This window comes from Stenotrophomonas sp. SMYL41 (genome assembly GCF_036319965.1).
Classification (GTDB): Bacteria; Pseudomonadota; Gammaproteobacteria; order Xanthomonadales; family Xanthomonadaceae; genus Stenotrophomonas; species Stenotrophomonas maltophilia_R.
On sequence record NZ_JAWIRX010000013.1, the window covers coordinates 1 to 54,526 of the forward strand.

Genomic DNA, 54,526 nt, shown 5'->3' on the forward strand with positions numbered 1-54,526 from the left:
GTCCGGTTGCGGGGGTGTCCGCGGCATGGATGCCGCGGCCAAGCCCCCAGGGACGGGTTTACGGCGTCCCCCGCAACCGGACCCACCCCGCCATCCCACAGAATGCACGCTTTTGACGTTGACGTTGATCCGGCAGGTGCAGGGCCGCAGGCCCTGCCGACCAACCTACTACTTGGCAGCCGCGATCTGCTTTTCGATGTCGGCGGCAGTCACCGGGCCGAGGAAGGTGTGGGCCAGCTTGCCCTGCGGATCCAGCAGGTGCGTCAACGGCAGGCCTCGCGGCGTGGCGAAGTCCGCCGGTGGATCGAACGGGTCCACGATCACGATCGGATAGGTCACCGGATGCTTGGTCAGGAACGACTGCATTTCCGGCACTTCGATGTCCTCGTAGGCCAGGCCGACCACCTCGATGTTGCTGCGCATCGCATGCAGCGCCGACAGCTCGGGCATCTCCTTGCGGCACGGGGCGCACCAGGTCGCCCAGAAGTTAACCACCACCCACTTGCCACGATGCGCGGCCAGGTCGTAGTCGCTGCCATCCACCGCCTTCATCTTCAACGTCGGGAATTCGGCGGTGGTGCGCTCGGCCGGGGTTTCATCGACCGGTGCCGGAGTGGTCGGCGTCGGCGCCTGTGCCGGCGGCTGGCTGCTGGCCGGGGCCGGCTCCTGGGCCGGCTTGCAGGCCGCCAGGGCCAGCAGCAGGGTCAACGGGAGCAGCAGCGGCAACGGCGTCTTGCGGGTCATGGCATGTCTCCAGAGTCGGTATAGATGTCACTGACCTTGCGCTTCAGGCGTTCACGCAGGGGCAGTCGCAGATCGTCCAGCGCCGCCAATGCGGCACGGCCCAGGCTGTCGTCGCGGTACGGCAGGTGCTGCTCGGCCACCGGGATGCGCAGCTGGGTGCATTCGTACAGATCGGCCAGGCTGACCTGGTCCAGGTCGCGCGCGAGCAGCCACTCGCCGCGCTCGTCACGACGCAGCAGGCCGATCTCCTGCAGGTTGCAGGCCAGGTCCTGCAGCAGCGAGTCGGTCAGCAATGGTTCCAGGCGCAGAATTTCATCGTCGGCCAGGCCCTTGCCCTTGGCACGGGCATGGTGGAAGCGACCGAGCAGGCGCAGCAGGCCGTAGAACTCGTACCCCTGCGGCAGGCGCAGTTCAACCGGCTGGTAGCGGAAGGCGGCCATCGATGAGGCCAGCGACGCGCCCAGCAGCACCGCCACCCAGCACAGGTAGATCCACAGCAGCAGGATCGGCACGAAGGCCACCGTGCCATACAGCTTCTGGTAGGACTGGAAGCTGCCCAGGTAGGCACCGATGCCCCACTTCACCAGTTCCAGGATGACCGCCGCCAGGATCGCGCCAGGCACGGCGTGCCGCCATTTCACCGTGTGATGCGGTACCACCCGGTACATCAGCGTGATGCAGACGAACTCGATCAGGATCGGTGCCAGCCGCAGCGCCAGCTCGGCCAACCAACGGCCCTCCTGGGTACCGAACAACGGCATCGCGAACACCCGCGCCGATACCGCAAGCGATGCGGCGGCGAGCATCGCGCCCAGGGTCAATACGGTCCAGTAGACCAGGAAGCGGGTCAGCTTGGGCCGGGTCGAGCCGACCCGCCAGATCTGGTTGAAGGTCTCTTCCACGCTGTTGAGCGTGATCAGCAGTGAGGCCACCAGCGCGATGAAGCCAGCGGCCGTCAGCTGGCCGGCACTGGCCGAGAACTGCCGCAGGTAGCCCTCGGCCGCGCGCGCCGCGGAGGGCACGAAGTTGGAGAACACGTAGTCGCTGAGCTGATCGCTCCAGCGGTCGAAGACGGGGAAGGCCGACAGCACACCGAATACCACGATCGCCAGCGGCACCAGCGCGAACACCGTGGTGTACGCCAGCGCTGCCGCCGCCTGGAACAGGCGGTCGTCGAGGAAGCGATGCCACAGGAAGCGGCCGAAACTGATGGCCCGTGCGCGATCCCGCGCGCGCTCCATCCACAGGTTGAGCGTATCCAAAGGTTCCATCGGCGAAAGGGTACCCGATGCGGAATGCTGGCAGGATAGCCATACTGGTGGCCACACGACGAGGAGAAGCGGGCACGATGGGCGAGATTCTGGTGCTGTACTACAGCCGGGGGGGGTCGGTGGCACGGCTGGCGCGCCAGATCGCGCGGGGCATCGGCGAAGTGCCGGGCATGACCGCGCGCCTGCGCACGGTGCCACCCGTGGCCGCCGTGACCCAGACCGCGCAGCCGCCGGTACCCGACGATGGCGCCCCGTATGTGAGCGTGCAGGACCTGGTCGAATGCCAGGGCCTGCTGCTCGGCAGCCCCACCCGCTTCGGCAACATGGCCGCGCCGGTCAAGCACTTCCTGGACGGGCTGGGCGCCGAATGGGTCAATGGCACCCTGTCCGGCAAGCCGGCCGGCGTGTTCACTTCCACTGCCTCGATGCACGGCGGCCAGGAATCGACCCTGCTGTCGATGCAGGTGCCGCTGCTGCACCACGGCTGCGTGATCGTCGGCATCCCGTTCACCGAACCGGCGCTGAGCCACACCACCAGTGGCGGCACGCCGTATGGCGCCAGCCACGTGGCCGGCGCTGCCGACGACCCGCAGCCGACCGACGACGAAGCCGCGCTGGCGCGCGCGCTGGGCCGGCGGGTGGCCGACATCGCGCAGCGGTTGGCCCGATGAACCGCCCGCCGCGCACGGTCCTGCTGCTGGCCCTGATGGGGCTGGCCGCACTGTTCGCAGGCTGGTTCATCAATGACAGGCATTGGCTGGCGACCCAGCTGGTGTTCACCGCACCACCGCTGGCCCTGGCCATCGCCGTGCGCGTGGGCTGGCGCAAGGCCGGCTTCTGGGCCTCGGTGCTGGCACTGGGCTGGTTCAGCCACGGCGTGATGAGCGCCTGGAGCCACCCGGAAACGCGCTGGCTGGCGCTGATCGAGATCGCGCTGGCGCTGCTGGTGATCTTCAGCGCCAGCCTGCCCGGCCTGCGTGCCCGCTTCGGCAGGCGACGCTGACGCTGCGGCCGCCGGGCCGTATCATCTGCATTCCTGGCCCCGCGCCGCTGTACCTGTCCTGGTTTCGCGCATGCACATGATGGAAGAGCTCCTGGTCGTCACCACCGGTGGCACGATCGACAAGATCTATTTCGACGACAAGTCGGACTACCAGATCGGCGATCCGCAGATCGGCATGATCCTGCGCGAGCTGGGCGTGACGTTCCGCTTCAACGTGATTCCGATCCTGCGCAAGGATTCGCTGCACATCAACGATGAGGACCGCGAACTGATCCGCGCCACCATCGCCGCGCAGCCGACCCGGCACGTGCTGGTGACCCACGGCACCGATTCGATGGTGCAGACCGGCAAGGTGCTGGCGACGATCCCGGACAAGACCATCGTGATGACCGGCGCGCTGAGCCCGGCACGTTTCCGCGGCTCGGATGCCGAGTTCAACATCGGCTGTGCGATCGGTGCGGTGCAGTCGCTGCCGAGTGGCGTGTACATCGCGATGAACGGGCGGATTTTCGACCCGCAGCATGTGCGCAAGAACGTGGCGGCGAACCGCTTCGAGTCGGTCTGAGGAACAGCGTGCCGACCAGGGTCGGCACCCACCCAGAAAAAAACGCCCCGGCCGAAGCCAGGGCGTGCCCTTGGAGAGGGACTTGGGCTCAGTACTGGGCGTTGAGGGTCAGGCCCGAGAAGGTGCTGTAGGCCTTCACCCGCACATACCAGGTGCCGGCGGCGGGGCTGTTGATGGTGCACGTCTCACTGTTGCCGCTCAGGTACGGACGGCAGGTGTAGCTGGTATCGGTCGGGGCACTGCCCTGGCGCACGTACAGGTCGGCATCGCCGCTGCCGCCACTGATCGCCACGCGCAGCTGGGTGCTGCCGGCCGGAACGTTCACGGTGTAACTCAGCGAAGCGCCGCTGGCAGCGCCCAGGCCGGTCACCGGCACGTTGTTCTGCAGCACGTTGCCGCCCGGGTTCGTACCACCGCCATTGATCGCTGCAGCCACGGCCGCATTGGCGTCGACGATGCCGGCGCCGCAGCCACCCGAGCAGGCGCCCGGCAGCGGCCGTGCGGTGCTCTTGATGATGCTTTCGACCTGCGCCGGACTCAGCGGGCTCGGCGCCACCGATTGCATCAGTGCAACCACGCCGGCCACATGCGGTGCCGCCATCGAGGTGCCATTGTAGGACGCATAGGTGGCGCTACCCGGCGTGGTGGTGCCGGTGTTGAGGGTGGACAGGATGCTCTGGCCCGGACCGGAAATGTCGATGCCGGAACCATAGTTGGAGAAGCTGGCACGCGCACCGGCCGAGGTCGTGGCTGCCACCGCGATCACGTTCGGGCAGTTGGCCGGCACCGACGAGGACACGTTGGTGTTGCTGTTGCCGGCGGCGACCACCACGGTGGTACCACGGCCGACCGCGCCGTTGATCGCGTTCTGGTAGGTGGTCGAGCAGGAGCCGCCGCCGCCCAGCGACATGTTGATGACTTCGGCCGGGTTGGCATTGGCCGGCACGCCACTGACGGTGCCGCCGGAGGCCCACACGATCGCGTCGGCGATGTCGGAGGTGTAACCGCCACACTTGCCCAGCACACGCACCGGGACGACCTTGGCGTTGAACGCCGTGCCTGCCACGCCGGTGCTGTTGTTGGTCACTGCCGCCACCGTGCCGGCGACGTGGGTACCGTGCCAGCTGGAGTTGGAGGCCGGAATGCCCGAGCCGCACTCGTTGGCGCCGTACCAGTCGCCCTCGTCATTCGGGTTGTTGTCGCGACCGCCGCCATCGCGCGCCATCGCGGCGTCGCTGATGAAGTCATAGCCGGGCAGGATGTTGGCGTTGAGATCGGGATGGTTGGTGATGCCGGTATCGATCACGGCCACCACCACGCCGGTGCCGGTTGCCTTGTCCCAGGCCGGCCGTACGTTGATCGACGCGTTGGAGGTACCGAAGCCCCACTGCTCACTGAAGCGGGTGTCGTTCGGGGTCAGCGTCGCGCGCATGATCTGGTCGACTTCAACGTATTCCACGTTCGGGTCGGCAGCGAGCTTGCGCATCAGCAGCTCGGATTCGGCCTGGTCCAGCGGGCGGTCGGTCCTGACCACGGTCGGGCCGATGGCCAGCTTGCGGACCTCCTGCAGGCCCAGCGCGCGGCCCTGGCTGCTGGCCAGGCCGGCGGCGGCACTCTTCAGCGAAGAGGCCAATGCGGTGGTGTTGGCCACCGGCGCACTGCCGTCACGGTACTTCACGATGAAGCGCTGGTGCGTCGGCGCGGACTGCAGGCCGCTGAGCTGGACGTCACCGGCCAGCGCAGGCGTGGCCAGCAGCAGCGATGACAGAACGGACGCACCAAGGACCACCCACACTCGACGCACACGCGGTTGCGTTACCTGGGACATCGTATTTCCCTTTCTAGTGGTGTGAATGCCGGAATCGGCAGAAGCACCGGCCCGAACCATGGGCTGGCTTGCGTTGGCGAGGTTCGAAGTCCGGCGAGTCAGCGGATCCCCCTATCGATCCGCCGTGCAGATGACGCTAATGACCAAAACCGGACACCACAAGATTTTCAGCGTCTTTTCAGCAAGATGAAATGTTCGTTCTGAGACTTCTCGGGTCGAGGGTTTGTGAAGGTGAAGGAACTTTCTCGCGGCCTGCACGCACCTGACTGGGCCATCACGTGTCCTGTGATGACTTTGCCGACATCGGCGTCCGCTGACCCCGGCCACCTGACCAAAACGCAGAAAGCCCGTCACGGGGACGGGCTTTCCAGAAGAGCAGTCGAGCATGGCTCGACGCTACAGTTCGGCGCGGGCGATCAGCCCAGCTTGACCAGCCAGTTGTGGCGGTCCGGCAGGCGGCCGTACTGGATGTCGGTCAGTTCCTTGCGCAGCGACATGGTTACTTCGCCGGCCGGTGCGTTGATGTCGCCCACCGAGAAGCCCTCGCCCTTCAGCTGGCCGATCGGGGTGACCACTGCCGCGGTGCCACAGGCAAACACTTCGGTGATGGCACCGGAGGCGACGCCGTCCTTCCACTCGTCGATGCTCACCTTGCGCTCTTCGACCTTCATGCCGCGGTCGCGCGCCAGCTGCAGGATGCTCTCGCGGGTGATGCCCTCGAGGATGCTGCCGGACAGTTCCGGGGTCACCAGCGTGCCGTCCTTGTAGACCAGGAACACGTTCATGCCACCCAGTTCTTCCAGGTACTTGCCTTCGACCGGGTCGAGGAACAGCACCTGCGAGCAGCCCTGTGCCTGTGCCTTCTGCTGCGGCAGCAGCGAGGCCGCGTAGTTGCCACCACACTTGGCGGCACCCGTGCCGCCCTTGGCTGCACGTGCGTATTCGGTGGACAGCCAGATCGACACCGGCGCAACGCCCTTGGCGAAGTACGGGCCGGCCGGGCTGGCGATGACGTAGTAGCCGGCCTTGTGCGCGCCGCGCACGCCGAGGAAGGCTTCGTCGCCGATCATGAACGGACGGAAGTACAGGCTCGACTCATCGGCCGACGGCACCCAGTCGCTGTCGACGGCGATCAGCTGCTTCAGCGATTCAACGAAGATCTCCACCGGCAGTTCCGGCAGCGCCAGGCGCTGCGCCGAACGCTGCAGGCGACGGCCGTTGGCATCCGGGCGGAAGGTCCAGATCGAACCGTCGGCATGGCGGTAGGCCTTGATGCCTTCGAAGATTTCCTGGCCGTAGTGCAGCACGGCTGCGGCCGGGTCCAGCTGCAGCGGGCCGTAAGCGCGCACATTGGCGTTGTGCCAGCCAGTGTCCTTGTCCCAGCGCACTTCCACCATGTGGTCGGTGAAGTGCAGGCCGAAGCCCGGCTTCTCCAGGATCTTGGCGCGCTCTTCAGCGCTGCGCGGGTGGTCCGAACGGGTGACGGCGAAGCTGGGAATGGACTGGGACACCGGAGGATTCCTGTTCTGGTTGCGGGTAGTGCCGGGCCCGCGTCACTGCGGGCCCTGGGTCAAAGCATGCCGGTCTCGAGCCGTGCCGCCTCGGACATCATGTGCTGGTTCCACGGCGGGTCGAACACCAGGTCGACGTCGGCCTCGGCCACCGTCGGGATCATTTCGAGCTTGCTGCGCACGTCGTCGACCAGGATCTCGCCCATGCCGCAGCCCGGAGCGGTCAGGGTCATCTTCACGTCGATCTCGCGCTTGCCTTCGTCGAGGTGCTTGATCTCCACTTCATAGACCAGGCCCAGTTCAACGATGTTCACCGGGATTTCCGGGTCGAAACAGGTGCGCAGTTGCTGCCACACCAGCTGTTCCACCTGTTCATCAGTGGCATCGGCCGGCAGTTCCAGCGGTGCCGGCGCCTCCTTGCCGATGGCGTCGCCGTCCTTGCCGGCGATGCGGAACAGGTTGCCCTCGACGAACACCGAATAACTGCCGCCCAGCGCCTGGGTGATGTACCCATAGCTGCCGGCAGGCAGGGTCACGGTGTCGCCCTGCGGGACCATCACGGCCTCGCAATCGCGTTCGAAGTGGACAGGTTCGCTGCTACGGGAATACATGGGGACCGATATGGGGCCGTGGCCGGGGCCACGCAAGACGGCATTCTAGCCCAGCCGCCCCGGCACCGCCGGTGCACTGCGGCAAACCACAGTATCCTGTGGGTGATCTTCAGGGAGCTTCAATGTCCTCCAATGCCGCGCGTGCCAGGACCGTCACCTGGCTCTGGCCCCTCATGCTGTTGCTGGGCCTGCTTGTTGCTCCCCTCGCCTGGATGGTCCTGGCGCTGATGACCGGCCGACAGGTCGGCTGGATGGCGGTACTGTCCGCCCTGGAACTGGTGTTCATGCTGCGCCTGGGCACCCTGGGCCCGGGCCGCTTGCGTGTCGCCCTGGTCGTGCTGGGCACCCTGCTGGTGGCCGCCGTGGCCAACTGGGCCATCGCCAGCGCCTGGATGGGCGGCTCGATCGGCCTGGACCTGTGGGACGCTACGATGCGGATGGGTCCGCACCTGGCCTGGACCCTGGTCACCCTGGCCAATGGCGCGATGGAATGGCTGTGGCTGGCGGTGGGCGTGGGCGTGGGCGCCTGGCTGGCGCGCTGAGCGCGTAGATCCACGCCACGCGTGGATCGGAACGGTTCCGGGGTCAGAGCCCTTTCCCATGGAAAGGGATCCGACCCCGTCCCTCAATGCCCGCCGTCGAGCGCCTTCAGCTCGCTCACCAGCGATGCGGCCGCTTCGGCGCCGTCGCCGTACAGCATGCGGGTATTGTCAGCGTAGAACAGCGCATTCTCGATACCGGCGAAGCCGGTGCCCTTGCCGCGCTTGATCACCACCACGTTGCGCGCGTTGACCACATCCAGCACCGGCATGCCGTAGATCGGGCTGGCCGGGTCGGTGCGTGCCACCGGATTGACCACGTCGTTGGCACCGATCACCAGCACCACGTCGGTGGTGGCGAATTCCGGGTTGATGTCATCCATGTCGGCGATGAGGTCGTAGGGCACACCGGCCTCGGCCAGCAGTACGTTCATGTGCCCGGGCATGCGTCCGGCCACCGGGTGGATGGCGAACTTCACCTTCACCCCGCGCTGGCCGAGCCGCTGCGCCAGCTCCCAGATCTTGTGCTGGGCCTGCGCCACGGCCATGCCGTAGCCGGGCACGACCACCACGCGTTCGGCGTAGGCCATCATCGCGGCCACGTCCGACGCTTCAATCGGCTTCTGCGAACCGGTGATCGCCTGCGCCTCGCCGCCGGCACCACCGCCGAAATTGGAGAACAGCACGTTGCGGATCGGGCGGTTCATCGCCTTGGCCATCAGCCGGGTCAGCAGGATGCCGGCCGCGCCGACCATCATGCCGGCGATGATCAGCGCCTCGTTGCCCAGCACGTAGCCCTCGAACGACACCGCCAGGCCGGTGAACGCGTTGTACAGCGAGATCACCACCGGCATGTCGGCGCCACCGATCGGCAACGTCATCAGCACGCCCAGTGCCAGCGCCAGCACGAAGAAGGCCACGATCGCCCAGGTATGGAGCGTGCTGGCCGCGATGATCGCCAGCACCACCACCGCCAGTGCCACCAGCAGGTTCATCACCTGCTGGCCGGGCCAGGTCACACGCTTGTCCAGGCGGCCATCCAGCTTGGCCCAGGCGATCACCGAGCCGGACAGCGACACCGCACCGATCGCCGCACCGACCACCGCCAGCAGCAACACGGTGCCCGACGGCTGGCGCGCGGCCAGGTCGGCCAGCGCCTGTGCACTCCAGTGGCTGGTATCACGGTTGGCCAGGAAGGCATAGCGCAGCAGTTCCACCGCACCGATCGCCGCTGCCGAGCCACCGCCCATGCCGTTGTACAGCGCCACCATCTGCGGCATGTCCGTGATGGCGACCTTGCCGGCCGACCACCAGGCCAGGCCCGCGCCCAGCAGCAGTGCCACCAGGATCAGCGGCACGTTGTGCAGTTCGGGCAGGAAGAAGGTCGCCGCGGTGGCCAGCAGCATGCCCAGCCCGGCCCAGCGGATGCCGCTGCGCGCGGTCAGTGGCGAGGCCATGCGCTGCAGGCCGAGCAGGAACAGCGTGGCGGCAACGAGGTAGCTGGCCTTGACCAGCCAATCGAGCAGTTCGACGGTGCTGATGTTCAAGCCTGCGGCTCCTTCGGTTCGTCCTTGCCGCCCTTGGGCGCGCTCGGCTTGAACATTTCCAGCATGCGCGCGGTGACCACGTAGCCACCGGCGGCGTTGCCGGCGCCGAGCACCACGGCAAGGAAGCCCAGCGCCTTTTCCAGCGGCGTCTGCGCGTGCCCCAGCACCACCATCGCGCCGATCAGCACGATGCCGTGGATGAAGTTGGAGCCCGACATCAGCGGGGTGTGCAGGATCACCGGCACCCGCGAAATGATCACATGGCCGGCGATGGCCGCCAGCATGAAGATGTACAGCGCCACGAACCCGTCACTCACTGGCAACGCTCCCGCTCCGTCTTCGTCGCCCCATCATAACCACGGGCTGAACCCGTGCGCACCCGGCGTCAACCGCGACGGTGCTCACGCGTTGTCGATGGTGACCCCGAGCGAGGAACCGTACCCTGTGCTGGTGAGCAGCCCCGTCCCCCCGAGCGCCGAAACCGATGTCCTGCCGGCATCGCTGGAGGCGTTCCTGGCCAGCGTCGGCCCGCGTGCGTTCCGCTTCGCCGAGGCCGGCCTGCGCCAGCGCGAAGACGCCATGGATGCAGTGCAGGACGCGCTGCTGCGCATGCTGGACTACGCCGACAAGCCGGCGGCCGAATGGGCGCCGCTGTTCTGGAGCATCCTGCGCCGCCGGGTGATCGACGTGCAGCGCCGGCGCCGCTTCCGCCTGCCGTTCTGGCGCGACAACCAGGACGCCGAGGGCAGCGCGATCGACTGGGCCGACCCCGGCCCTGACCCGGCGCAGGCGCATGAGCAACGCCAGCAGTACCAGCAGCTGGTGGACGCATTGCGCACCCTGCCCGCCCGCCAGCGCGAGGCCTTCACCCTGCGCGTGCTGCAGGACCTGGACGGGGCCACCACTGCCCGCGCCATGGGCTGCAGCGAAGGCGCGGTAAAAACCCATCTGGCACGCGCCCGGCAGGCGCTGCAGGACTATCTGGAGATCCACCCGTGAACCGCTCCCTGCCTTCCGATGACACCCTGCGCAGCCTGCACGCGCAGTCGCTGCAGGCGCTGTCGCCGGCCACGCTGGCACGGCTGCGCCAGGCACGCCACGGCGCCACGGCCGCCCATCGCGGACGCTGGCGCTGGTGGCTGGCCAGCGCCTGTTCACTGGTCGTGGCACTGGGCGTCGGCCTGCAGTTCACCGGCCATGGCACGCTTGCCGGTCCGGCGCCGGCCCCCGTGCTTGCTTCAGTGGAAGACAACGGCGCGCTCTACGACGAGAATCCCGATCTGTACCTGTGGCTGGGCGATACCGACCTGGCGATGGAGTAAATCATGTCCCGACTGCCTACCCTGCCACTGCTGTTGACCCTGGCGCTGCTGCCGGCCGTCCCGGCGCTGGCGCAGAACGCCACGCCCGCCCCTGCCGCACGCCCCGCACCGGTCGCGCCGTTGCCTGCGTGGGAGCAACTGAGCCAATCCCAGCGCGAATCCCTGCTGGCGCCGCTGCGCGACCGCTGGAACAGCGCCGATGCCGGCCAGCGCCAGCGGATGCTGTCACACGGCCAACGCTGGCAATCGATGAGCCCGGAGGAGCGCGACAAGGCCCGCCGCGGCCTGCGCCGCTTCGAGCACATGAGCCCCGAACAGCGCGCGCAGGCGCGTGCACTGTTCGGTCAGATGCGGGATCTGTCCCCCGCGCAGCGCGATGCATTGCGCGAGCGCTGGTCGCAGATGACGCCCGAACAGCGCCGGGACTGGGTGCGCGACAACCCGCCGCCGGCAAAGCCGAGGTAAGCCTTCGGGGTAGGGGGTCAGATCCCTTTGCCAGAGGCAAAGGGATCTGACCCCATGTCATTCACGCCTGCCAGCGCGTCTTCGCCAGCAGTTCGTCTTCCCAGTCGAAACCGAGCTGCCCCTCGCGCACGAACAGCGCAACGAAGTTGAGCAGGTTGCGCGCATACATCTCACTGGCCTGGGTCGCACCGCGACTGGCCAGGCCCAGCGGGCCATCGATGGTCACGCCCTGGTGTTCGATGCACTGCCCGGGCTGGGTCAGTGCGCAGTTGCCGCCACTTTCGGCCGCCAGGTCGACGATCACGCTGCCGGTGGCCATGCCCTCCACCATTGCGGCGGTCACGATGGTCGGCGCCGGGCGGCCCGGCACTGCGGCCGTGCAGATCACTACGTCCATGCTGCGCAGGTGGTCGGCCAGCCGACGCTGCTGCTCGGCGCGCTCCTCATCGGTCAGCGCCCGCGCATAACCGCCCTCGCCCGCCGCGCTGACCCCGAGGTCGAGGAAGCGCGCGCCCAGCGACTGGATCTGCTCGCGGGTTTCCGGGCGCACGTCAAAGCCTTCCACCTGGGCACCGAGGCGACGTGCGGTGGCGATGGCCTGCAGGCCCGCCACGCCGGCACCGATCACCAGCACCTTGGCCGGCCGCACGGTGCCGGCGGCGGTGGTCAGCATCGGGAAGAAGCGCGGCGCACGTTCGGCGGCGATCAGCGCGGCCTTGTAGCCGGCCATGCCGGCCTGCGAACTGAGTACATCCATCGCCTGCGCTCGGGTGGTGCGCGGCAGCTGCTGCAGCGGGAACAGCTGCAGGCGATCATCGACCGCCAGCGCGGCCAGCGCCGGATCGTTGGCCGGGGCCAGCAGGCCGACCACGCTGGCACCGGGCCTGAGCTGCTCCAGCACCGCTGCAGGGGGCGCCTGCACGCACAGCAGGATATCGATCTCGGCCCAGCGGCCCGCGTCGAAGACGCGCGCGCCGGCATCGTCATAGGCGGCATCGGTGAAGCCGGCGGCCAGGCCGGCGCCGGCCTCGTACCAGACCGTAATGCCGAGGGCACCGAGCTTGCGCGCGGTTTCCGGCGTCAACGCCATGCGCCGTTCACCCGGCGCGGTCTCCTTGATCCCCAGCAACGCCACGGCCATGCAGGTCCCCGCTGATCGGTGAGTTTTCCCGATCCTAGCAGGCGGCCAGCGCTCAGTGCAGGGTGGCGCTGCCCGGGTCGAGGCGGTCGATCACGCCCTGCATGGCGCTGTCGAAGGCGCCATCGTCAACGTGGGCACGCAGGCGGCCCAGCCGCACCATCACCGCCAGCTCTTCCGGCGAGGCCACGCAGAAGCGCACGCCGCGACGGTTGACGAACAGCAGGCGCGAGGAAATCGGGCTGACCCAGGACAGCTTGCCCGCCTGGACCTTGCCGTCCTTGTCGACGAAGTCCAGCCAGTTGCCGATTTCCATGCGGCGGAAGCGGTCGGCATCGGCGTTGTCGAAGTCATCAGCGTCAATCTGGCCACCCAGTTCCACCGCCGGCGACTCGGCCACCGGCGGTGCCGGCAGCGCGACCTGCGGCAGCTCGGGCAGCGCGCGCTGCAGTTCCGGCCGCGACTCGGCGATGCCCTGCAGCGTGTCATGCAAGGCGTCGATCGCACCGGTGGCCGCATCGCCATGCACGCCGACGCTGGCAAATACCTTGGCCAGCACCGGCTGCCAGGCCTGCAGCCACGGCTTGCCGACGATCTGGCGGCGGGCCTCGGCCACCTCTTCCAGCAGGCCGTCGCCAAGGCTCAATGCCTCGGCCACCGACGCGCCTTCTTCGCCCTCGCGCAGCAACGCCAGGGTCAGGTGGTGCTGCCACGGCTGGCGCAGGAACTCGGCTATGGCCGGCGGCAGGGTGGCGTCGCCGATGCGGCGGTCCAGTTCCGCACTGGCCCGGCTGCGGGCCATTTCCAGCTTTTCCTGCCCGCGCTGCGTTTCCGCGGCCCGGCGCTCGGCGATTTCCACGCGGCGGCGGTGCTGCACCAGGAACTCGCGGAATTCTTCTTCCAGGGTCAGGAAGATCGCCAGGTTCTCGTTGAACTCTGCCACCAGGCGCTCGATGATCTCCTCGACCTTGGCCATCAGCATGCGCTCGGCCTGGCTCTCGCCGGTGTTGCCCTCGCAGGCCTCGGCCAGCGAGTTGAGCAGCTTGCGCGCCGGATGGGTCTTCTGCACGAACATGCGGCGGTCGAGCATGGCCACCTTGACGAAAGGCACCACCAGGCGGCCGATGAGTTCGCGTGAGCGGCCTTCCAGTTCACGCTCATCCAGCATCACGTCGAACAGCATGCCGACCAGGTCGATCGCATCCTCGTCCTGCGGGTCCAGGCGGGTCTGGCCAGGGTCCACGCCCAGCTGGGTGGCGCTGGACAGCACTTCGCTTTTCAGCCGTTGTGCCAGCGATTCACCGTCCTCGCCGATGGCTGCACGCAGCGTCGCACTGGGCGTGGCCTGCAGCAGCGACAGCACCGACATCATTTCGCGCTGGCTGAGCGGACGCTGCTGGCCGATCGCCACCTGTGCGGCCGACGTCGCGTCTTCACGCACGTGACGGGTCTGCTGCAGCAGTTCATGCAGCGCTTCCAGCAGCATGCCCTGCTGGCCTGCGTAGGCCTCGCCAGCACCACCTTCTTCGCCGCCCAGGTGTTGCTGCATGTGGCCGCGGCGCTCGGACCAGCGCGCGGCAAAACGCTGCGCCCAGGCCGGTGCGGCCTGTTCGTCATCGCTGAATCCGGCATCGAAGCCGGTGCCCTGGCGTTGCTCGACCAGATCGTCAAGCACCCCGGCCATGCGCGGATCGGGCGCCGCCGACAGTGGGCGCTGCGGCGCGCCCATCTGCGACATCACCCCGGCCGCGGCCAGCTGCTCGTCCAGTTTCTCGTAGATGCGGCCGACCGGTGCGCGCAGGTCGCGCTCGCACAGCTTGATCAGTACCAGATGCACTTCCGGCGCCAGTTCGCAGCCGGCAAAGGCCTCGTGAATGGCCACGCCCAGGTGTTCGGGGCTGATCGGATTGTGGTCGGCGTCCAGCTCCGCGCCGCCGATCAACCGCCCCAGGCGGCGGTCCAGCCGCGCCAGCACCGGCTTGAAGTCGCGCAGCAGCACGGTGGCGAAATTGCGCACTGCCAACCGCGATTCCAGTACGTGCTCGGCCAGCAGGCTCAGGCCATCCTCGGCCGGCCCGGACAGGGTCGCCTCGGCCGACAGCGGCTCACCGGCCGCCAATGCGACCCAGGCCTGCTGCAGGTGGCCGGCGAAGGCGGAAGCGATATCCTCACGGCGGCGGCGCAGCTCGCGCATCGCGTCCAGAAACAGCAACTGCGACGAGCCGGCATTGCCGGCGCGGTCGAACAGGGCATCGTCGAAACGCGCCAGCGCGGCCCCGAACGCCTGGCACAGCGCGGGCAGGACCATGTCCCGGGCAAGCTGGAGCTGGGCCGGGTCACGGCCCGGCGATCCCATCGGTGTGGGCACGCTCATCATTCGGGAAGGCTCCCCACCTTCTCTGGCACGACAGACAGCATGGACATCGCGACGACCGGCACACCCCATGTACCGGAACGTCGATGGTAGGCCGGCCAGCCCGTCACGGACAGTGAAACAGTCCTCACTTCAAACCTCATGACCGGCGGCCCGGCAAGACGGATATCGTAAGCCGTGCAAGGCCCACGAGGCGAGGGGAAGCGGCTGCCCGTTTCCCGCCAGTGGCATGATGTTCATCACAGTTTGGTATTCAGGGGCCGGACGCGACACAAACGGCGTCATTGACCACCCCGACTATAATCAACCACCCGTGATGACCGGTTCAGACTCCATGCCCGACCCCGCTGCCCTGCTCGCCCTGGATGCCCGCCGCTCGGTGCCCTCGCGGCAACTGGGCGAGCCCGGACCGGACCTGGCCACCCTGCAGCGGATGCTGGCCTCGGCGGTGCGCGTGCCCGACCACGGCAAGCGCGTGCCGTTCCGCTTCCTGAAAATCGCCGGCGATGCACGTCACACTCTGGGCGACTTCGTGGCCGAACGCAGCCGCCAGCGCGACCCGCATGCCGGCGAGGCCGTATTCGAGAAGGACCGCCAGCGTTTCAGCCACGCCCCGCTGGTGATCGTGGTGGTCGCCAGCCCGCGCCCGGACCCGAAGGTGCCCGAACAGGAACAGCTGATGACCGCCGGCTGCGTCTGCTTCGCCCTGCTGCAGGCCGCGCAGGCGCTGGGCTTCGGCGCGCAGTGGCTGACTGCCTGGATGGCCTTCGATCCGGTCGTGCAGGCCCATCTGGGCCTGGTCGACGGCGAACGCATTGCCGGCTTCATCCACATCGGTACGCCCAAGGCCGACGTGCCCGAGCGCGAGCGCCCCGACCCCGCAGCCCTGCTGCGGGACTGGACGCCGCCGGCATGACCCTGCCGGCTCCGCCGCCGTCGCTGTACCTGGTCGACGCCAGCATCTACGTGTTCCGCGCCTGGCACTCGCTGCCGGACCAGTTCCAGGACGCCCAGGGCTGGCCGACCAATGCAGTGCACGGCTTCGCCCGCTTCCTGCTGGACCTGCTGGAGCGTGAGCGACCGCGGCATATCGCCATCGCCTTCGACGAAGCGCTGGACAGCGGCTTCCGCCACCGGCTGTATCCGGCCTACAAGGCCAACCGCGATCCGGCGCCGGAGGCGCTCAAGCGCCAGTTCGTGCACTGCAAGGCCCTGTGCGCGGCGTTGGGCCTTGCCGTGCTGGCCCACCACGAATACGAGGCCGACGACCTGATCGGCAGCGCCCTGCACGTGCACCGCGGCAGCCATCGCGGGGTGATCATCTCCGCCGACAAGGACCTGTCGCAGTTGCTGCTCGACCACGACGAGCAGTGGGACTACGCCCGCAACCAGCGCTGGGACGTGGCCGGCGTCAAGGCACGGCACGGCGTGCACGCGCACCAGATTGCCGACTACCTGGCGCTGTGCGGCGATGCGGTGGACAACATTCCTGGTGTCAGTGGTGTCGGCAGCAAGTCCGCCGCCGTGCTGCTGGCCCACTTCGGCAGCATGGATGCACTGTACGAACGCCTGGACGAAGTGCCGTTCCTGCGCCTGCGCGGCGCCGCACAGATGGCGGTGCGCCTGCGCGAACAGCGCGAGCACGCGCAGCTCTGGCGCCAGCTGACCACCATCGCGCTGGATGCGCCGCTGGAAGGCAGCCAGCCTGGGCTGCTGCGCCAGTCGGCCGATCCGGAGCTGCTCGGTGGCCTGTGCCAGACCCTGCGCTTCGGCCCGATGACCCGCCGCCGGCTGTTCGATGCCGCCGGCGTGGCCGACCCCGTTCCCACTCCATCTTTTTCCCATTCTGGCGAACCCGCATGAACCAGCGCAACACCGAAGCCCCGCGCGTCGTCTATGAAGGCAAGTACCAGCGCATGCTGGTGCGCGGCACCTGGGAATACAGCGAACGTACCCATGCCGGTGGCCTGGCCGCGATCATCATCGCCGTCACCCCGGAGGACAAGGTGCTGTTCGTCGAGCAGTTCCGCGTACCGCTGCAGGCCCCCACCATCGAGATGCCGGCCGGCCTGGTCGGTGACATCGATGCAGGCGAATCGATCGAAGTCTCGGCCGTGCGCGAGCTGGAAGAAGAAACCGGCTGGACCGCCGATCACGCCGAGGTGCTGATGATCGGCCCGACGTCTTCCGGCGCCAGCAGCGAGAAGATCGCCTTCGTGCGTGCCACCGGACTGCGCCGGGTCGGCGAAGGCGGCGGCGATGACAGCGAAGACATCACCGTGCACGAGATTCCGCGCGACGAGGCTGCGGCCTGGCTGGTGCAGAAGATGGGTGAAGGCTACGAGCTGGATGCCAAGCTGTGGGCCGGCCTGTGGATGATCGAGCACCACCTTGACGGGCGCCCGCGTGGCTGACGCCGACCTCCACGCCTTGCCGGCGTTGCTGGGCGCCGACGACCCGCCGATCTACACGATCCACCACGCACAGGGCGCCTCGCCGTACCTGCTGCTGGCCGATCACGCCGGGCAGCAGGTGCCGCATGCGCTGGACAGGCTGGGCCTTGCGCAGCCTGAGCTGGATCGCCACATCGGATGGGACATCGGCATTGCCGGCACCACCCGCGCATTGGCCGAACGGCTGGATGCCTGGGCGATCGAACAGACCTACTCGCGGCTGCTGATCGACTGCAACCGCCCGCTGGCCTCACCTACGCTGATTCCGGAAGTGAGCGACCACACCATGGTGCCGGGCAATGCCAGGCTGTCGGTGGCGCAGCGGCAGCAGCGCATCGATGCGATCCACGCGCCCTACCACGCACGCATCGACGCCGAACTTGATGCACGCCGCGATGCCGGCCGCCCCACGTTGCTGGTGATGATGCACAGCTTCACCCCTGCCATGAACGGCATGCAGCGGCCGTGGCACGCCGGCGTGCTGTACCACCAGGACACGCGCTTTGCGCACGCACTGCTGCAGGCACTGCGCGACGAAGGCGACCTGGTGGTGGGTGACAACGAACCGTATTCGGTCAGCAGTACCAGCGACTATGCGGTGCCGGTGCATGGCGAAGGGCGCGGCCTGGTGCATGTGGAACTGGAAATCCGCCAGGACCTGATCACCGATGCCACCGGGCAACAGGCATGGGCGGAACGGCTGGCGCGGATCTTCAACGCATTGCAGCCGGGGTTGCTGGCCTTGGCATGATCCCATCCACGCATGGCGTGGATGGTGTTGTTCAACGCAGTGCAGGCGCGTCCATCCACGGGAACGGCTTGAAGCCGCGCACCTGCAGCGTTGCGCCAACAGCGGCGAAGTCATCCTTGATCGCCTGCGCACGCTTGCGGTCCAGTGCCTGGCCCAGCAGCAGCGGCAACGCACGACAGCGCGGCAGCGCCTCGCCCACCCGAATCTCCAGCAGGTGCGCCACGCGCCGGGCCACTGCCTTGACCTGTGCCTCCGGGCACGCGACCAGCACCAGATCGAACGACGCGAAGATGCCCGCACCAATGCCGGCCTCGCGCGCCGCTGCCTGTTCCCCGGCGTCCGCTTCGCCCAGCGCCTCGTCGATGCCTTCAACCTGCCGGAACGCGTCGAACTCGGCGTAGTACGCCAGCGCCCGTGCATGGTCGGCCAGCGTGGACAGCGGCCGCTGCCGCTTCTGCACGTCGAGCACGTCGGCGAAGGTCGCCGGTTCAAGAAAGGTGGACAGGCCCAGCGCGCGCGCCTCGGCGGGAACATCACCGTCGTCGTCGAACGCCTCGCCTTCATCGGCCGGCAGCCAGAAGCGCGCCTGCAGCAGATCGCCCCCGGTGGCATGCACCCAACCGAAGGAGGCGTACACCGCATCGTCATCGTTGCGGGCCGCAAAGGCGCACAGGGTCTGTTGCAGGTCCAGCAGTTCGATCATGCGTCGTTGCCCAGGCAAGCGGTCACTGCCGAGTCTACCGGTGCCGGGCGCAGGCCCAGCGCGATCACCACGCCGAACAGCGCGAACAACGCCGCGCCATACTCGGCGCGCACCAGCCCGGCCAGTGCACTCGACGAACCGGCGGCACCCTCATCGGCATTGGCCACCATCACCAGCACCGCCAGGCCCAACGCGCCGCCGATCTGCTGTGCAGTGGCCGCCATGCCCGAGGCCACGCCCTGCTGGGCAGCGGGAACCCCCTGCCCGGCCACGATCCACATCGAGGTCCAGGTCATGCCCTGGCCGATGCTCAGTACCACCACGCCGGGCAGCAGCGGCCAGAAGTTCGCGCCGTGCGGCAGCGTCGCGGCCACCCAGGCGATACCGATGGCACCGGCCAGCTGCCCGACCACCAGCACCTTTCGCGCGCTCCAGCGCTGCAGCGTCCATTCGGCCAGTTGGATGCCCACCGTGCAGACCGCGGTGGCGGGCAGGAAGGCCAGGCCGGCCTGCAGCGGGCTCCAGCCATAGCCATCCTGGAAGTACAACGCCATGAAGTAGTACTGCACGCCGTAGCTGCTCATGAAGGCGAAGGTCAGGCCCAGCGCGGCACGCAGGCCCGGCAGGCGCAGCAGCGCGAACTGCATCAGCGGATCGCGGCTGCGCTGCTCGATCTGCACGAACGCCACCAGCAACAGCACCGACAGCAGCAGGCAGCCGAGCGTGGCCGGCGCGGTCCAACCCCATTCCGGGCCCTGCACCAGCGTGGTCACCAGCAGGCTGCCGCCGAGGGTGACGGTGATGCAGCCGGCCAGGTCGAACGAACGGCCATGCGCACGCGGGCCGTCGGCCGGTAGCCATGCACCGGCTGCGACCGCACACGCCGTGGCCAGCGGCACGATCACCGCCAGCACCGCCGGCCAGCCGAACGCCTGGGTCAGCACACCACCGAGCAGGGTGCCCAGCGCCAGGCCAACCGCGCTGGCCATGCTCCAGATCGCCAGGGCGCGGTTGCGCACCGGGCCTTCCGCGTACAGCGTGTTGATCAGTGCCAGCGTGGCCGGGAACAGCAGCGCCGCGCCGATGCCCTGTGCCGCGCGCGCGATGATCAGCAAGGTGGCATCCGGCGCCAGCGCGCCGAGCAGCGAGGCCAGCGCGAACAGCAGCATGCCCAGCCGGTAGAAGCGGCGGCGGCCGATCAGGTCGGCGGCGCGCCCGCCCAGCAGCAGGCTGCCGCCGAAGGCCACGGTGTAGGCACTGACCACCCATTGCAGCTGCTGCGCGTTGATCTGCAGCGCGCGCCCCATGTCATGCAGGGCGACGAAGATGATGGTGGCGTCCAGGGCGATGATCAGCTGGGCGGTGGCCAGCAGGGTCAGCGCCCAGCGCGGGTATTTGAGGGGAGGCATTGGCGGTCCGGCGCAGTGGGGGAACGCAGTCTCATTGATGCAGACCAATCAATAAACCCCATGCCCACGATATCTGTCATGATTTTCCGCATGAATGGAGCCTCGATGGACCTCAATGCGGTGCGCATGCTGGTGCAGGTGGCCGAAGCCCGCAGTTTCACCGTGGCTGCCGGCCAGCTGGGCCTGAGCCAGTCCGGCCTGTCGCGCGCGATCGGGCGGCTGGAAGTGTCGCTGGGGGTCAAGCTGCTGCAGCGAAACACCCGCAACGTGGCGCTCACGCCGGATGGCCGTCAGTTCGTGGAACAGGTGGCACCGCTGCTGGCCGGCCTCGACGATGCCGAGCGGCAATTGGCGGACCGCCCGTGCACGCCCTCGGGCACATTGAAGATCAGCGCGCCATCGATGTTCGGGCGCAAGGTGCTGGTGCCGCTGCTGGCGCCGTTGCTGCGACAGCACCCGCAGCTGCAGGTGGAAGCGGTGCTCAGCGACCGCCTGGTCGATCTGGTCGAGGAAGGTTTCGATGCCGCGCTGCGCACCGGCGTCATCGCCGACCAGCGCATCGTCGCACGCCCGCTGCGTCCGCTGCGCTGGGTGACGGTGGCCAGCCCCGCCTATCTGGCCCGCTGTGGCGCGCCCAACGATGTCACCGCGCTGCAGGACCATGCCTGCCTGGCGGTGCGCAACCTGCGCAGTGGCCGGCTGGTGGATTGGCAGTTCGTGCAGGAGGGCCAACTGCGTGAGTTCACCCCACCGACGCGGATGGTGTTCGACAGCGGCGATCCGCTGGTGGAAGCGGCGATCGCCGGCATCGGCATCGTGCAGGTGATGGATTTCGCGGTGGCCGACGCGCTGGCGGACGGCCGCCTGCAACGCGTGCTGCAGCGGTTTGAAGGCCGCAGCCGCGCGCTGTCGCTGATCTACCCGCCCTCGCGCCAGCATTCGCCGAAGCTGCAGGTGCTGGCCGACGCGTTGCTGGCCGGGGATTGGTAGCGCCGGGCGATGCCGGCCAGCGGCCGGCACTACCGATCAGGCGAAGCTATCGGTGGCGCGCACCAACGCGTCCACGTTCTCGGCTTCAAACGCCGAATGGCCCGAGGCCGGGGTGATCTCCAGCTTCGCCTTCGGCCACACCTTGGTCAGGTCCCAGGCGTTGGCCAGCGGGCAGACCACGTCGTAGCGGCCGTGCACGATCACGCCCGGGATGTCGGCGATGCGGTGCGCGTCGCGCAGCAGCTGGTCTTCCACTTCGAAGAAGCCGCCGTTGACGAAGTAGTGGTTCTCGATGCGGGCAAAGGCCAGGGCGAAGTGCGGGTCTTCGTGGCTGTTGATGAAGTCATCGTCCACGTGCAGGAAGCTGGTCGCGCCTTCCCACACCGCCCACGCCTTGGCCGCTTCCAGGCGGGTGGCTTCGTCGTCGCTGGTCAGGCGGCGGTGGAAGGCCGAGATCAGGTCATGACGTTCCACCGCCGGAATCGGCTTCAGATAGTGCTCCCACGCATCCGGGAACAGGCGGTTGGCACCCTCCTGGTAGAACCATTCCAGCTCCCAGCGGCGCAGCATGAAGATGCCGCGCAGGACCAGTTCGGTCACGCGCTGCGGGTGGGTTTCGGCATAGGCCAGCGCCAGGGTCGAACCCCAGCTGCCGCCGAACACCTGCCAGCGATCCACCTTCAGGTGCTCGCGCAGCTTTTCGATATCGGCGACGAGGTCCCAGGTGGTGTTGTCCACCAGGTCGGCATGCGGCGTGGAACGGCCGGCACCGCGCTGGTCGAACAGGATGATGCGGTACTTCGACGGGTCGTGGAACTGGCGCATCTTGTCGCTGCAGCCGCCGCCCGGGCCACCGTGCAACATCACCACCGGCTTGCCGTCCGGGTTGCCGCACTGTTCGAAGTACAGCGTGTGGCGATCGTCGACCTTCAGGGTGCCGACGTCGTAGGGGGTGATGGCGGGGTACAGCGTACGCATGCTTGCAGCTCCAGGGTGATGCCCTGCCGGGGCAGGAGAACCTCCATTCTAGGCCGGACGCCGGCCCAGGGTGATCCGTTCGCGCTGCTCAAGGTCCTGCACGGTCTGCACCTCGGCGAATCCAGCCGCCTCGAACAGCGCGCGGATCGCCGCGCCCTGGTCCCAACCGTGCTCGATCAGCAGCCAACCGCCGGGCAGCAGATGGGCCTGGCCACCGTCGACGATGCGGCGGATGTCATCCAGGCCATCCACGCCGGAGGCCAGCGCGGTGGCCGGTTCGAAGCGCAGGTCGCCCTGTGCGAGATGCGGGTCGTCGCTGGCGATGTACGGCGGGTTGCTGGCGATCAGGTCGAACCGCGCGCCCTGCAGCGGCGCATACCAGTCGTGCCCGCCCTCGGCGAAGCGGACGTTGCCCAGTTCATGGCGGGCGGCATTGCGCGCGGCCACGGCCAGCGCACCGGAGCTGGCATCGGTGGCCAGCACCTGCGCTTGCGGCCGTTCGCTGGCCAGGGCCAGCGCGATCGCGCCACTGCCGGTGCCCAGGTCGGCCAGCTGCAGTGCGCGGCCCTGTGGCAGGCGATCCAGCGCGAGCTCCACCAGCAGTTCGGTTTCCGGGCGCGGGATCAGCGTGGCCGGGTCGACCTCCAGGTCCAGCGTCCAGAAACCGCGGCGGCCGGTCAGGTAGGCCACCGGCTCGCCAGCCACGCGGCGGGCCAACAGGGCTTCGAAGGCGACCTGGTCGGCGGTGGCGAGCGGATCGGTGGCATGCGCGAACAGCCAGCTGCGAGGGCGGTCCAGCACGTGCAGCAGCAGCAGTTCGGCCTCGTGGCGGGCATCGACGCCGCCGAGGCGGGCACTGGCCTCGGCCACGACCTGGCGCAGGGAGGATTCGGGTTGCAGAGACATTCCGCAATTGTAGAGCCGAGCCCGCGCCCGGCTGCTTCTGGAGCACCGGAGCGTGGCTCGACTCTACAAAAGCCGGAAACCGTTCAGGTTCCGCCTGAGGGGATAAGGAGGGGCTATCGGCCCCATTCAACCGTCCCGGAAGATTTTCCTTGTCACACAGGCAGTTGCAGGATGGGGGCGCCAAGGTTCAGTGCCTGCTCATCGGCCTTTGATAGCCTGCGCCTATCAAATAGATGCAATCAATGGATTGTTCTTATCGCGAGTGAATCGGTAACCTAGCTCCTGTCGATTCACCCACTCCCCTTCACCAGAGGAAAAATGATGTCCCTCATCAACACCCAGATCCAGCCGTTCGAAGCCAACGCTTACCACAATGGCGAGTTCATCAAGGTTTCCGACAACAGCCTGAAGGGCCAGTGGTCCGTCCTGATCTTCATGCCGGCCGCCTTCACCTTCAATTGCCCGACCGAGATCGAAGACGCCGCTGACCACTACGCCGAGTTCAAGAAGGCCGGCGCCGAGGTCTACATCGTCACCACCGACACCCACTTCTCGCACAAGGTGTGGCACGAAACCTCGCCGGCCGTCGGCAAGGCCCAGTTCCCGCTGGTCGGCGACCCGACCCACCAGCTGACCCGCGCCTTTGGCGTGCACATTGAAGAAGAAGGCCTGGCCCTGCGCGGCACCTTCATCATCAACCCGGAAGGCGTGATCAAGACCCTGGAGATCCACTCCAACGAGATCGCCCGTGACGTCGCCGAGACCCTGCGCAAGCTCAAGGCTGCCCAGTTCACCGCCGCCAACCCGAACCAGGTCTGCCCGGCCAAGTGGAAGGAAGGCGAGAAGACCCTGACCCCGTCGCTGGACCTGGTCGGCAAGATCTAAAGCAGTACCGGCCTGCCGTGGCCCCACGCCACGGCGCGCCTTTCATCCCCGTGCCGGTCCCCCCGCCGGCGTGGGGGTGAACCCAAGACAGCCAACGCTCGCCCGCCTTGGCCAGCCAGCCCCTTCCACGGTCGCTGTCTTGGGTTCACCCCTACCCCCTGCTGGTCCGCTACCTTCTACAGCGGTGCCACGCCCCCTGTTTGCCTGAAGCCAGGAGAAGACCCGATGTTGGACGCCAACCTGCAGTCGCAGCTGAAGACCTATCTGGAGCGCGTGACCCGCCCGATCCAGATCACCGCGCACGCCGACGACGGCGCCAAGTCGCAGGAAATGCTGGAACTGCTGCAGACCCTGGAAAGCCTGTCGGACAAGATCTCGCTGCAGGTCCTGCGCGACGGCCAGGGCCGCGTGCCGTCCTTCGACCTGGGCACGCCGGGCCAGGACATCCACCTCACCTTCGCCGGCCTGCCGATGGGCCACGAGTTCACCTCGCTGGTGCTCGCGCTGCTGCAGGTCGGCGGCCACCCGTCCAAGGCCACCGCCGAGCTGATCGAGCAGGTGCAGAACCTGGAAGGCGAATACAAGTTCGAAACCTACTTCTCGCTGTCCTGCCAGAACTGCCCGGACGTGGTGCAGGCCCTGAACCTGGCCGCGGTGCTCAACCCGCGCATCCAGCATGTGGCCATCGACGGCGCCCTGTTCCAGGACGAAGTCGAGAAGCGCGAGATCATGTCGGTGCCGACCGTGTACCTCAACGGTGAAGTGTTCGACCAGGGCCGCATGACCCTCGAGCAGATCGTAGCCAAGCTGGACACCAATGCCAGCAAGCGCGACGCCGAGAAGATCGCCGCCAAGGACGCCTTCGACGTGCTGGTGGTGGGCGGTGGCCCGGCCGGCGCGGCGGCAGCGATCTACGCCGCACGCAAGGGCATCCGCACCGGCATCGCCGCCGAGCGCTTCGGTGGCCAGGTGCTCGACACCATGGCGATCGAGAACTTCATTTCGGTAAAGGAGACCGAAGGCCCGAAGCTGGCCACGGCGCTGGAACAGCACGTGCGCGAGTACGAGGTGGACATCATGAACCTGCAGCGCGCCAGCGCGCTGGTGCCGGCCGGTGAAGATGGCCTGGTGCAGGTGCAGCTGGAGAACGGCGCGGTGCTGAAGTCGCGCTCGGTGATCCTGTCCACCGGCGCGCGCTGGCGGCAGATGAACGTGCCGGGCGAAGACCAGTACCGCAACAAGGGCGTGGCCTACTGCCCGCATTGCGATGGTCCGCTGTTCAAGGGCAAGCGCGTGGCGGTGATCGGTGGCGGCAACTCCGGCGTGGAAGCGGCCATCGACCTCGCCGGCATCGTGTCGCATGTAACCCTGCTGGAGTTCGATTCCAGCCTGCGCGCCGATGAAGTGCTGCAGAAGAAGCTGCGCAGCCTGGCCAACGTCACCGTGCTGACCAGCGCACAGACCACCGAGGTGCTGGGCGACGGCAGCCGCGTCACCGGCCTGGTCTACAAGGACCGCGTCGGTGGCGACGCCCACCGCGTCGAGCTTGAAGGCATCTTCGTGCAGATCGGACTGCTGCCCAACACCGAGTGGCTGAAGGATGTGGTGGCGCTGTCGCCGCGTGGCGAAGTCGTCATCGACGATCGCGGCCAGACCAATCTGCCGGGCGTGTTCGCCGCTGGCGATTGCACGACGGTACCCTACAAGCAGATCATCATCGCCATGGGCGCCGGTTCGACCGCCGCACTGAGCGCGTTCGACCACCTGATCCGCTCGTCGGTGAGCAACAGCAGCGGTGCCGTTGCTGAAGCGGCCTGATCCACCGTTCCCAGATCACCGGGAGCATTGTCTGCCTGTCGGGTAACCATGCCGTCAGCCGGTCCGTTACCCCTGGGGTGTAAGGATGAACCTACGTGATCTGAAGTACCTGGTAGCCCTGGCCGACCACAAGCATTTCGGTCGGGCTGCCGCCTCCTGCTTCGTCAGCCAGCCCACGCTGTCGACGCAGATCCGCAAGCTGGAAGAAGAGCTGGGCCTGCCGCTGGTGGAACGCGCACCGCGCAAGGTGATGCTGACCCCGGCCGGCCAGGAAGCGGCGGCACGGGCACGGGTGATCGTGTCCGAAGTGGAACAGCTGAAGGAAGCGGCGCGACGCAGCCGCGATCCGGAGGCCGGTACGGTGCGCCTGGGGATCTTCCCGACCCTGGGTCCGTACCTGCTGCCACATGTGATCCCGCGCATCCGCGAGCGTTTCCCGGAGCTGGAACTGCTGCTGGTCGAGGAAAAGAGCGACGTGCTGCTGGACCGCCTGCGCGAAGGCAAGCTCGACGCTGCGCTGCTGGCGCTGCCGGTGATCGATGACCAGCTGCATGCCGAATTCCTGTTCGAAGAGCCGTTCCTGCTGGCCGTGTCCGGGCGCCACCCGCTGGCCCGTCGCGAACACCTGGACGTACAGGAACTGGCCACGCAGAAGCTGCTGCTGCTGGAAGACGGGCATTGCCTGCGCGACCAGGCACTGGAAGTCTGCCGCCTGTTCGGCGCCAACGAGAAGTCCGAGTTCCGCGCCACCAGCCTGGAGACGCTGCGGCAGATGGTCGCTGCCGACGTCGGCATCACCCTGCTGCCGAGCCTGTCGGTGCAGCCGCCGGTCCCGCGCTCGAACAACATCCGCCTGCTCGATTTCACCGGCGAAGGCCGTCCCAGCCGCCGCATCGCCATGGTCTGGCGCCGCAGCTCGGCCATGAACGACTTCCTGATGGAGCTGGCCGACCAGTTCAAGCGCCTGCCGCAGGCGCTGTTTACCCTGGAAGCGCTCAATGCCGCCAGCGATGCGGCGCCGCTGCCCGGCCCCGCGCTGAACGGCTGAGCCCCCGCAGCACCGGCCCGGAATCGGCAGGAGTCGATTCCGGCCGCATTTGTCCCCACAATACAGACAGGCGGCGCCAGCAGGTGCCGCCTTTTGCATGGCTTTCAACCAAGGAGCTTCACCATGAACACCGCCAGCGGCCTGCCGCCGTCGATCACCGTTTCTACCTTCGACATGGACCGCCTGGACGCCATGCTCGAATCCCCTGCGCTGAGCCAGACGCCTGCCGCGCTCGCGCTTGCTGAAGAACTCAACCGTGCCACCGTGCTGGCACCGGACCAGATTCCCGAAGGCATCGTCATGATGCATTCGCGCGTGGAGTGCGAAGATGAAGTGTCGGGCGAGAAGCATGTCCTGACCCTGGTCTTCCCCCGCGAAGCCAACGTCGATGAAGGCAAGGTTTCCGTGCTGGCCCCGGTCGGCAGTGCCCTGCTCGGCCTGTCGATCGGCCAGAGCATCGACTGGAATGCGCCCGGCGGCCGCAAGTTGCGCCTGCGCGTGACCGCGGTCCACAACGACCGCCCCTGATTACCGCTGCGCACCGCGCGCGATTCGATCCCCCTGCACCAGGAGCCGTAATGAGTACCCCGTCCAAACTGTCCCAGCTGCGCGAACTGTCCGTGGTGGTTGCCGATACCGGTGACTACGATGCCATCAAGCGCCTGCAGCCGGTGGACTGCACCACCAACCCGACCCTGGTGAAGAAGGCGCTGGACCTGCCGGTCTACGCCGAGCTGATCGAACGCGAACTGGCCTGGGGCCGCCAGCAGGCGGGCGACCGCGAAGCCGTGGTGAACGCCGTGGCCGACCGCCTGACCATCGGCGTCGGCGCGCTGCTGAGCACGCTGGTGCCGGGCCGCGTGTCCACCGAAGTGGATGCCGACCAGGCCCACGACACCGCCGCCACCGTGGCCAAGGCCCGCCAGTTCATCCAGATGTACGCCGATGCGGGCGTGCCGCGCGAGAAGATCCTGATCAAGATCGCCGCGACCTGGGAAGGCGTGGAAGCCGCGCGCATCCTGCAGGCCGAAGGCATCGACTGCAACCTGACCCTGATCTTCAACCCGACCCAGGCGCTGGCCTGCAGCGAAGCCGGCGCGTTCCTGATCTCGCCGTTCGTCGGCCGCATCCTGGACTGGTACGTGGCCAACGGCCAGGCCCCGGCCAGCATCGACGAAGACCCGGGCGTGAAGTTCGTGCGTGGCGTATATGCCGAATTCAAGCGGCGTGGCTCGCCGACGGTGGTGATGGGCGCCTCGTTCCGTTCGACCGCGCAGATCGAAGCACTGGCCGGCTGCGACCGCCTGACGATTTCGCCGGACCTGCTGGAGAAGCTGGACGCCGACCACGGTGAGCTGCCGCGCAAGCTGGTGGCCGGTGCGGCCGATGGCGCGGCGGTGACCCCGATCGATGCGGCGAAGTTCGCAGCCGACCTCGCGGCCGATCCGATGGCGACCGAGAAGCTGGCGACCGGTATCGATGCGTTTGCCAAGGATCTGCAGGCGCTGCGCGAGCGCATTCGTTCGGAACTGTGAGGATTTCGGCCAACGGCTGAGCCCCTCGTGGCGGGGGCTTGGTCGCGAAATGCATGAAGCAACAGCCGCGCTGGGTCGGGGGGGGGGGGGGGGGGGGGGGGGGGCGCCCCCCCCGCCGGGGGGGGGGGGGGGGCCCGCCCCCCCCCCCCCCCCCCCCCCCCCCCCCCCACCCCCCCCCCCCCGCCCTCTGACAGTTTCCGGTGGCCGCCCGCCACGGATGAAAGAAAGAAGAGCAAAAGCGGGTCGCGCGCTTCGCTTGCTCGCAGCCGAGCAAGCTCAACTCTACGGAGCACTGCAGGACCAAACAAAAAGGACGCGGCGAAGGCCGCGTCCTTTTTGTTTTCCTTCAGTTCGTCAGTAACCCATGCTCTTGCCCACCGTCACCGGGAAACTGTCGGAGGTGGGGCGGTGTGGGTGGGCAGGACCGTACCCGCAGCAACCCAGAGCCGCTTTGGCTTTGGCTTTGGCTTTGGCTTTGGCAGTTGCTTTCAGCTTCTGCCCGTCGCAGGCGGACCACCGCGCGTCAGCGCGGCGCCTCCACATCCAACCCGATCGGGCAGCTCACGCCGGTGCCGCCTATGCCGCAGTAGCCGTTCGGGTTCTTCGCCAGATACTGCTGGTGATAGTCCTCGGCGTAGTAGTACGCCGGCGCCGGATACACGATCTCGGTGGTGATCGGGCCATAGCCAGCGGCGTCCAGCTGGGACTGGTAGGCCTCGCGGCTGGCCAGCGCGGCCTTGTACTGGGCCTCGTCGGTAGCGTGGATCGCCGAGCGGTACTGGGTGCCGGTGTCGTTGCCCTGGCGCATGCCCTGGGTCGGGTCGTGGCTTTCCCAGAACAGCTGCAGCAGCCGTTCCAGGCTCACCACCGCCGGATCGAACACGACCTGCACCACTTCGGTGTGGCCGGTCAGGCCCGAGCAGACCTCTTCATAGGTCGGGTTCGGGGTGATGCCACCGGCATAGCCGACCGAGGTGCTGTACACGCCCGGTTCGGTCCAGAACTTGCGCTCGGCGCCCCAGAAACAGCCCAGCGCAAAGCGGATCTGCTGCAGGCCGGCGAAACGGTCCTTCAGCGGATGGCTGTTCACGAAGTGCTGGTTGCTGTGCAGCGGTAGCGGTTGGTCACGCCCCGGCAGCGCCTCTTCCGGGCGCGGCAGGCGCTGCTTGAAGGCGCCGATACCGAGGATGCCCTGGCCAATTCCCAACATGATGCGCTCCTACGCCGGAAGACCGGCTATGTCGTCTGCATCCGAAATGGGGGCATCCGGTGCGTGCCCCAAGTCCAGTGCCGCCACGATGTCCTCGGCCTGCGGGCGTGCGGCATCCGGGATTCCCACCCGCAGTACACCAAACAGCGGCAGCTCGCCCATGCCACCCAGCAACGACTCGCCGAACACGAACGCCGGGATGCCGGCATCCTCCAGCGCGTGCTTGACCAGATGGGCGTCGAACAGGTTGTCGGCCTTGTACACGATGTGCATGCGGCGGCTCCGTGGGACAGGATTCCAGCATACGCCCGGGGGCTGAATGGTGGTGGTGACGGCGCATGACCGTTCCGCCGGCCAGCGGCCTGCACGCGGTAATGCCGGCCGCTGGCCGGCACTCCCATACCCCACCGGGCAGCCCCGCCCCGTACGCGCTAGACTGTTGGTCTTTCTGCCTTTCTCTTCGCCGACTCATGTCCGAGCACACCCCCGCCAGCCCCGAGACCCCCGCCGACAGCCACGAAAAGCGCGATTTCATCCGCCAGATCGTGCGCGAGGACCTGGCCAGCGGAAAGCACCAGGCGATCAAGACCCGCTTCCCGCCGGAGCCGAACGGCTACCTGCACATCGGCCACGCCAAGTCGATCTGCCTGAACTTCGGCATCGCCGGCGAGTTCAGCGGCGTGTGCAACCTGCGCTTCGATGACACCAACCCGGCCAAGGAAGATCCGGAATACGTCGCCGCGATCCAGGACGACGTGCGCTGGCTGGGCTTCGAGTGGAACGAGCTGCGCCACGCCTCGGACTATTTCCAGACCTATTACCTGGCCGCCGAGAAGCTGATCGAACAGGGCAAGGCCTATGTCTGCGACCTGTCGGCCGAAGAAGTGCGCGCCTACCGCGGCACCCTGACCGAGCCGGGCCGCCCGTCGCCGTGGCGCGACCGCAGCGTCGAGGAGAACCTCGACCTGTTCCGCCGCATGCGCGCCGGTGAATTCCCGGATGGCGCGCGCACCCTGCGCGCGAAGATCGACATGGCCAGCGGCAACATCAACCTGCGCGATCCGGCCCTGTACCGCATCAAGCACGTCGAGCACCAGAACACCGGCAATGCGTGGCCGATCTATCCGATGTACGACTTCGCCCATGCGCTGGGCGATTCGATCGAGGGCATCACCCACTCGCTGTGCACGCTGGAATTCGAAGACCACCGCCCGCTGTACGACTGGTGCGTGGACAACGTCGATTTCGCCCACGACGACGCGCTGACCCAGCCGCTGGTCGACGCCGGCCTGCCGCGCGAAGCGGCCAAGCCACGCCAGATCGAATTCTCCCGCTTGAACATCAACTACACGGTGATGAGCAAGCGCAAGCTGATGGCGCTGGTCACCGAACAGCTGGTGGACGGCTGGGAAGACCCGCGCATGCCGACCCTGCAGGGCCTGCGCCGCCGTGGCTACACCCCGGCCGCGATGCGCCTGTTCGCCGAGCGCGTGGGCATCAGCAAGCAGAATTCGCTGATCGACTTCAGCGTGCTGGAAGGCGCGCTGCGCGAAGACCTGGACAGCGCCGCGCCACGCCGCATGGCCGTGGTCGACCCGGTAAAGCTGGTGCTGACCAACCTGCCGGAAGGCCACGAAGAGCAGCTGACCTTCAGCAACCACCCGAAGGACGAGCGCTTCGGCAGCCGCGAAGTGCCGTTCGCACGCGAAGTGTGGATCGACCGCGAGGACTTCGCCGAAGTGCCGCCGAAGGGCTGGAAGCGCCTGGTGCCGGGTGGCGAAGTACGCCTGCGCGGCGCCGGCATCATCCGCTGCGATGAAGTGATCAAGGATGCCGACGGCACCATCACTGAGCTGCGCGGCTGGCTGGATCCGGAATCGCGTCCGGGCATGGAAGGCGCCAACCGCAAGGTCAAGGGCACCATCCACTGGGTCAGCGCCGTGCACGGCGTGCCGGCCGAGATCCGCCTGTACGACCGCCTGTTCTCGGTGCCGAACCCGGACGACGAATCGGAAGGCAAGACCTACCGCGATTACCTCAACCCGGAGTCGCGCCGCACCGTCACCGGCTATGTCGAGCCAGCCGCGGCCAGCGCCGCCCCGGAGCAGTCGTTCCAGTTCGAACGCACCGGCTACTTCGTTGCCGATCGCCGCGACCACACCGAGGCCAAGCCGGTGTTCAACCGCAGCGTGACCCTGCGCGACACCTGGTCGGCCTGAGGACCTGCGCGGGCGCCAGGACGGCGCCCGCACGACCGCGACGATGATCACCGCCCTTTCCGCCCTGCTCTGGTTCCTGACGCAGCACCCGCTGCTGACGTTCTTTTCGGCGATGGTGCTGGCCGGGCTGGTCTCGTGGTGGCGGCGCTTTCCGGGCTACGCCATCGTGGTTTTCCCGCTGGCGATGCTCAACATCTTCCTCGGCCACTTCGTCAACGCCGCCTTCCTGAACGTGGTGGGCGAGCGCGGTGAAGCGGTGATCGTGAAGTCCGAGCGCACCAGTTCGACGATGAACGAGCAGTACATCTGGCGCTACGAAGCGGTGCTGCGCACCGCCGAGGGCCGCGATGTGGAGGTGGTGTTCCACACCAACACCGCCTCGTTGTGGCCGCTGGAGAACGCGATCCGCATTCCCGCGCCCGACCAGCCGTTCGTGGTGAAGTACACGCCGGGCTTCCCGCGCAACTTCGTCATCCTCACCAACGAATCCCCGCACGGCATCGCCCAGGCCCGTGCCAGCGCGCGCGAGCGCGTGGAGGTGGCGGCACGCAAGCTGCATTTCAGCCCGGGCAACGCGGATTTCCGCGCGGACTATCGCCGCGAGCTGGAAACCTGGCTGCGCGATCATGGCAGCGACCCGCAGCAGCAATCCGACGCGCAGCGATATCGCGCCGAACTCGACGCGCTCGAGCGCTAGTTCCAGGCCCTGCCTGGATGTTCCGCCTCATCCATCCACAGGCCTGACATGACCACGACCACCACCGCCCTTCTCCCGCTGCTGCAGCAGGTCCTGCAGGACGCCGGCATCGCCAGCCGCGCCGACGGTGGCGCGCTGCTGCTGGACAGCGGCCTGCGCCTGACCCCGCATGCGATGGCCGCGCATGCGCGCGGCAACGGCGGCTGGCAGACTTCCACCGTCATCGAGGCCCAGCATCCGGTGTTGTTCGCCGATGGCCTGTTCGAGTACCAGCACGCCAACGGTGCCGACGAACAGGCCTCGCTGCTGTCCGGCTTCCAGACCTGGATGCGGGTGGACCTGGCGACCCTGCAGACCGCGATCGGCGCCGAGGACGCGCAGGGCCTGCCGATGATGGGCCTGGCCTACCCGGCCGGCGATGACGGCGAGGAGCACCAGCGCACCGTGGTGCTGGGGCCGTTGGCGCACTACCGCGCGCAGGAGGTGGATGCATCCACCTGCAGCGAAGACGACCATGGCTCCTGTCCCTGCTGCCTGTTCACCCGCAGCATGGATGCCTTCGACGAGCTGATGAAGGCCCGCTCGTTCCTGGCGATCCGCCTGTTCGCCTCGCGCGATGCCGAAGGCCTGTGCGAAGCCGATTGCCGGGTCAATGGCCACGACTTCGCCGCCGCCCTGCCCCTGCTGCGCGCCTATGCCGCCAGCTGGCCGCAGGCCGGGCTGGAATTCCGCAAGCAGTACGTGGTGATCCGCACCGGCTCGCCAGGCTGACCCATCGCCACACCCGATACAGGCCGGTGCAGCTACACTGCGCGCCGGTTTCCCCAAGCAACCGCACCTTCTTCCATTCCCTACGAGGCACCCCGCGATGCTGTACGCGCAAGTCCACCTGACCCTTCCCGCCTGGATCCACGACCAGATCGACCTGGATCGTCGATATCCGGGCGACGAGGCCAAGGTCGCACTGGCGATCGAGCTGTCGCGGTTGAATGTCGAGCACGCCAGTGGCGGCCCGTTCGGCGCGGTGGTGTTCGGGCCGGATGACAAGGTCATCGCCGCCGGCGTGAACCGGGTGATGCCGCACGCAACCTCGCTGGCGCACGCCGAGAACATGGCCTACATGCTGGCCCAGCAGCGCCTGCAGACCCCGCGCCTGAACGCGGTACTGTCGCCGGTCACCCTGGCCACCAGTTCGCAGCCGTGCTGCCAGTGCTACGGCGCGACCGTGTGGGCCGGCATCGACCGCCTGCTGATCGGTGCCAACGCGGCCGACGTCGAGGAACTGACGCCGTTCGACGAAGGCCCGCTGCCGGCCGACTGGGTCGGCGAGCTCAACAAGCGCGGCATCGAAGTGGTGCAGGGCCTGAACCGCGATGCCGCACGCAGCGTGCTGCGTGCCTATGGGGAAAGCGATGGCGCCCGTTACTGAAACCGGCATCGGCCTGCTGTGCCTGTGCCGGCAGGGCTTCGAGCCCGAGCTGGCCGGCGAGCTGCAGTTCCGCGCCGGTGAAGCCGGTTTCGCCGGCTACGCGCGTACCCAGCGCAACGACGGCTATGTGCTTTTCATGTGCGACGAATCCGCTGCCCTGGCGCCACGGCTGCGCTGGCGCGAGCTGATCTTCGCGCGACAGAAGCTGGTGGTACTGGCCGAGCTGCCGCAGCTGGACCCGGCCGACCGCATCACCCCGATGCTGGAGGTGCTGGCCGATGCGCCGCGCTTCGGTGACCTGTGGGTGGAACACCCCGATTCTGACGCCGGCAAGCCGCTGTCCGGGCTGGCGCGTGCCTTCGGCAATGCGCTGCGCCCGGCGCTGCGCAAGGCCGGCAAGCTCAGCGACAAGCCGAACAACCGCCTGCCGCGCCTGCACGTGGTGTTCGTCGACGGCACCCACGCCTTCGTCTGCGTGGCCGATCCGGCCGACAGCGCGCCGTGGGCACTGGGCATCCCGCGCCTGAAGCTGCTGCCCGAAGCGCCTTCGCGTTCGGCACTGAAGCTGGACGAAGCATTGCTGACCCTGCTGACCCCGGAAGAACGCGAAGCATTGGCCAAGCCCGGCATGCGCGCGGCCGACCTCGGCGCCGCACCCGGCGGCTGGACCTGGGTGCTGACCCGCCAGCACATGCACGTACTGAGCATCGACAACGGCCCGCTGCGCCAGCACGTGCTGGACACCGGCCTGGTCGAGCACCTGCGCGCCGATGGCTTCCACTGGCACCCGGAACAGCCGCTGGACTGGATGGTCTGCGACATGGTCGAGCAGCCGCGCCGCGTGGCCGAGCGCATGGCCACCTGGTTCCGCGAGGGCTGGTGCAGGCATGCGATCTTCAATCTGAAGCTGCCGATGAAGAAGCGCTGGGACGAGACCCGGCTGTGCCTGGACCTGTTCCAGGACCAGGCCGGCAAGCCGCTGGTGGTCCGCGCCAAGCAGCTCTATCACGATCGTGAAGAGATCACCGTGCTGGCGTCGCCGCTGCGCTGAGGCCGTCGTGCCCGCCGGGCGTGGCCCGGCGCTACCGAGGAATGGGACCATGCGATACCGCTCGATTCCGATACTGATCGCCCTGTTGGCAACTGCAACGGCCCTTGCACAGCAGCTGCCGTCCATGCCGGCGCAGGTCCAGCCGCTGGGCCCGACCGGCGGCGCCATCCGCCAGCAGCCACTGGGCGCCGGCAAGGTCACCGGCAGCGTCGAGATTGCACAGCCGGCTGGCGAGGCACAGGTGACCGTGCGTTCGCTGGAACCGAGCAGCGTGGTCGGCCAGTACCGCATCCACTTCGCCGCGCTGGACGTGAATGGCGATGGTTTCATCAGCCGCGAAGAAGCGCAGGCCAACCCGGCGCTGGCCGATGAATTCAATTCATTGGACCGCAGGCATCGCGGCAAGCTGGATCGCTCCGACCTGGCCGGTTGGCTGGTCGACTGAAAAAGGGGACGGAGGGGATTAAGTCGTATGTGCACATACGACTTAATCCCCTCCGTCCCCTTTTTGCGTCAGACGCCGGCGGCGCGCTTCCAGAATGCCTGCACCAGCGGCGGCCATTTACCGACGCAGCCCAGCGCGCGTCCGCGGGCCAGGGTCAGATGCATTTCGTCGTTGGAGAACAGGCGGTTGATCGCATCGAAGCTGTAAGCGGCGATGTGGTTGTCGCTGCGCCGTTCGCGTGCCCAGCGCTGCAGCCGCTGCGGCGACAGCCGCGGCTGGCCACGGCGTTCGGCCGATGGCGCCAGCCACTGCTGCAGGGCGGCGACATCGCGCAGGCCCAGGTTCACGCCCTGCCCGGCCAGCGGATGCACCACGTGCGCCGCATCACCCAGCGCCAGCACGCGGCCGGCCACGTAGTGGCGGGCCAGTTGGCGACGCAGCGGGAATGCCGCACGCGGTGATGCCAGCCGCAGTTCACCCAGGCGTGCAGCGAAGGCGCGGGTCAGTTCACGGTTGAAGGTGTCCTCATCCAGCGCCAGCACACGTGCCGCGTCATCCTCGGGCAGGGTCCAGACGATCGAGCTGCGACGCTCGGCCACCGGCAGCAACGCCAGTGGCCCGCTCGGCAGGAAGCGCTGCCAGGCCGTGGCCTGGTTGGGAAGATCGCTGTCCACATAGGCCACCACGCCACGCTGGTGGTAGTCATGGCGCTCGACCTCGAGTCCGGCCAGCTGGCGCAGGGTCGATTCGGCGCCGTCGGCGGCCACTGCCAGCGCCGCTTCCAGGCGGCGCCCGTCATCCAGGCGCAGGCGCACACCGTCCGCGTCCTGCTCCAGCGCATCCACCCGCGCCGGGCAATGCAGCTGTATGCCTGCGGCCGGCAGTGCCGACCACAGGCGATCCTGCAGCAGGCCGTTCTCGACGATGTAGCCCAGTTCGCGCCGACCGAAGCGGTCGGCGTCGAACAACAGATCCTCGCCACCGGCGGCATCCCACACCTGCATGCGCCGGTAGGGCCATGCGCGGGCCTGCGCGATGGCCGGCCACACACCCAGACGGTTCAACAGTTGTACGTTGTCAGCGGCGAAGGCGAACACCCGCAGGTCCGGCTGTGCAGCCCGCCATGGCGCAGGCTCGCGGCCCTCCACCAGTGCAACCGACAGACCGGCATCGGCCAGCGCCAGCGCACAGGTGGCACCAACCACGCCACCGCCGACGATGGCCACGTCCAGGCGCGCGCGCCGGCTCATGCGGCTTCTCCACGGCACAGCCGCGGCACTTCGCCACGGAAGCCCATCGCACCGCCGACCAGCATCGACTGCACCGAGGCGCGTTGTGCGGCCACCAGGCCGAGGCTGCGCAGCGGCCGCATCAGCGGCGCCGGATTGCTGGTCAGGCGTGCCAGGCCACCGGAGAACGCCACCGTCTGCCGGCGGTCTTCCTCGCGGCGCGCGACATAGGCCTGCAGCAGCGCATCACTGCCGGCATCCTCATGCGCATCCTCCAGCAGCTCGGCCAGGGTCAGCGCATCGCGCAGGCCCAGGTTGAAGCCCTGCGCACCCAGCGGATGAATGGTCTGCGCGGCATTGCCGAGCAGCACCGTGCGTTCACCGGCCAATGCGCGCGCCAGCACCTGGATGAGCGGGTAAGCACTGCGCGGGCCGGATTCGAGCAGGCGGCCGGCACGCCAGCCGATCGCATCCTGCAGGCGCTGAAGCCAGGCCGCATCGTCCAGTGCCATCACCGCATCGGCCTGATCGCTCGCTACGCCGTGCACGGTGCCGAAGTGACGATCGCCACGCGGCAGCAGGGCCGTCGGGCCGGTATCGGTGAAGCGCTCCCAGGCCGTGCCGTCCGGCGCGCGCTGGCTGCGCACGCGGGCCACGAACAGGGTCTGCTGGAAATCATGCCGGTCGACCTCGATGCCCAACGCCCCGCGCACGCCGCTGGTCGTGCCATCGGCGCCCACCACCAGCCGTGCCAGCAGCATGCGCTCGCCGGCCTCGTCGGCCACTCGCACCTGGCGGTAGCCGTCGACCACCTCGCCCAGGCCCAGGAACCGCATCGGCCGGTAGCGCCGCAGCTGCGGCAGCTCCTGCAGCCGTGCTTCCAGCGCCTGGCCGAAGTCACGCGCCACCACCACCTGACCGAACCACGGCCGGTCGTAGTCGGAAGCCTCCAGCTGCACGCGGCCGAAATCACCGGCGCGGCTGACGTGGATGCGACGGATCGGGCCCGGCGCCATCGCCAGCTTCTGCATGACCCCCAGCGCGGTCAGCGCGTTGACGGTGGCCGCGGCGAAACTGAGGTTGCGCTGGTCGAACACCGCCGGCAGCTCGCCGGCCGGGCTGGCCTCGAGCAGGCCCACATCGCGGCCCAGCCGGTCCAGGGCAATGGCCAGGCTGGCACCTACCAGGCCGCCACCGACGATCAGCACGTCATGTCGTTCACTCATGGTGTTCATGATACGCGCTCGCCCCGCCCGAACACCCAACGCTCCCCGACCTGCGCCAACCGGCGCGGCGGGCTAGAATGAAACCTGAATCCGCTCCGGGCCCGCTGCCATGTCCGCCACCGCCAACCGTGCCTTCGTCCTGTCCGTACTCGTGCTGTTGCTGGCGGCGACCCGGGTCAACCACTTCGCGGCGATTCCCGATGCCTCCTGGGCGGTGTTCTTCATCGGTGGCTTCTATCTGGCCGGCTGGACCCGCTGGGCGTTCCCGCTGCTGATGGTGTTCGCGGTGCTGGTGGACTGGATCGTGATCCGCAGCAGCGGCCTGGATTTCTGGCAGCACTACTGCGTGTCGCCGGGCTACTGGCTGCTGTTGCCGGCCTATTTCTCGCTGTGGGCCGGCGGCATGCTGCTGGGCCGCAACTACCAGGGGGCACGCTGGCCGGTGCTGGCCAAGGGCGCGTTGCTGCTGGTGGCCTCGGTGGCGGTCTGCCACCTGCTGGCGCAGGGCGGCTTCTACTGGACCAGCCGCAACGTGGCCGAACCGACGCTGGCCGGCTGGGCACAGAACTACGCACAGTGGTTCGGGCCGTACCTGCGCACCACCGCGATCTACGTGGCGCTCGGCGCCGCCCTGCAGCTGGCCGTGGAGCAGGTAGTGAAGCTCCAGCAGGCCCGCCGCGACATCCGCCACTGAGCCGCGCCATGGGCCATCGCCTCTCGCGCATCTACACCCGCACCGGCGACGACGGCAGTACCGGCCTTGGCGACGGCCAGCGCGTGGCCAAGGATGACGCCCGCGTGGCGTCCTACGGCACCGTCGATGAAGCCAATGCCGCGCTCGGCCTGCTGCTGGCCACGGCGCTGCCCGAGGATGTCCGCGCGCTGGTGGTGCATCTGCAGCACCAGCTGTTCGACCTGGGCGCCGAACTGTGCATCCCCGGCCACGCCGCGATCCACGCCGCCGATGTCTCGGCGTTGGAACAGCAGCTGGACCACTACAACGCCAGCCTGCCGATGTTGAAGGAATTCATCCTGCCGGCCGGTGGCGAGGCCGCCGCGCGCTGCCACCTGGCGCGCACGATCGTCCGCCGCGCCGAGCGCGAGACGGTCACCCTGGCCCGCCACGAAGCCGTGCGCAGCGAGGCGCTGCAGTACCTCAACCGGCTGTCGGACCTGTTGTTCGTGCTGGCCCGCGTGCTGGCCCGTGCCGATGGCCACGGCGAAGCGCTGTGGCAGCCGCAGCAGCGCCAGCGCTGAGTCGGCACGATGCTGGTCTTTACCCATCCGTCCTGCCTGCTGCACGACCCCGGCCCCGGCCATCCGGAGTGCCCGCAACGCCTGCAGCATGTCCTGGATGCCCTGCACGCCGCATTCCCCGGCCAACTGGACTGGCGCGAGGCGCCGCCGGCCAAGTTCGGTGAACTGACCCGGGTCCACGACAGCGCCCTGCTCGACTTCGTGCTGCAGCCGCAGACCGTGCCGCTGCGCCAGCTGGACATGGACACCTGGACCTCACCCGGCTCGGCCAGTGCCGCCGTGCACGCCGCTGGCGCCGGCGTGGCCGCTGTAGATGCAGTAATGCTGGGCGAAGACCCGCTGGCGTTCTGCGCGGTGCGGCCACCGGGCCACCACGCCACCAGCAGCACCGCGATGGGCTTCTGCCTGCTCAACAACATCGCCATCGCCGCCGCCTACGCCCGTGACCGCCATGGCCTGGAGCGCATCGCGGTGGTCGACTTCGATGTCCACCATGGCAACGGCACCCAGGACATCTTCCAGCACGACGCCCGGGTCTCCTACTACAGCACCCACCAGGCCGGGCTGTTCCCCAACTCGGGCCTGCGCCGCGACCGCGGTGCCGGCAACCTGATGAACATCCTGCTGCCGCCGGGCAGTGGCGGTTTCCGCTTTCGCAATGTGTGGGCCGACGAGATGCTGCCGGCCATCGACGACTTCCGCCCGCAGCTGTTGCTGATCTCGGCCGGCTTCGATGCCCACCTGCGCGACCCGCAGGCCGATCTGATGCTGGAAACCGACGATTTCGCCTGGATCACCCGTGAACTGCATGCACTGGCACGCCGCCATGCGGCCGGCCGGGTGGTCTCGATGCTGGAAGGCGGCTATGACCTGCAGGCCCTTGCCGAGTGCAGCGTGGCCCATGTCCGGGCGCTGCTGCCGCCCCCTCCAGGCAGCGTCTCCGGATGAACCCGAACCGGCAGGACCCGCCGCCCTTCATTGCCCCTATGCAAGGGATGGGGCAAGCTACCGTCCGTTTTCGCCCGAATCCGAACCGCGTGCGCCGAGCCCTCCGCCTGCTTCCCCTGCCTCTGAGCATCGCCATCTGCCTGCCGGCAATGGCCGATGAAAAGCCGCTCAACTGGGGCCTGTGCCCGGCGACCGACGTGATTCCCGCGTTCACCGATGCCCCTACCCCGGTCCCGGGGCAGGACAAGGCCGCCGCCAGCGCCGCGCGCGATCAGCAGCCCACCGACATCGAGGGCGACCAGCTGCTGGGCACCACCACCGTGCCGCAGTACGAAGGCAACGTGGCCCTGCGCCGCGGCGACCAGTTCGTCGGTACCGACAAGCTCAGCTTCGATACCGAAAGCGGCAACTACATCGCCGACGGCAATGTCCGCTACCAGGACTCCTCGATCCGCATGGTCGCCAAGCGCGCCGAGGGCAACCAGGAAAGCGACACCCACAAGATCACCGACATCAAGTACCAGCTGGTGTCGCGTCGCGGCAACGGCGACGCCGAGTCGGTCGACCTGCAGGGCGCGGTCGGCCAGATGCACCGCTCCACCTACACCACCTGCGACCCGTCGCAGCCGGTGTGGAAGCTGTCGGCGCCGCAGATCGAAGTGGACAACGACGAGGGCTTCGGCACCGCCCGCAACGCCGTGCTGCGCATCGGCAAGGTGCCGGTCCTGTGGGCGCCGTACTTCAAGTTCCCGATCGATGACCGCCGCAAGACCGGCCTGCTGTTCCCGCAGCTGGGCATGTCCGGGCGCAACGGTTTCGATTATGCCCAGCCGATCTACTTCAACCTGGCGCCGAACTACGACGATACGTTGACCCCGCGCTACATGAGCCGGCGCGGCCTGATGCTCGACAACGAGTTCCGCTACCTCTACAACGGCGGCCGCGGCGAACTGCTGACCGCGTTCATGCCCAACGACAAGCTGCGCGACCGCGACCGCGGCCGGGTGATGTTCAGCGGTTACCACAACGTGGACAGCCACTGGCAGGCCCGCGCCAACCTGGCCTGGGTCAGCGACGAGCGCTATGTCGAAGACTTCGCCAACCGCCTGGTGGGGGTCACCGCGTCGAACCTGCAGAGCACCATCGGTCTGTACGGCACCGGCAGGAACTGGACGGCCGGCATCATGGCCGACCGCTGGCAGCTGACCGACTACACCCTCAACGAGAGTGCGCTGGCCTACAACCGCCAGCCGCGCCTGTACCTCAACTGGGACAAGCCGGTCCTGCCGTGGCTGGAAACCGGCGTCTACGCCGAAGCCGTGCGCTTCACCCACGACGACATCAACTTCAAGTACGGCGCAGATGCGGGCCCCGACCTGCAGTACACCCGCAATGGCAGCCGTCAGACCAACGGCATCGGTGTCAGCGGCGGCTCGCGCCTGGACGTGAAGCCCTACGTGTCGTTCCCGATCAGCGGCGCGGCCTGGTATGTCACGCCGACGCTGGCCTACCGCTATACCGGTTACCAGCTGGACCGCGGCCTGGTTGATGGCGTGAACGGCATCCGCGGCCAGATCCTGCGCTCGCAGGGCATCGACCCGAACACGGCCACGCCGGAGCAGCTGCGCGGCAACACCTCGCCCAGCCGCAGCCTGCCGATCGGCAGCATCGACGCCGGCCTGTTCTTCGATCGCGAGACCAGGATCGGCGGCAAGTCGTTCCTGCAGACCCTGGAGCCGCGGCTGTTCTACCTGCGCACGCCCTACCGCAACCAGGATGAACTGCCGATCTTCGATACCCGTGACTTCACCTTCAGCTGGGGCCAGCTGTTCCGCGACTCGCGCTATACCGGCGCCGATCGCCAGAACGACGCCAACCAGCTGACCATGGCGCTGAGTACCCGCTTCATCGACCAGACCACCGGCAAGGAACGCTTCTCGGCCTCCATCGGCCAGATCCAGTACTTCGACGAGTCGCGGGTCACCGTCACCCCGGGCGGCGCGCCGGTGGAAAAGGGCAAGTCGGCGTGGATCGCCGACGGCAACTACATGATCAACGACCGCTGGACCCTGGGCGCCACCTACCAGTGGGATCCGAAGTACAAGCGCGAGGATCTGGCCAGCGTCCGAGCCCGCTATCTGATGCCCAACGATGGCGTGATCAACCTCAGCTACCGCTACCGCATCAACTCGGGCGCCCCGGCCACCGCCAACAAGCATGACCGGACCCTGCTGGAGCAGGCCGACCTGTCGTTCCTGTACCCGCTGAATGCGCGCTGGAGCCTGGTCGGCCGCTACTACTACTCGCTGCAGGACAAGGAACCGCTGGAAATCATCGCCGGCATCCAGTGGGACAGCTGCTGCCTGGCCGTGCGTGTGGTCGGGCGCCGCTACGTCCGCAACCGCGAAGGCGAGATGAACAACGCCATCCAGCTGGAGTTCGTGCTCAAGGGCCTGAGCTCCCTGGGGCAGGACACGGACCGTACCCTGCGCCGTGCTATCCTCGGCTACAACCGCGACGACCTCTATCTCGTGCCGCCGAGCAACACCGGGGCGACCCGGGATGACTACGATCCGAACCTGATCCCATGACCAAGCGCTTCCCCGTTCTTCTCGCCTCACTGCTGGCGGTGTCCAGCGTGTCCGCCCCCCTGCAGGTGCTTGCCCAGGAGGCGCAGCCGCTTGACCGCATCGCCGCCGTCGTCGATGAGGACGTGATCCTGCAGAGCGAGCTCCAGCGTGCGATCGCCAACATCAAGGCGCAGTACGCGGGCCGTGAAAACCAGCTGCCGCCGGAAGACGTGCTCAGCCGCCAGGTGCTCGAGCGCCTGGTGCTGGTCAAGCTGCAGGTCGCCCGCGCCCAGGGCAGCGGCATCCGTGTCAGCGACCAGGAGCTGAACCAGGCGCTGAACGCCATCGCCCAGCAGAATGGTTCGAACCTGGACGCCCTGCGCCAGCGCCTGGCCCATGACGGCATCGACTTCAACGATTTCCGCGCTTCGGTGCGTGATGAGATCACCGTGCAGCGCCTGCGCCAGAGCTTCGCGCAGAGCCGCATCAGCGTCAGCGAGGGTGAAGTCGACGCCGCGCTGAAGCAGCAGGCCACGGTGGGCAACCAGTACCACCTGGCGCACATCCTGATCGCCCTGCCCGACGGCGCCAACGCCGACCAGATCGCCACCGGCCAGAAGAAGGCCGATGGCGTGAAGGCCCTGCTGGACAAGGGCGAGCTGGACTTCAACGCGGCGGCCGTGCGCTATTCGGACAGCCCGAACGCCCTGGAAGGCGGCGACCTGGGCTGGCGCAGCCTGGATGAGATTCCCACCGCGTTCGCCCAGTTGATGGAGAAGATGAAGCCCGGCGAAGTGGTCGGCCCGATCCGCGGCCCGAGTGGCTTCCAGCTGCTGAAGCTGGTGGAAGTGCGCGACGCCAGCTCCGCCGCTGCCGGTGATCACACGGTCACCGAGTTCCACGGCCGCCACATCCTGGTGCGCGTGGACGACCACCAGACCGACGCCGCCGCCAAGGCCAAGATCGACACCCTGCGCGCCCGCATTGCCGGGGGTGCCGAGTTCCAGACCGTTGCCAAGGAGTCCTCCGAGGACAACAACAGCAAGGGCCAGGGCGGTGATCTGGGCTGGTTCCCGGCTGATGCGTTCGGTCCGGCCTTTGGCCAGCAGGTGGAAGGACTCCAGGACGGCGGCGTCAGCCAGCCGTTCCGCACCGATGCCGGTTGGCACATCGTGCAGCGCGTGGCGACCCGCCAGACCGACGTGACCACCGACAACCAGCGTGCCCAGGTCCGCGAGACCATCGGCCGCCGCAAGCTGGAAGACGAGTACAACCGCTTCCTGCAGGAACTGCGTGGCGAAGCCTACGTCAGCTTCCGCAGTGGCGACCGCGCGGAAAACACCGCCACCCCGCCGCAGTCCTGACCGATGCGCCCCGAGCTCGCTCTGGTACCGGGCGAGCCCGCCGGGATCGGCCCGGAACTGTGTGTCCGCCTCGTCCAGCAGCCGCGTGAAGATTGCCGGCTGCTGGCCTTCGCCGACCCGGACACCCTGCACGCGGCCGCGGCCGCGCTGAACCTGCCCCTGCAACTGCTGCCCGAGGACGCCGAAGCCCGCGTCCCTGGCGATCTGCGCCTGCGCGCCGTCCGCAACGCTGCGCCCAGCCGCTTCGGCCAGGCCGATCCGGCCAATGCCGGCGCGGTCATCGGTGCCCTGCTCGGTGCCGGCCAGGCCTGCCTGTCCGGCGAACTGCACGGCGTGGTGACCGGCCCGGTGCACAAGGCGGTCATCAACGACGGCGGCATCGCCTACAGCGGCACCACTGAACTGCTGGCCGACCAGGCCGGAGTGAAGGTGGTGATGATGCTGGCCAACCACGTCGTGCGGGTGGCCCTGGCCACCACCCACCTGCCGCTGCGCGAGGTGGCCGATGCGATCACCGCGCCCGGCCTGGAGCACACGCTGCGCACCGTGCATGCCGCGCTGCGCCGCGAGTTCGGGCTGCCTGCACCGCGCATCGCCGTGCTCGGCCTGAACCCGCACGCCGGCGAAGACGGCCACCTGGGCCGCGAGGAACTGGACCTGGTCATCCCGCTGCTGCAGCGCCTGCGCGCGGAGGGCATGGACCTGATCGGGCCGCTGCCTGCCGACACCGCCTTCCTTCCGGCCAAGCTGGCCGGCTTCGACACCGTGCTGGCGATGTACCACGACCAGGGCCTGCCGGTGCTGAAGTACTCCGGCTTCGAACAGGCGGTCAACCTGACCCTGGGCCTGCCCTACCCACGCGTGGCCGTGGACCATGGCACCGCGCTGGACCTGGCCGGCCGCGGCATCGCCGATCCCTCCAGCCTGCAGGCAGCAACGTCGTTGTGTGCGCAGCTTGCGCGGCAACGTACACTGGGCGCATGAATTCCCCGCATTCTCCCTCCGGCCCGGTGTTTACCGCCCCGGCCAAGAAGCAGCTTGGCCAGCATTTCCTGGCCGACCGCCACTACATCGACAAGATCGTGATGGCGGTCAACCCGAAAGCGGGCGACCGCCTGGTCGAGATCGGTCCCGGCCAGGGCGCGATCACCCTGCCGCTGCTGCGTGTGCACCCGAAGCTGACAGTGATCGAGTTCGACCGCGACCTGATCGCACCGCTGACCGCCGCCGCTGCGCCGCTGGGCGAGCTGGCCATCGTTCACCGCGACGTGCTGCGGGTGGACTTCACGGAACTGGCCGACGGCCAGCCGATCCGCCTGGTCGGCAACCTGCCCTACAACATCTCCTCGCCGATCCTGTTCCATGCGCTGGAGCATGCCGCGGTCATCCGCGACATGCACTTCATGCTGCAGAAGGAAGTGGTCGACCGCATGGCGGCCGGCCCCGGCAGCAAGGTGTATGGCCGCCTCAGCGTGATGCTGCAGGCCTACTGCCAGGTGACCTCGCTGTTCGTGGTGCCGCCGGGCGCGTTCCGGCCGCCGCCGAAGGTCGATTCGGCCGTGGTGCGGCTGGTGCCGCGTGACCCGGCCACGATCAACATCAACGACCACAAGCGCTTCGCCGAGGTGGTCAAGGCCGCCTTCGGTCAGCGCCGCAAGACCCTGCGCAATGCCCTGAACAACGTGGTGTCCGCCGAGCAGTTCATCGCCGCCGGCGTGCGTCCCGATGCCCGCGCCGAACAGCTGGACGTGGCCGAATTCATCGCTTTGGCCAATGCCTCCTGATTACACTGCCGGTATGGAAGACGCTGACGTTTATGCCATCTCCGTCGAAGTCGCGCCGCGCTTCCTCGACGATCAATCCGCGCCGGAAGACGGTCGCTTTGCGTTCGCCTACACGATCCGCATCCACAACCAGGGGCGGGTCGCGGCACGCCTGGTCGCACGCCACTGGCGCATCACCGATGCCAATGGCCGTGTCGAGCATGTCGATGGCGACGGGGTGATCGGCGAGCAGCCGCGGCTGCGCCCCGGTGAAGACTTCCGTTACACGTCCGGTGTCATGCTGGGGACCGATCACGGGACAATGCAGGGCCACTACGACATGGTCGCCGACGATGGCACCGAATTTGCCGCGCAGGTCGCACCGTTCGTGCTGGCCATCCCGCGTACCCTGCACTGACACGGAGGCCGAACGATGAGTGTGTGGGCGATCGGCGACCTGCAGGGCTGCTATGACGTCACCCAGCGACTGCTGGAGAAGATCCGCTTCGACCCGGCGCAGGACACCCTGTGGTTCTGTGGCGACCTGGTCAACCGTGGCGGCCAGTCGCTGGAAACGCTGCGGCTGGTGCATTCGCTGCGCGAGCACAGCGTGGTGGTGCTGGGCAACCATGATCTTTCGCTGCTGGCCGTCGGTGCACGCACCGAAGAGGAACAGCGCAAGGTCAACCCGGACCTGCTGCGCATCGTGCAGGCCGAGGACCGCGACGAACTGCTGGACTGGCTGCGCCTGCAGAAGCTGGTGCACGTCGATCGCGAGCTTGGCTGGATGATGGTGCACGCCGGCCTGGCGCCGAAGTGGACCACGCAGATGGCCGAGAAGCATGCCGCCGAGGTCGAGGTGCAGCTGCATGGTGCCGGCTACCGCAAGCTGTTCCGCAACATGTACGGCGACAAGCCGAGCTGGGCCCCGAACCTGTCCGGCTACGACCGCTCGCGCGCGATCATCAACGTGCTCACCCGCATGCGCTACTGCACCCCGCGGGGACGCATCGGCATCGAGGACAAGGGCACGCCGGGCACGCAGGAACAGGGGCTGTATCCCTGGTTCGAAGTGCCGGGCCGGGTCGAGCGCGACCTCAAGGTCGTCTGTGGCCACTGGTCGGCGCTGGGCCTGACCATCACCCAGGGCGTGCACGCCATCGACACCGGTGCGGTGTGGGGCGGCAAGCTGACCGCCATCCAGCTCGATACCGATGAGCTGCGCGTGGTGCAGGTGCCGGGCCGCGATGTCCCCGCGCCGGTGCCCAACGCCCGCCCGCCAGCGCGACCGGCGCACGAGCGCCCCACCGCTGCGGCGCAGGGCAAGGAACAGGGTGGTGGCAACGCCGCCGCTGCGAACCCGGGCAACCGTGGCCCGCGCCGTCGTCGCCGTCGTGGCGGCGGTGGCGGTGGGAGCGGCACGGGTGGCGGCACCAACAACAGCCCCCCGCCGCAGGCATGACGCGGCGCGGCTGGGCACCATGGACGGTGCTGCTGCTGGCGCTGGCCCTGGCCAGCGGCTGCCAGCCCGGCTCGCCGCCTGCTCCCACGGCTGCGGATGGTGCTGCACCTGGGCCGACGCAGCCGCAGGCGCCTTCGCCGCCACTGGTGGCCGCAGCGCGCGCGCAGATCGGCGTGACCACCCGTTACGATCCCGCCTACCAGGTGCTGGCCTATCCCGGCGGCGACGTCCCGCTCGATCGCGGCGTGTGCACCGACGTGGTGGTGCGCGCCCTGCGCAGCCAGGGCCTGGACCTGCAGGCACGCGTGCATGAGGACATGCGCGGAAACTTCAGTGCCTATCCGGCGATCTGGGGCCTGTCACGGCCGGACCGCAACATCGATCATCGTCGCGTGCCGAACCTGATGCGCTGGTTCGAACGGCAGGGCTGGCAGCAACCGATCACCGCCCTCGCCACCGACTATGCGGCTGGCGACATCGTTGCCTGGAAGCTCAACGGCAATGGCCTGCTGCACGTGGGCATCGTCTCCGACCGGCGGCTGGACAATGGCACGCCGCTGGTACTGCACAACATCGCGCGCGGCACCCGTGAAGAGAACCTGCTGTTCCAGCACGCGATCATCGGGCACTACCGGATGCCGTAGGCAATCCTGTCGCGCCGAGCCCTGCTCGGCTCCGGGATGTGCCCGCGGAAAGCAGCCGACGATGGCTCGGCGCTACAGTTGCATTGCGATCAGCGGCGCACGTAGTGCACGAAGCGAAATGCGTAGGCGTGGCGTTCATCGGCCGCATGCGGCTCGTTGCTCGCTTCCTGCCAGTCCTGCACATCCACGTCGGGGAAATGCGTGTCGGCAGGCACTTCGGCATCCACCCAGGTCAAGTACAGGTCGCTGGCCTGGCCGAGCAGCTGGCGGAAGATCTCGCCGCCGCCGATGATGCACAGCTCGCTGGCGCCCTCGCCTTCGGCAATCGCCTTCGCCTCGTCCAGCGACGCCACCGCGCGCATGCCCTCGAACGGTACCTGGCCGCTGCGGGTCAGCACCAGGTTGGTCCGCCCCGGCAGCACGCGGCCGATCGATTCGGCGGTCTTGCGCCCCATCAGGATCGGCTTGCCCAGGGTGAGCGCCTTGAAGTGCTTGAAGTCGTCCGGCAGGTGCCAGGGCATGGCATTGCCCTGGCCGATGCCACGGTTGCGATCCAACGCCACGATCATCGACAGTTTCATCGGTCCGACCACCTCAGCTGGCATCGATCTGCAGGCGTTCGCAGGCCGCGTTCGCGGCACTGGCGGCCTGCAATGCTGCAGCCAGCGCCGGGCTGGAGGTGGACTGCTCATCCAGGCCGCTGATGATCTTCTGCTTCTGCGCCTCCTCGATCTCCTTCAGGCCCGGTCCCGACAGGATCTCCGCCGACAACGCCGCGTTGTCGGTGCCGGCACGACGTGCCAGGAACGCCTTCAGCTGGTCGCTGGTGTAGACGGTGGCCAGGCGCTGTTCAAGCTCACGCTGATAAGCCGGATCCTCGACGCCCGCCTTCAGGTGCTCGGTCATCGCCGCGTACATGCCGGTTACCGCCTCACGCATCTGCGCCCGGCACCCTTCCGGCACATCCTGGGGCAGCATCGTGCTGCCGTTGAATGCCCGGGCGAACGCCTGCACTTCCTCGCGCATGTGCTTGTGCACGATCTGCTCATTGACCTGCCGGGCCAGCGGAAGCGCGTCGGCCGGTGTGGCCTGCACCATGGCCAGCGGCAGCAGGCCGCACAGCGCCAGCAGGCCCCTGGAAATCAGGCGGGTACTCATACCGCCACCGGCGCCTTGATCGCCGGATGCGGGTCATAACCATCGATGCGGATATCGTCGAACTGGAACCCGAACAGGTCGGTCACCTCCGGATTCAACCACAGCTTCGGCAGCGCGCGCGGCTCACGCGACAGCTGCTCGCGCGCCTGCTCGAAGTGGTTCGAGTACAGGTGCGCGTCACCCAGGGTATGCACGAAGTCGCCCACGCCCAGGCCGGTGGCCTGCGCCACCATGTGGGTCAGCAGCGCGTAGCTGGCGATGTTGAACGGCACACCGAGGAAGATGTCACCGCTGCGCTGGTACAGCTGGCAGCTGAGCTTGCCGTCCACCACGTAGAACTGGAACAGGTTGTGGCACGGCATCAGCGCCATCTGCGAAAGCTCGCCCACGTTCCAGGCGCTGACCACCAGCCGGCGCGAATCGGGGTTGCGCTTGATCTCGTCCACCAGCCACTGCATCTGGTCGATCTCGCGGCCATCGGCGGTGGCCCAGCTGCGCCACTGCTTGCCGTATACAGGGCCGAGGTCGCCGTTCTCGTCGGCCCACTCATCCCAGATCCGCACCTGGTTGTCCTTCAGGTAGCCGATGTTGGTGTCGCCCTTCAGGAACCACAGCAGCTCGTGGATGATCGAGCGCAGGTGCAGCTTCTTGGTGGTGACCAGCGGGAAGCCTTTGTTGAGGTCGAAGCGCATCTGCCAGCCGAACACGCTGCGGGTACCGGTACCGGTGCGGTCGCTCTTCTCGGCGCCGTGTTCAAGCACATGCGAGAGCAGATCCAGGTAGGCCTTCATGCCTTGCCCTCCGCGGCCACCGGCGGTTGCGGCTGCAGCACCGGCGCGCGGCGCGACATCACCAGCAGCACCAGGCCGAACACGATAAGCGGCACGCACAGGATCTGGCCCTTGGTCAGCCAGCCGAAGGCCACGTAGACGCCGTTGTCGGGCATGCGCACGAACTCCACCGCAAAGCGGAACAGGCCGTACATCAGTGCGAACAGGCCACCGACCAGATAGCGATGACGCGGCTTGGCCGACACCGTCCACAGCACCACGAACATCACCAGGCCTTCCAGGAACGCTTCATACAGCTGCGAGGGATGGCGGGCGAACTGATTCAGCGCGCCGGTCGCGAACTGCGCCTGCAGGGTCGCATGGTCCAGCTGGTTCAGCGGTGCCGGCAGGCCGGACGGGAACACCACGCCCCAGGTACCGTCGGTGTACTTGCCCCACAGCTCGGCACCGATGAAGTTGCCGATACGGCCGAAGCCCAGGCCCAGCGGCACCAGCGGCGCCATGAAATCCATGGTGTCGAAGAAATGCAGCGTGTGCTTGCGCGACCACCACCAGCAGGCGCCCAGCACGCCCAGCAGGCCACCGTGGAAGCTCATGCCGCCATCCCACACCTTGAACAGCAGCAGCGGGTTGTGCAGGAAATCGCCCAGCGCGTAGAACAGCATGTAGCCGATGCGCCCGCCCAGCACCACGCCCAGCATCGCGTAGAACAGCAGGTCGGAGAACCCGTTGGCATCGACGCCCGGCAGGCGGCCCTGGGCGATGCGCCTGCGGCCCAGCAGCCAGGCTGCAGTGAAGCCGAGCAGGTACATGATGCCGTACCAATGCACCTTGATCGGCCCCAGCGAAAGGGCGATGGGGTCGATGTCGTGGAAATAGATCATGGAAGGTGCCTTGCGGTTGAACGCCTATTCTCGGGCCAGTGCCGCCCCGGCTCAACCAAGGAGCTGGGGCGTGTTGGGCAGGCCGTCATCGTCTGACCGCATCGAGGCCGGAAAGTGCCCCTCGATCAGGGTGGAGACCTCGTCGATCGCATCCTGAAGCGCCTCGACCACATTGGCACCGCGCAGGCCCTCGCGCAGGTGGGTACAGACCCGCTGCCACTGCGCCGGGCTGACCCGGCCCTGCAGGCCACGGTCGGCGACGATCTCGATCGCGTGATCGGCCAGCAGCAGGTAGATCAGTACACCGTTGTTGTGCGTGGTATCCCAGGTGCGCAGGCGCGCAAAGGCATGCTCGGCGGCCTGGCGCGGGGTCACCTTGTGCCACAGCGCACCCAGCGGCAGGTCCGCTTCCACCGCGAACATCACCTGCCCGCCATGGCGCTGCTCACCGGCCGCGATGGCCTCGGTGATCGCCTGCAGCGTGGCGGGTGGGAAGGCGCGCCGTACCGACGGCGAAAACACGTGACGCCACAGACGTTGGATCATCACCAGCCTCCCGAAGCACCGCCGCCGCCCGAACGACCACCGCCGCCGCCCCAGCCGCCACCACCGCCGAATCCACCGCCGCCGCCGAAACCGCCCCCGCCCCGGCTGCCACCGCCCCAGCCGCCGCCACCGGCGAAACGGCCGGGATGGCCAGAGAGCATCGCCACGATCAGGCCGACCACACCGGCCAGGCCACTGGCCAGCAGGGTGGAGGTGAACAGGAATGCTGCCAGCGCTGCACCGGCGCCGCCGAGCAGGCCACGCAGCGGTCGCGGCACGCGCGAGAACACGCCGCGCAGGATGCTGCCGGCGAACACACCAATGAACAGCGCCAGGAACCAGGTATCGCCGCCACCGCCAGGTTCCCGCCCGCGATGGCCGCTGACCGGTGCCGGCAGCGTTTCGCCGTCGATCAGCTTGACCAGCACCGCCGTGGCATCGGTGATGCCGCCGGCGTAGTCGCCGCTGCGGAAGCGCGGCACCAGGTATTCCTGGATGACCCGGTTGGCGATGGCATCGGGAATGGCGCCTTCCAGGCCGTAGCCCGGCTCGATGCGCACGCGCCGGTCGTCCTTGGCCACCACCAGCAGCACGCCGTCATCCACGCCCTTGCGGCCGATCTGCCACTGGTCGAAGACCCGCGTGGTGTACTGCGCGATGTCTTCCGGCTGGGTGGTCGGCACCACCAGCACCTGCAGCTGGCTCCCCTTGCGCTGCTGCAGTTCGATCGCCTGCTGCACCAGTGCCTGCTTCTGCGCGGCATCCAGCGTGCCGGTGGTATCGACCACCGGCGAATCCAGCGCCGGAATCGGCGCCAGCTGCTGCGCCTGCGACGCCAGCGGCAGCCACAGCAGCAGGGCCAGCAGCGCAGTGGCCAGGCGCATCGGTCAGTGGCCCGGCTGCGGTGCCGGCTGCTGCTGCGGCGCGTTGCCGAAATCGACCGCCGGCGCGTTGGAGATCTGCGCTTCGTTGTCCACGGTGAAGTTCGGCTTGGTCTTGTAGCCGAAGAGCTTGGCGGTGATCACCTGCGGGAACGAGCGGATGTAGGTGTTGTAGTCCTGCACCTGCTGGATGTAGCGGCCACGCGCAACCGTAATGCGGTTTTCAGTGCCCTCCAGCTGCGCCTGCAGGTCGCGGAAGTTCTGGTCCGACTTCAGCACCGGGTAGTTCTCGGTGACCACCAGCAGTCGCGACAGCGCACTGCCGAGTTCACCCTGCGCCTGCTGGAACTGCTTGAGCGAGGCTTCGTCATCGGCGTTGACATTGATCTGGCCAACCCGCGAGCGGGCGTTGGTGACTTCGGTCAGCACGCGCTCTTCCTGGCTGGCGAAGCCCTTCACGGTCTGCACCAGATTGGGCACCAGGTCGGCGCGGCGCTTGTACTGGTTGAGCACTTCGGACCAGCTGGCCTTGACCGCTTCATCCTTCTGCTGGATGGCGTTGTAACCGCAGCCGGACAGCAGGGAGGCCAACAGCATCAGGGGCAGGACGCGGGTGAACAGGCGCATGGCGGAGGTTCCGGGTGGGCTTGGCACCGAGCATGCCATGGTTCGGGTGAAAGACCGGCCATCGGGCGCCGCCCCCTCCGCGGTGGGTTGTTTGCTGGTTCTCTGGGGATGGCCGGGAGGGTGGGTTGGCTGGGGGGACGCCGTGAATACGTCCATGTAGGCTCGGTCGCCGCTTGCTCGGGTGCGCTGTCCTGCGCACACGGCAAGACCGGGGTTGGGCGTCCCGCCCAACCCGCCCGAGGCATGCCTCGGGCCCATGGCGCTCACGCTCCCAGCCAACCCACCCTCCCGGCCACGGACAATTTCCTGCGCACCGCGGGAAGATCAAAAAAGGAGCAAAAGCAAAAGCCCATGCTCCCGGCATTCGTGCCGACCAACGGTCGGCACCCACCAGAGCGGACGTTCCTGCAGACCGCAGGAAATTGTCGAAGGCGGGGGGGGGGGGGGGGGGGGGGGGGGGGGGGGGGGGGGGGGGGGGGGGGGGGGGGGGGGGGGGGGGGGGGGGGGGGCGCGCCCCCCGGGCCCCCCCCCCCCCCCCCCCCGGGGCGCCGCCCCCCCCCCCCCCGCCCGGCGCCCCCCCCCCCCCCCCCCGACCCGATATCCTTTCCCTGGGGAGGGAAACAATGAGCCTGCTGGCCTGGATCGGAATATTCGCCGCTTGGAGCCTGTTCACCACCTGGGTGCTGCGCTGGGGTGGCGCGGCCTGGATGGAAGGCTGGAAGTCGCTGGCCTTCGTCGACAGCTGGGGCAGCCTGTGGGACGAAGCGCAGATCAAGCTCTACTTCCTCTGCCTGTGGATCGTCTACGGGCTGTGGTTCGTGGCCGGCCTGTTCGTGCCGGAGTGGCGCGGCCTTCCGTAGTGCCTCTGCATCGGTAGTGCCGGCCATGCGATCATCCCCCCATGAAGATCTATCTTGTCGGCGGCGCCGTGCGCGACCGCCTGCTGCAGCGCCCTGCCGGCGACCGTGACTGGGTGGTGGTCGGCGCCACGCCCGCGCAGATGGAAGCGCAGGGCTACGCCGCCGTCGGCCGCGATTTCCCGGTGTTCCTGCACCCGAAGACCGGCGAGGAATACGCGCTGGCGCGCACCGAGCGCAAATCCGGCCGTGGCTATCGCGGCTTCGTGGTCGATGCCGATCCGGCGGTGACGCTGGAAGAAGACCTGCAGCGCCGCGACTTCACCATCAACGCGATCGCCTGCGATGAGGAGACCGGCATGCTGGTCGATCCTTACGGTGGCGTTCGCGATCTTGAGCAGCGCGTGTTGCGCCACGTCGGCCCTGCGTTCGTGGAAGATCCACTGCGCGTGCTGCGCGCGGCGCGCTTCATGGCGCGCTTCGCGCCACTGGGCTTCACCGTCGCCGAGGAGACCATGGCGCTGATGCGCGACGTCGCCGCCAGTGGCGAACTGGATGCGCTGGTGCCGGAGCGCGTCTGGCAGGAACTGCGCAAGGCGCTGGTCAGTGAACGGCCCTCCGCCTTCCTGCGCACGCTGCACGATGCGCAGGCACTGGGCCCGATCCTGCCCGAGCTGGAAGCGCTGTATGGCGTGCCGCAGCGTGCCGAATTCCACCCGGAAGTCGACACCGGCATCCACCAGGAGATGGTCAGCGACATGGCCGCGAGGCTGGCGCCGGGCGATGACCTGGTCGGCTTCGCTGCCCTCACCCACGATCTCGGCAAGGGCCTGACCCCGCCGGAGGAATGGCCGCGCCACATCATGCACGAGCA

Annotated in this window: 58 protein-coding genes and 1 pseudogene (1 of these 59 cut by a window edge); 35 read left to right on the top strand and 24 right to left on the bottom strand. The window is 68.0% G+C overall.

All coding sequences use genetic code 11. The features are described from left to right. Positions 1-168: 168 nt before the first annotated feature. Both V3B30_RS14990 and V3B30_RS14995 read right to left on the bottom strand, forming a co-directional pair. The gene (locus tag V3B30_RS14990) at positions 169-744 is read right to left on the bottom strand and encodes a redoxin domain-containing protein (RefSeq protein ID WP_262083278.1); all 576 of its coding nucleotides are present in this window, start codon (positions 742-744) and stop codon (positions 169-171) included. Beyond that, positions 741-2,015, bottom strand: a complete 1,275-nt coding sequence (locus V3B30_RS14995; protein WP_262083279.1) for a YihY family inner membrane protein — start codon at positions 2,013-2,015, stop codon at positions 741-743. The genes V3B30_RS14990 and V3B30_RS14995 overlap by 4 nt, the downstream gene beginning before the upstream one ends. A gap of 77 nt (positions 2,016-2,092) precedes the next feature. Between V3B30_RS14995 and wrbA the strand changes: the two genes are divergently transcribed. The 3 genes from wrbA (at position 2,093) to V3B30_RS15010 (ending at position 3,583) form a co-directional block, all read left to right on the top strand. Then, a complete protein-coding gene (gene wrbA / locus V3B30_RS15000) occupies positions 2,093-2,686 on the top strand; it encodes an NAD(P)H:quinone oxidoreductase (RefSeq protein ID WP_262083280.1) in 594 nt (197 codons plus the stop codon). After that, on the top strand, positions 2,683-3,018 hold the full coding sequence (locus V3B30_RS15005) for a DUF2069 domain-containing protein (RefSeq protein WP_100471369.1): 336 nt from the start codon (positions 2,683-2,685) through the stop codon (positions 3,016-3,018). The genes wrbA and V3B30_RS15005 overlap by 4 nt, the downstream gene beginning before the upstream one ends. Before the next feature lie 79 nt (positions 3,019-3,097). Further along, a complete protein-coding gene (locus V3B30_RS15010; protein WP_010481766.1) occupies positions 3,098-3,583 on the top strand; it encodes an asparaginase domain-containing protein in 486 nt (161 codons plus the stop codon). An 88-nt stretch (positions 3,584-3,671) separates the two neighbouring features. Here V3B30_RS15010 and V3B30_RS15015 read toward each other — a convergent pair whose 3' ends face one another. The 3 genes from V3B30_RS15015 to sufT all read right to left on the bottom strand — a co-directional run bounded on the left by V3B30_RS15015 (position 3,672) and on the right by sufT (position 7,533). After that, a complete protein-coding gene (locus V3B30_RS15015; RefSeq protein ID WP_100471368.1) occupies positions 3,672-5,411 on the bottom strand; it encodes a S8 family peptidase in 1,740 nt (579 codons plus the stop codon). A gap of 416 nt (positions 5,412-5,827) precedes the next feature. Then, positions 5,828-6,922, bottom strand: coding sequence for a branched-chain amino acid aminotransferase (locus V3B30_RS15020; protein ID WP_100471367.1), 1,095 nt, complete (start codon positions 6,920-6,922; stop codon positions 5,828-5,830). A gap of 59 nt (positions 6,923-6,981) precedes the next feature. Beyond that, positions 6,982-7,533: a putative Fe-S cluster assembly protein SufT gene (sufT, locus tag V3B30_RS15025; protein WP_005415385.1), complete on the bottom strand. Its 552-nt coding sequence runs from the start codon at positions 7,531-7,533 to the stop codon at positions 6,982-6,984. A gap of 122 nt (positions 7,534-7,655) precedes the next feature. Between sufT and V3B30_RS15030 the strand changes: the two genes are divergently transcribed. Then, positions 7,656-8,075, top strand: a complete 420-nt coding sequence (locus V3B30_RS15030) for a hypothetical protein (protein ID WP_262083281.1) — start codon at positions 7,656-7,658, stop codon at positions 8,073-8,075. Positions 8,076-8,158: 83 nt separating this feature from the next. On the opposite strand, the gene V3B30_RS15035 is transcribed toward V3B30_RS15030, so the two are convergent. Continuing rightward, the gene (locus V3B30_RS15035; protein ID WP_262083282.1) at positions 8,159-9,619 is read right to left on the bottom strand and encodes an NAD(P)(+) transhydrogenase (Re/Si-specific) subunit beta; all 1,461 of its coding nucleotides are present in this window, start codon (positions 9,617-9,619) and stop codon (positions 8,159-8,161) included. After that, positions 9,616-9,936, bottom strand: coding sequence for an NAD(P) transhydrogenase subunit alpha (locus V3B30_RS15040; RefSeq protein ID WP_005408173.1), 321 nt, complete (start codon positions 9,934-9,936; stop codon positions 9,616-9,618). The genes V3B30_RS15035 and V3B30_RS15040 overlap by 4 nt, the downstream gene beginning before the upstream one ends. Before the next feature lie 97 nt (positions 9,937-10,033). Between V3B30_RS15040 and V3B30_RS15045 the strand changes: the two genes are divergently transcribed. The 3 genes from V3B30_RS15045 to V3B30_RS15055 are packed head-to-tail and all read left to right on the top strand — an operon-like array spanning position 10,034 to position 11,406. Beyond that, a complete protein-coding gene (locus V3B30_RS15045; RefSeq protein ID WP_262083345.1) occupies positions 10,034-10,618 on the top strand; it encodes an RNA polymerase sigma factor in 585 nt (194 codons plus the stop codon). Then, on the top strand, positions 10,615-10,941 hold the full coding sequence (locus V3B30_RS15050) for a DUF3379 domain-containing protein (protein WP_262083283.1): 327 nt from the start codon (positions 10,615-10,617) through the stop codon (positions 10,939-10,941). The genes V3B30_RS15045 and V3B30_RS15050 overlap by 4 nt, the downstream gene beginning before the upstream one ends. Positions 10,942-10,944: 3 nt before the next feature. Further along, positions 10,945-11,406, top strand: coding sequence for a DUF3106 domain-containing protein (locus tag V3B30_RS15055; protein WP_262083284.1), 462 nt, complete (start codon positions 10,945-10,947; stop codon positions 11,404-11,406). 61 nt (positions 11,407-11,467) lie between these two features. Here the strand turns inward: V3B30_RS15055 and V3B30_RS15060 are convergent, their stop codons facing one another. Beyond that, positions 11,468-12,547, bottom strand: coding sequence for an NAD(P) transhydrogenase subunit alpha (locus V3B30_RS15060; protein WP_262083285.1), 1,080 nt, complete (start codon positions 12,545-12,547; stop codon positions 11,468-11,470). Between the two features lie 52 nt (positions 12,548-12,599). Then, positions 12,600-14,921, bottom strand: coding sequence for a DUF1631 domain-containing protein (locus tag V3B30_RS15065; RefSeq protein ID WP_262083286.1), 2,322 nt, complete (start codon positions 14,919-14,921; stop codon positions 12,600-12,602). 331 nt (positions 14,922-15,252) lie between these two features. Here V3B30_RS15065 and V3B30_RS15070 point away from each other — a divergent pair, with 331 nt between their 5' ends. Genes V3B30_RS15070 through V3B30_RS15085 form a run of 4 tightly spaced genes read left to right on the top strand, consistent with a single transcriptional unit; the run spans position 15,253 to position 18,122 of the window. Then, a complete protein-coding gene (locus V3B30_RS15070) occupies positions 15,253-15,834 on the top strand; it encodes a nitroreductase (protein ID WP_262083287.1) in 582 nt (193 codons plus the stop codon). Next, complete coding sequence (locus V3B30_RS15075; RefSeq protein WP_100471360.1) at positions 15,831-16,781, top strand: 5'-3' exonuclease H3TH domain-containing protein; 951 nt, start codon at positions 15,831-15,833, stop codon at positions 16,779-16,781. The genes V3B30_RS15070 and V3B30_RS15075 overlap by 4 nt, the downstream gene beginning before the upstream one ends. Further along, positions 16,778-17,332 carry an NUDIX hydrolase gene (locus V3B30_RS15080; protein WP_100471359.1) on the top strand — a complete coding sequence of 185 codons (555 nt, stop codon included), beginning with the start codon at positions 16,778-16,780 and terminating at the stop codon, positions 17,330-17,332. The genes V3B30_RS15075 and V3B30_RS15080 overlap by 4 nt, the downstream gene beginning before the upstream one ends. After that, a complete protein-coding gene (locus V3B30_RS15085; RefSeq protein ID WP_100475157.1) occupies positions 17,325-18,122 on the top strand; it encodes an N-formylglutamate amidohydrolase in 798 nt (265 codons plus the stop codon). The genes V3B30_RS15080 and V3B30_RS15085 overlap by 8 nt, the downstream gene beginning before the upstream one ends. Before the next feature lie 31 nt (positions 18,123-18,153). Here the strand turns inward: V3B30_RS15085 and V3B30_RS15090 are convergent, their stop codons facing one another. Together V3B30_RS15090 and V3B30_RS15095 are read right to left on the bottom strand one after the other, a co-directional pair. Then, entirely contained in the window at positions 18,154-18,825 is a 672-nt protein-coding gene (locus tag V3B30_RS15090; RefSeq protein ID WP_262083288.1) for a hypothetical protein, read from the bottom strand. Beyond that, positions 18,822-20,234, bottom strand: coding sequence for an MFS transporter (locus V3B30_RS15095; RefSeq protein ID WP_262083289.1), 1,413 nt, complete (start codon positions 20,232-20,234; stop codon positions 18,822-18,824). Before V3B30_RS15095 ends, V3B30_RS15090 begins: the two co-directional genes overlap by 4 nt. 105 nt (positions 20,235-20,339) lie before the next feature. On the opposite strand from V3B30_RS15095, the gene V3B30_RS15100 reads away from it, so the two are divergent. Beyond that, positions 20,340-21,224, top strand: coding sequence for a LysR family transcriptional regulator (locus V3B30_RS15100; RefSeq protein ID WP_262083346.1), 885 nt, complete (start codon positions 20,340-20,342; stop codon positions 21,222-21,224). Positions 21,225-21,260: 36 nt separating this feature from the next. On the opposite strand, the gene pip is transcribed toward V3B30_RS15100, so the two are convergent. After that, positions 21,261-22,202 (bottom strand): prolyl aminopeptidase, encoded by a 942-nt coding sequence (gene pip / locus V3B30_RS15105; RefSeq protein WP_100471355.1) that lies wholly within the window; start codon positions 22,200-22,202, stop codon positions 21,261-21,263. A 48-nt stretch (positions 22,203-22,250) separates the two neighbouring features. After that, complete coding sequence (gene prmC, locus V3B30_RS15110) at positions 22,251-23,108, bottom strand: peptide chain release factor N(5)-glutamine methyltransferase (protein WP_262083290.1); 858 nt, start codon at positions 23,106-23,108, stop codon at positions 22,251-22,253. 321 nt (positions 23,109-23,429) lie between these two features. Between prmC and ahpC the strand changes: the two genes are divergently transcribed. The 5 genes from ahpC (at position 23,430) to V3B30_RS15135 (ending at position 28,394) form a co-directional block, all read left to right on the top strand. Further along, entirely contained in the window at positions 23,430-23,993 is a 564-nt protein-coding gene (gene ahpC / locus V3B30_RS15115) for an alkyl hydroperoxide reductase subunit C (protein WP_014036055.1), read from the top strand. Between the two features lie 225 nt (positions 23,994-24,218). Then, a complete protein-coding gene (gene ahpF, locus V3B30_RS15120; RefSeq protein WP_100471353.1) occupies positions 24,219-25,811 on the top strand; it encodes an alkyl hydroperoxide reductase subunit F in 1,593 nt (530 codons plus the stop codon). 85 nt (positions 25,812-25,896) lie between these two features. Next, positions 25,897-26,859, top strand: coding sequence for a LysR substrate-binding domain-containing protein (locus tag V3B30_RS15125; RefSeq protein ID WP_100471352.1), 963 nt, complete (start codon positions 25,897-25,899; stop codon positions 26,857-26,859). A 123-nt stretch (positions 26,860-26,982) separates the two neighbouring features. Next, on the top strand, positions 26,983-27,387 hold the full coding sequence (gene rnk / locus V3B30_RS15130; RefSeq protein ID WP_065722817.1) for a nucleoside diphosphate kinase regulator: 405 nt from the start codon (positions 26,983-26,985) through the stop codon (positions 27,385-27,387). A gap of 50 nt (positions 27,388-27,437) precedes the next feature. After that, positions 27,438-28,394 carry a transaldolase gene (locus V3B30_RS15135; protein WP_262083291.1) on the top strand — a complete coding sequence of 319 codons (957 nt, stop codon included), beginning with the start codon at positions 27,438-27,440 and terminating at the stop codon, positions 28,392-28,394. A 523-nt stretch (positions 28,395-28,917) separates the two neighbouring features. On the opposite strand, the gene msrA is transcribed toward V3B30_RS15135, so the two are convergent. Both msrA and V3B30_RS15145 read right to left on the bottom strand, forming a co-directional pair. Next, on the bottom strand, positions 28,918-29,583 hold the full coding sequence (gene msrA, locus V3B30_RS15140) for a peptide-methionine (S)-S-oxide reductase MsrA (protein ID WP_202908141.1): 666 nt from the start codon (positions 29,581-29,583) through the stop codon (positions 28,918-28,920). Between the two features lie 30 nt (positions 29,584-29,613). Next, complete coding sequence (locus V3B30_RS15145) at positions 29,614-29,877, bottom strand: DUF2007 domain-containing protein (RefSeq protein WP_010481810.1); 264 nt, start codon at positions 29,875-29,877, stop codon at positions 29,614-29,616. A gap of 197 nt (positions 29,878-30,074) precedes the next feature. Here V3B30_RS15145 and V3B30_RS15150 point away from each other — a divergent pair, with 197 nt between their 5' ends. The 6 genes from V3B30_RS15150 (at position 30,075) to V3B30_RS15175 (ending at position 35,445) form a co-directional block, all read left to right on the top strand. Next, positions 30,075-31,823: a glutamine--tRNA ligase/YqeY domain fusion protein gene (locus V3B30_RS15150; RefSeq protein WP_100471348.1), complete on the top strand. Its 1,749-nt coding sequence runs from the start codon at positions 30,075-30,077 to the stop codon at positions 31,821-31,823. 43 nt (positions 31,824-31,866) lie between these two features. Continuing rightward, positions 31,867-32,520, top strand: coding sequence for a hypothetical protein (locus V3B30_RS15155; RefSeq protein ID WP_100471347.1), 654 nt, complete (start codon positions 31,867-31,869; stop codon positions 32,518-32,520). A 48-nt stretch (positions 32,521-32,568) separates the two neighbouring features. Next, positions 32,569-33,291, top strand: a complete 723-nt coding sequence (locus V3B30_RS15160) for a DUF6348 family protein (RefSeq protein ID WP_262083292.1) — start codon at positions 32,569-32,571, stop codon at positions 33,289-33,291. A gap of 97 nt (positions 33,292-33,388) precedes the next feature. After that, positions 33,389-33,949: a nucleoside deaminase gene (locus V3B30_RS15165; RefSeq protein WP_100471345.1), complete on the top strand. Its 561-nt coding sequence runs from the start codon at positions 33,389-33,391 to the stop codon at positions 33,947-33,949. Beyond that, positions 33,933-35,000: a 23S rRNA (cytidine(2498)-2'-O)-methyltransferase RlmM gene (gene rlmM, locus V3B30_RS15170; protein ID WP_262083293.1), complete on the top strand. Its 1,068-nt coding sequence runs from the start codon at positions 33,933-33,935 to the stop codon at positions 34,998-35,000. The genes V3B30_RS15165 and rlmM overlap by 17 nt, the downstream gene beginning before the upstream one ends. Positions 35,001-35,049: 49 nt before the next feature. After that, entirely contained in the window at positions 35,050-35,445 is a 396-nt protein-coding gene (locus V3B30_RS15175) for an EF-hand domain-containing protein (RefSeq protein ID WP_262083294.1), read from the top strand. A 68-nt stretch (positions 35,446-35,513) separates the two neighbouring features. Here the strand turns inward: V3B30_RS15175 and V3B30_RS15180 are convergent, their stop codons facing one another. Both V3B30_RS15180 and ubiH read right to left on the bottom strand, forming a co-directional pair. Further along, the gene (locus V3B30_RS15180; RefSeq protein ID WP_262083295.1) at positions 35,514-36,695 is read right to left on the bottom strand and encodes a UbiH/UbiF family hydroxylase; all 1,182 of its coding nucleotides are present in this window, start codon (positions 36,693-36,695) and stop codon (positions 35,514-35,516) included. Continuing rightward, complete coding sequence (ubiH, locus tag V3B30_RS15185) at positions 36,692-37,900, bottom strand: 2-octaprenyl-6-methoxyphenyl hydroxylase (RefSeq protein WP_100471341.1); 1,209 nt, start codon at positions 37,898-37,900, stop codon at positions 36,692-36,694. Before ubiH ends, V3B30_RS15180 begins: the two co-directional genes overlap by 4 nt. A gap of 109 nt (positions 37,901-38,009) precedes the next feature. Here ubiH and V3B30_RS15190 point away from each other — a divergent pair, with 109 nt between their 5' ends. The 10 genes and pseudogenes from V3B30_RS15190 (at position 38,010) to V3B30_RS15235 (ending at position 47,908) form a co-directional block, all read left to right on the top strand. Beyond that, on the top strand, positions 38,010-38,594 hold the full coding sequence (locus tag V3B30_RS15190; protein ID WP_087921583.1) for a hypothetical protein: 585 nt from the start codon (positions 38,010-38,012) through the stop codon (positions 38,592-38,594). Positions 38,595-38,602: 8 nt separating this feature from the next. Continuing rightward, positions 38,603-39,157, top strand: a complete 555-nt coding sequence (locus V3B30_RS15195) for a cob(I)yrinic acid a,c-diamide adenosyltransferase (RefSeq protein WP_014036041.1) — start codon at positions 38,603-38,605, stop codon at positions 39,155-39,157. Between the two features lie 9 nt (positions 39,158-39,166). Beyond that, positions 39,167-40,105 carry a histone deacetylase family protein gene (locus V3B30_RS15200; RefSeq protein ID WP_262083296.1) on the top strand — a complete coding sequence of 313 codons (939 nt, stop codon included), beginning with the start codon at positions 39,167-39,169 and terminating at the stop codon, positions 40,103-40,105. 89 nt (positions 40,106-40,194) lie between these two features. Then, on the top strand, positions 40,195-42,696 hold the full coding sequence (gene lptD, locus V3B30_RS15205) for an LPS-assembly protein LptD (RefSeq protein ID WP_262083297.1): 2,502 nt from the start codon (positions 40,195-40,197) through the stop codon (positions 42,694-42,696). Further along, positions 42,693-44,024, top strand: a pseudogene (locus tag V3B30_RS15210) (peptidylprolyl isomerase); the annotation flags it as partial. The gene lptD and the pseudogene V3B30_RS15210, both read left to right, overlap by 4 nt. Before the next feature lie 18 nt (positions 44,025-44,042). After that, positions 44,043-45,023 carry a 4-hydroxythreonine-4-phosphate dehydrogenase PdxA gene (pdxA, locus tag V3B30_RS15215; protein ID WP_262083299.1) on the top strand — a complete coding sequence of 327 codons (981 nt, stop codon included), beginning with the start codon at positions 44,043-44,045 and terminating at the stop codon, positions 45,021-45,023. After that, on the top strand, positions 45,020-45,823 hold the full coding sequence (gene rsmA, locus V3B30_RS15220) for a 16S rRNA (adenine(1518)-N(6)/adenine(1519)-N(6))-dimethyltransferase RsmA (protein ID WP_262083300.1): 804 nt from the start codon (positions 45,020-45,022) through the stop codon (positions 45,821-45,823). The genes pdxA and rsmA overlap by 4 nt, the downstream gene beginning before the upstream one ends. A 13-nt stretch (positions 45,824-45,836) precedes the next feature. Further along, the gene (apaG, locus tag V3B30_RS15225; protein WP_100471335.1) at positions 45,837-46,220 is read left to right on the top strand and encodes a Co2+/Mg2+ efflux protein ApaG; all 384 of its coding nucleotides are present in this window, start codon (positions 45,837-45,839) and stop codon (positions 46,218-46,220) included. Positions 46,221-46,235: 15 nt separating this feature from the next. After that, positions 46,236-47,264: a symmetrical bis(5'-nucleosyl)-tetraphosphatase gene (locus V3B30_RS15230; RefSeq protein WP_100471334.1), complete on the top strand. Its 1,029-nt coding sequence runs from the start codon at positions 46,236-46,238 to the stop codon at positions 47,262-47,264. Further along, positions 47,261-47,908 carry a DUF1287 domain-containing protein gene (locus V3B30_RS15235; RefSeq protein ID WP_262083301.1) on the top strand — a complete coding sequence of 216 codons (648 nt, stop codon included), beginning with the start codon at positions 47,261-47,263 and terminating at the stop codon, positions 47,906-47,908. The genes V3B30_RS15230 and V3B30_RS15235 overlap by 4 nt, the downstream gene beginning before the upstream one ends. Before the next feature lie 89 nt (positions 47,909-47,997). On the opposite strand, the gene V3B30_RS15240 is transcribed toward V3B30_RS15235, so the two are convergent. The 7 genes from V3B30_RS15240 to V3B30_RS15270 are packed head-to-tail and all read right to left on the bottom strand — an operon-like array spanning position 47,998 to position 52,795. Beyond that, positions 47,998-48,489 carry a dihydrofolate reductase gene (locus V3B30_RS15240; protein WP_262083302.1) on the bottom strand — a complete coding sequence of 164 codons (492 nt, stop codon included), beginning with the start codon at positions 48,487-48,489 and terminating at the stop codon, positions 47,998-48,000. 13 nt (positions 48,490-48,502) lie between these two features. Continuing rightward, positions 48,503-49,066, bottom strand: a complete 564-nt coding sequence (locus V3B30_RS15245; protein WP_262083303.1) for a hypothetical protein — start codon at positions 49,064-49,066, stop codon at positions 48,503-48,505. After that, the gene (locus tag V3B30_RS15250; protein ID WP_100471331.1) at positions 49,063-49,857 is read right to left on the bottom strand and encodes a thymidylate synthase; all 795 of its coding nucleotides are present in this window, start codon (positions 49,855-49,857) and stop codon (positions 49,063-49,065) included. Before V3B30_RS15250 ends, V3B30_RS15245 begins: the two co-directional genes overlap by 4 nt. Next, the gene (gene lgt, locus V3B30_RS15255; protein WP_262083304.1) at positions 49,854-50,741 is read right to left on the bottom strand and encodes a prolipoprotein diacylglyceryl transferase; all 888 of its coding nucleotides are present in this window, start codon (positions 50,739-50,741) and stop codon (positions 49,854-49,856) included. The genes V3B30_RS15250 and lgt overlap by 4 nt, the downstream gene beginning before the upstream one ends. Before the next feature lie 51 nt (positions 50,742-50,792). Further along, positions 50,793-51,287 (bottom strand): TPM domain-containing protein, encoded by a 495-nt coding sequence (locus V3B30_RS15260; RefSeq protein WP_100471329.1) that lies wholly within the window; start codon positions 51,285-51,287, stop codon positions 50,793-50,795. Next, complete coding sequence (locus V3B30_RS15265) at positions 51,287-52,171, bottom strand: TPM domain-containing protein (protein ID WP_262083305.1); 885 nt, start codon at positions 52,169-52,171, stop codon at positions 51,287-51,289. The genes V3B30_RS15260 and V3B30_RS15265 overlap by 1 nt, the downstream gene beginning before the upstream one ends. A 3-nt stretch (positions 52,172-52,174) precedes the next feature. Continuing rightward, the gene (locus V3B30_RS15270; RefSeq protein WP_100471327.1) at positions 52,175-52,795 is read right to left on the bottom strand and encodes a LemA family protein; all 621 of its coding nucleotides are present in this window, start codon (positions 52,793-52,795) and stop codon (positions 52,175-52,177) included. A gap of 623 nt (positions 52,796-53,418) precedes the next feature. Here V3B30_RS15270 and V3B30_RS15275 point away from each other — a divergent pair. Beyond that, positions 53,419-53,655, top strand: coding sequence for a hypothetical protein (locus tag V3B30_RS15275; RefSeq protein ID WP_100473916.1), 237 nt, complete (start codon positions 53,419-53,421; stop codon positions 53,653-53,655). A 41-nt stretch (positions 53,656-53,696) separates the two neighbouring features. Next, positions 53,697-54,526, top strand: partial view of a multifunctional CCA addition/repair protein gene (locus V3B30_RS15280; protein ID WP_262083667.1) — the 5' portion only. The gene runs 391 nt beyond the window's last position; the window shows 830 of its 1,221 coding nt (coding positions 1-830); it begins with the start codon at positions 53,697-53,699; its stop codon lies off the right edge, out of view.

Excerpts from the sequence above, each read along its gene's own strand:
- lgt (WP_262083304.1), bottom strand. The coding sequence starts at position 50,741 with ATGATCTATTTCCACGACATCGACCCCATCGCCCTTTCGCTGGGGCCG.
- V3B30_RS14995 (WP_262083279.1), bottom strand. The coding sequence starts at position 2,015 with ATGGAACCTTTGGATACGCTCAACCTGTGGATGGAGCGCGCGCGGGAT.
- V3B30_RS15010 (WP_010481766.1), top strand. The coding sequence starts at position 3,098 with ATGGAAGAGCTCCTGGTCGTCACCACCGGTGGCACGATCGACAAGATC.
- apaG (WP_100471335.1), top strand. The coding sequence starts at position 45,837 with ATGGAAGACGCTGACGTTTATGCCATCTCCGTCGAAGTCGCGCCGCGC.
- prmC (WP_262083290.1), bottom strand. The coding sequence starts at position 23,108 with ATGTCTCTGCAACCCGAATCCTCCCTGCGCCAGGTCGTGGCCGAGGCC.
- V3B30_RS15195 (WP_014036041.1), top strand. The coding sequence starts at position 38,603 with ATGGGCCATCGCCTCTCGCGCATCTACACCCGCACCGGCGACGACGGC.
- V3B30_RS15270 (WP_100471327.1), bottom strand. The coding sequence starts at position 52,795 with ATGCGCCTGTTCACCCGCGTCCTGCCCCTGATGCTGTTGGCCTCCCTG.
- V3B30_RS15145 (WP_010481810.1), bottom strand. The coding sequence starts at position 29,877 with ATGCACATCGTGTACAAGGCCGACAACCTGTTCGACGCCCATCTGGTC.
- V3B30_RS15250 (WP_100471331.1), bottom strand. The coding sequence starts at position 49,857 with ATGAAGGCCTACCTGGATCTGCTCTCGCATGTGCTTGAACACGGCGCC.
- rnk (WP_065722817.1), top strand. The coding sequence starts at position 26,983 with ATGAACACCGCCAGCGGCCTGCCGCCGTCGATCACCGTTTCTACCTTC.
- V3B30_RS15045 (WP_262083345.1), top strand. The coding sequence starts at position 10,034 with ATGGTGACCCCGAGCGAGGAACCGTACCCTGTGCTGGTGAGCAGCCCC.
- V3B30_RS15175 (WP_262083294.1), top strand. The coding sequence starts at position 35,050 with ATGCGATACCGCTCGATTCCGATACTGATCGCCCTGTTGGCAACTGCA.
- V3B30_RS15275 (WP_100473916.1), top strand. The coding sequence starts at position 53,419 with ATGAGCCTGCTGGCCTGGATCGGAATATTCGCCGCTTGGAGCCTGTTC.
- V3B30_RS15245 (WP_262083303.1), bottom strand. The coding sequence starts at position 49,066 with ATGAGTACCCGCCTGATTTCCAGGGGCCTGCTGGCGCTGTGCGGCCTG.
- V3B30_RS15070 (WP_262083287.1), top strand. The coding sequence starts at position 15,253 with ATGCCCGACCCCGCTGCCCTGCTCGCCCTGGATGCCCGCCGCTCGGTG.
- V3B30_RS15075 (WP_100471360.1), top strand. The coding sequence starts at position 15,831 with ATGACCCTGCCGGCTCCGCCGCCGTCGCTGTACCTGGTCGACGCCAGC.
- V3B30_RS15160 (WP_262083292.1), top strand. The coding sequence starts at position 32,569 with ATGACCACGACCACCACCGCCCTTCTCCCGCTGCTGCAGCAGGTCCTG.
- sufT (WP_005415385.1), bottom strand. The coding sequence starts at position 7,533 with ATGTATTCCCGTAGCAGCGAACCTGTCCACTTCGAACGCGATTGCGAG.
- V3B30_RS15150 (WP_100471348.1), top strand. The coding sequence starts at position 30,075 with ATGTCCGAGCACACCCCCGCCAGCCCCGAGACCCCCGCCGACAGCCAC.
- V3B30_RS15155 (WP_100471347.1), top strand. The coding sequence starts at position 31,867 with ATGATCACCGCCCTTTCCGCCCTGCTCTGGTTCCTGACGCAGCACCCG.
- V3B30_RS15230 (WP_100471334.1), top strand. The coding sequence starts at position 46,236 with ATGAGTGTGTGGGCGATCGGCGACCTGCAGGGCTGCTATGACGTCACC.
- rsmA (WP_262083300.1), top strand. The coding sequence starts at position 45,020 with ATGAATTCCCCGCATTCTCCCTCCGGCCCGGTGTTTACCGCCCCGGCC.
- V3B30_RS15165 (WP_100471345.1), top strand. The coding sequence starts at position 33,389 with ATGCTGTACGCGCAAGTCCACCTGACCCTTCCCGCCTGGATCCACGAC.
- V3B30_RS15095 (WP_262083289.1), bottom strand. The coding sequence starts at position 20,234 with ATGCCTCCCCTCAAATACCCGCGCTGGGCGCTGACCCTGCTGGCCACC.
- V3B30_RS15125 (WP_100471352.1), top strand. The coding sequence starts at position 25,897 with ATGAACCTACGTGATCTGAAGTACCTGGTAGCCCTGGCCGACCACAAG.
- V3B30_RS15080 (WP_100471359.1), top strand. The coding sequence starts at position 16,778 with ATGAACCAGCGCAACACCGAAGCCCCGCGCGTCGTCTATGAAGGCAAG.
- ahpF (WP_100471353.1), top strand. The coding sequence starts at position 24,219 with ATGTTGGACGCCAACCTGCAGTCGCAGCTGAAGACCTATCTGGAGCGC.
- V3B30_RS15005 (WP_100471369.1), top strand. The coding sequence starts at position 2,683 with ATGAACCGCCCGCCGCGCACGGTCCTGCTGCTGGCCCTGATGGGGCTG.
- V3B30_RS15060 (WP_262083285.1), bottom strand. The coding sequence starts at position 12,547 with ATGGCCGTGGCGTTGCTGGGGATCAAGGAGACCGCGCCGGGTGAACGG.
- ahpC (WP_014036055.1), top strand. The coding sequence starts at position 23,430 with ATGTCCCTCATCAACACCCAGATCCAGCCGTTCGAAGCCAACGCTTAC.
- pip (WP_100471355.1), bottom strand. The coding sequence starts at position 22,202 with ATGCGTACGCTGTACCCCGCCATCACCCCCTACGACGTCGGCACCCTG.
- V3B30_RS15200 (WP_262083296.1), top strand. The coding sequence starts at position 39,167 with ATGCTGGTCTTTACCCATCCGTCCTGCCTGCTGCACGACCCCGGCCCC.
- V3B30_RS15030 (WP_262083281.1), top strand. The coding sequence starts at position 7,656 with ATGTCCTCCAATGCCGCGCGTGCCAGGACCGTCACCTGGCTCTGGCCC.
- wrbA (WP_262083280.1), top strand. The coding sequence starts at position 2,093 with ATGGGCGAGATTCTGGTGCTGTACTACAGCCGGGGGGGGTCGGTGGCA.
- ubiH (WP_100471341.1), bottom strand. The coding sequence starts at position 37,900 with ATGAGTGAACGACATGACGTGCTGATCGTCGGTGGCGGCCTGGTAGGT.
- V3B30_RS15260 (WP_100471329.1), bottom strand. The coding sequence starts at position 51,287 with ATGATCCAACGTCTGTGGCGTCACGTGTTTTCGCCGTCGGTACGGCGC.
- V3B30_RS15180 (WP_262083295.1), bottom strand. The coding sequence starts at position 36,695 with ATGAGCCGGCGCGCGCGCCTGGACGTGGCCATCGTCGGCGGTGGCGTG.
- V3B30_RS15065 (WP_262083286.1), bottom strand. The coding sequence starts at position 14,921 with ATGATGAGCGTGCCCACACCGATGGGATCGCCGGGCCGTGACCCGGCC.
- V3B30_RS15090 (WP_262083288.1), bottom strand. The coding sequence starts at position 18,825 with ATGATCGAACTGCTGGACCTGCAACAGACCCTGTGCGCCTTTGCGGCC.
- rlmM (WP_262083293.1), top strand. The coding sequence starts at position 33,933 with ATGGCGCCCGTTACTGAAACCGGCATCGGCCTGCTGTGCCTGTGCCGG.
- V3B30_RS14990 (WP_262083278.1), bottom strand. The coding sequence starts at position 744 with ATGACCCGCAAGACGCCGTTGCCGCTGCTGCTCCCGTTGACCCTGCTG.
- V3B30_RS15235 (WP_262083301.1), top strand. The coding sequence starts at position 47,261 with ATGACGCGGCGCGGCTGGGCACCATGGACGGTGCTGCTGCTGGCGCTG.
- pdxA (WP_262083299.1), top strand. The coding sequence starts at position 44,043 with ATGCGCCCCGAGCTCGCTCTGGTACCGGGCGAGCCCGCCGGGATCGGC.
- V3B30_RS15135 (WP_262083291.1), top strand. The coding sequence starts at position 27,438 with ATGAGTACCCCGTCCAAACTGTCCCAGCTGCGCGAACTGTCCGTGGTG.
- V3B30_RS15265 (WP_262083305.1), bottom strand. The coding sequence starts at position 52,171 with ATGCGCCTGGCCACTGCGCTGCTGGCCCTGCTGCTGTGGCTGCCGCTG.
- V3B30_RS15100 (WP_262083346.1), top strand. The coding sequence starts at position 20,340 with ATGGACCTCAATGCGGTGCGCATGCTGGTGCAGGTGGCCGAAGCCCGC.
- V3B30_RS15190 (WP_087921583.1), top strand. The coding sequence starts at position 38,010 with ATGTCCGCCACCGCCAACCGTGCCTTCGTCCTGTCCGTACTCGTGCTG.
- V3B30_RS15055 (WP_262083284.1), top strand. The coding sequence starts at position 10,945 with ATGTCCCGACTGCCTACCCTGCCACTGCTGTTGACCCTGGCGCTGCTG.
- V3B30_RS15240 (WP_262083302.1), bottom strand. The coding sequence starts at position 48,489 with ATGAAACTGTCGATGATCGTGGCGTTGGATCGCAACCGTGGCATCGGC.
- V3B30_RS15015 (WP_100471368.1), bottom strand. The coding sequence starts at position 5,411 with ATGTCCCAGGTAACGCAACCGCGTGTGCGTCGAGTGTGGGTGGTCCTT.